The 54,997-nt window shown below is 42.0% G+C and carries 55 protein-coding genes (1 of these 55 running past the window's edge); 7 read left to right on the top strand and 48 right to left on the bottom strand.

Annotation, left to right across the window (positions count from 1 at the left end):
- Positions 1-288: 288 nt before the first annotated feature.
- The 27 genes from ACFP56_RS14925 to coxB all read right to left on the bottom strand — a co-directional run bounded on the left by ACFP56_RS14925 (position 289) and on the right by coxB (position 27,290).
- The gene (locus ACFP56_RS14925; protein WP_379235867.1) at positions 289-585 is read right to left on the bottom strand and encodes a WXG100 family type VII secretion target; all 297 of its coding nucleotides are present in this window, start codon (positions 583-585) and stop codon (positions 289-291) included.
- Positions 586-702: 117 nt separating this feature from the next.
- A complete protein-coding gene (locus ACFP56_RS14920; protein WP_379235865.1) occupies positions 703-1,593 on the bottom strand; it encodes a hypothetical protein in 891 nt (296 codons plus the stop codon).
- 64 nt (positions 1,594-1,657) lie between these two features.
- Positions 1,658-2,203, bottom strand: coding sequence for a hypothetical protein (locus ACFP56_RS14915; RefSeq protein ID WP_379235863.1), 546 nt, complete (start codon positions 2,201-2,203; stop codon positions 1,658-1,660).
- 15 nt (positions 2,204-2,218) lie between these two features.
- On the bottom strand, positions 2,219-2,584 hold the full coding sequence (locus ACFP56_RS14910) for a hypothetical protein (protein ID WP_379235861.1): 366 nt from the start codon (positions 2,582-2,584) through the stop codon (positions 2,219-2,221).
- Between the two features lie 29 nt (positions 2,585-2,613).
- Complete coding sequence (locus ACFP56_RS14905) at positions 2,614-3,114, bottom strand: hypothetical protein (protein ID WP_379235859.1); 501 nt, start codon at positions 3,112-3,114, stop codon at positions 2,614-2,616.
- Positions 3,115-3,149: 35 nt separating this feature from the next.
- Complete coding sequence (locus tag ACFP56_RS14900; protein WP_379235857.1) at positions 3,150-3,650, bottom strand: hypothetical protein; 501 nt, start codon at positions 3,648-3,650, stop codon at positions 3,150-3,152.
- Positions 3,651-3,662: 12 nt separating this feature from the next.
- The gene (locus tag ACFP56_RS14895) at positions 3,663-5,744 is read right to left on the bottom strand and encodes a hypothetical protein (RefSeq protein WP_379235855.1); all 2,082 of its coding nucleotides are present in this window, start codon (positions 5,742-5,744) and stop codon (positions 3,663-3,665) included.
- Positions 5,741-7,585, bottom strand: a complete 1,845-nt coding sequence (locus ACFP56_RS14890) for an ATPase, T2SS/T4P/T4SS family (RefSeq protein WP_379235853.1) — start codon at positions 7,583-7,585, stop codon at positions 5,741-5,743. The genes ACFP56_RS14895 and ACFP56_RS14890 overlap by 4 nt, the downstream gene beginning before the upstream one ends.
- Positions 7,578-8,408: a hypothetical protein gene (locus tag ACFP56_RS14885; protein WP_379235851.1), complete on the bottom strand. Its 831-nt coding sequence runs from the start codon at positions 8,406-8,408 to the stop codon at positions 7,578-7,580. The genes ACFP56_RS14890 and ACFP56_RS14885 overlap by 8 nt, the downstream gene beginning before the upstream one ends.
- A gap of 6 nt (positions 8,409-8,414) precedes the next feature.
- Positions 8,415-8,987, bottom strand: coding sequence for a hypothetical protein (locus tag ACFP56_RS14880; RefSeq protein ID WP_379235849.1), 573 nt, complete (start codon positions 8,985-8,987; stop codon positions 8,415-8,417).
- A gap of 2 nt (positions 8,988-8,989) precedes the next feature.
- On the bottom strand, positions 8,990-10,090 hold the full coding sequence (locus ACFP56_RS14875) for an SAF domain-containing protein (protein WP_379235847.1): 1,101 nt from the start codon (positions 10,088-10,090) through the stop codon (positions 8,990-8,992).
- A gap of 35 nt (positions 10,091-10,125) precedes the next feature.
- Positions 10,126-10,479, bottom strand: coding sequence for a hypothetical protein (locus tag ACFP56_RS14870; RefSeq protein WP_379235845.1), 354 nt, complete (start codon positions 10,477-10,479; stop codon positions 10,126-10,128).
- Between the two features lie 11 nt (positions 10,480-10,490).
- Positions 10,491-11,927 (bottom strand): hypothetical protein, encoded by a 1,437-nt coding sequence (locus tag ACFP56_RS14865; RefSeq protein ID WP_379235843.1) that lies wholly within the window; start codon positions 11,925-11,927, stop codon positions 10,491-10,493.
- A complete protein-coding gene (locus ACFP56_RS14860; protein ID WP_379235841.1) occupies positions 11,924-12,184 on the bottom strand; it encodes a hypothetical protein in 261 nt (86 codons plus the stop codon). Before ACFP56_RS14860 ends, ACFP56_RS14865 begins: the two co-directional genes overlap by 4 nt.
- A complete protein-coding gene (locus ACFP56_RS14855) occupies positions 12,177-12,848 on the bottom strand; it encodes a hypothetical protein (RefSeq protein ID WP_379235839.1) in 672 nt (223 codons plus the stop codon). Before ACFP56_RS14855 ends, ACFP56_RS14860 begins: the two co-directional genes overlap by 8 nt.
- Positions 12,849-12,866: 18 nt before the next feature.
- Positions 12,867-16,838, bottom strand: a complete 3,972-nt coding sequence (gene essC / locus ACFP56_RS14850; RefSeq protein ID WP_379235837.1) for a type VII secretion protein EssC — start codon at positions 16,836-16,838, stop codon at positions 12,867-12,869.
- Between the two features lie 471 nt (positions 16,839-17,309).
- Positions 17,310-18,614, bottom strand: coding sequence for an ABC transporter permease (locus ACFP56_RS14845; RefSeq protein ID WP_379235835.1), 1,305 nt, complete (start codon positions 18,612-18,614; stop codon positions 17,310-17,312).
- A complete protein-coding gene (locus ACFP56_RS14840) occupies positions 18,607-19,509 on the bottom strand; it encodes an ABC transporter ATP-binding protein (protein WP_379235833.1) in 903 nt (300 codons plus the stop codon). The genes ACFP56_RS14845 and ACFP56_RS14840 overlap by 8 nt, the downstream gene beginning before the upstream one ends.
- An 18-nt stretch (positions 19,510-19,527) precedes the next feature.
- Positions 19,528-20,433, bottom strand: a complete 906-nt coding sequence (locus tag ACFP56_RS14835) for an ABC transporter ATP-binding protein (protein WP_379235831.1) — start codon at positions 20,431-20,433, stop codon at positions 19,528-19,530.
- A 22-nt stretch (positions 20,434-20,455) separates the two neighbouring features.
- The gene (locus ACFP56_RS14830) at positions 20,456-20,836 is read right to left on the bottom strand and encodes a GntR family transcriptional regulator (RefSeq protein ID WP_379235829.1); all 381 of its coding nucleotides are present in this window, start codon (positions 20,834-20,836) and stop codon (positions 20,456-20,458) included.
- Positions 20,837-20,859: 23 nt separating this feature from the next.
- Positions 20,860-21,585 (bottom strand): hypothetical protein, encoded by a 726-nt coding sequence (locus ACFP56_RS14825; protein ID WP_379235827.1) that lies wholly within the window; start codon positions 21,583-21,585, stop codon positions 20,860-20,862.
- A 258-nt stretch (positions 21,586-21,843) separates the two neighbouring features.
- Positions 21,844-22,314, bottom strand: coding sequence for a DUF420 domain-containing protein (locus tag ACFP56_RS14820; RefSeq protein ID WP_379235825.1), 471 nt, complete (start codon positions 22,312-22,314; stop codon positions 21,844-21,846).
- Between the two features lie 25 nt (positions 22,315-22,339).
- A complete protein-coding gene (gene ctaG, locus ACFP56_RS14815; protein ID WP_379235823.1) occupies positions 22,340-23,260 on the bottom strand; it encodes a cytochrome c oxidase assembly factor CtaG in 921 nt (306 codons plus the stop codon).
- A gap of 122 nt (positions 23,261-23,382) precedes the next feature.
- Positions 23,383-23,706 (bottom strand): cytochrome C oxidase subunit IV family protein, encoded by a 324-nt coding sequence (locus tag ACFP56_RS14810; RefSeq protein ID WP_379235821.1) that lies wholly within the window; start codon positions 23,704-23,706, stop codon positions 23,383-23,385.
- A 4-nt stretch (positions 23,707-23,710) separates the two neighbouring features.
- Complete coding sequence (locus tag ACFP56_RS14805; protein ID WP_379235819.1) at positions 23,711-24,328, bottom strand: cytochrome c oxidase subunit 3; 618 nt, start codon at positions 24,326-24,328, stop codon at positions 23,711-23,713.
- Positions 24,325-26,160 carry a cytochrome c oxidase subunit I gene (gene ctaD / locus ACFP56_RS14800; protein ID WP_379235919.1) on the bottom strand — a complete coding sequence of 612 codons (1,836 nt, stop codon included), beginning with the start codon at positions 26,158-26,160 and terminating at the stop codon, positions 24,325-24,327. Before ctaD ends, ACFP56_RS14805 begins: the two co-directional genes overlap by 4 nt.
- Before the next feature lie 77 nt (positions 26,161-26,237).
- Positions 26,238-27,290: a cytochrome c oxidase subunit II gene (gene coxB / locus ACFP56_RS14795; RefSeq protein WP_379235817.1), complete on the bottom strand. Its 1,053-nt coding sequence runs from the start codon at positions 27,288-27,290 to the stop codon at positions 26,238-26,240.
- 365 nt (positions 27,291-27,655) lie between these two features.
- On the opposite strand from coxB, the gene ACFP56_RS14790 reads away from it, so the two are divergent.
- The gene (locus ACFP56_RS14790; protein WP_379235815.1) at positions 27,656-28,351 is read left to right on the top strand and encodes a hypothetical protein; all 696 of its coding nucleotides are present in this window, start codon (positions 27,656-27,658) and stop codon (positions 28,349-28,351) included.
- Between the two features lie 58 nt (positions 28,352-28,409).
- Here ACFP56_RS14790 and ACFP56_RS14785 read toward each other — a convergent pair whose 3' ends face one another.
- Positions 28,410-29,222: a DUF421 domain-containing protein gene (locus tag ACFP56_RS14785; protein ID WP_379235813.1), complete on the bottom strand. Its 813-nt coding sequence runs from the start codon at positions 29,220-29,222 to the stop codon at positions 28,410-28,412.
- 210 nt (positions 29,223-29,432) lie between these two features.
- On the opposite strand from ACFP56_RS14785, the gene ACFP56_RS14780 reads away from it, so the two are divergent.
- Both ACFP56_RS14780 and ACFP56_RS14775 read left to right on the top strand, forming a co-directional pair.
- Positions 29,433-30,161 (top strand): glycerophosphodiester phosphodiesterase, encoded by a 729-nt coding sequence (locus tag ACFP56_RS14780; protein ID WP_379235811.1) that lies wholly within the window; start codon positions 29,433-29,435, stop codon positions 30,159-30,161.
- A gap of 4 nt (positions 30,162-30,165) precedes the next feature.
- The gene (locus ACFP56_RS14775) at positions 30,166-31,428 is read left to right on the top strand and encodes an SLC45 family MFS transporter (protein ID WP_379235917.1); all 1,263 of its coding nucleotides are present in this window, start codon (positions 30,166-30,168) and stop codon (positions 31,426-31,428) included.
- A 110-nt stretch (positions 31,429-31,538) separates the two neighbouring features.
- Here the strand turns inward: ACFP56_RS14775 and ACFP56_RS14770 are convergent, their stop codons facing one another.
- A complete protein-coding gene (locus ACFP56_RS14770) occupies positions 31,539-32,384 on the bottom strand; it encodes a YitT family protein (RefSeq protein ID WP_379235809.1) in 846 nt (281 codons plus the stop codon).
- A 333-nt stretch (positions 32,385-32,717) separates the two neighbouring features.
- On the opposite strand from ACFP56_RS14770, the gene ACFP56_RS14765 reads away from it, so the two are divergent.
- The 3 genes from ACFP56_RS14765 to ACFP56_RS14755 are packed head-to-tail and all read left to right on the top strand — an operon-like array spanning position 32,718 to position 35,425.
- On the top strand, positions 32,718-33,401 hold the full coding sequence (locus ACFP56_RS14765; RefSeq protein ID WP_379235807.1) for a GntR family transcriptional regulator: 684 nt from the start codon (positions 32,718-32,720) through the stop codon (positions 33,399-33,401).
- Between the two features lie 50 nt (positions 33,402-33,451).
- Complete coding sequence (gene uxuA / locus ACFP56_RS14760) at positions 33,452-34,525, top strand: mannonate dehydratase (protein WP_379235805.1); 1,074 nt, start codon at positions 33,452-33,454, stop codon at positions 34,523-34,525.
- A 42-nt stretch (positions 34,526-34,567) separates the two neighbouring features.
- Positions 34,568-35,425, top strand: a complete 858-nt coding sequence (locus tag ACFP56_RS14755) for an SDR family oxidoreductase (RefSeq protein WP_379235803.1) — start codon at positions 34,568-34,570, stop codon at positions 35,423-35,425.
- Between the two features lie 159 nt (positions 35,426-35,584).
- Here ACFP56_RS14755 and ACFP56_RS14750 read toward each other — a convergent pair whose 3' ends face one another.
- From ACFP56_RS14750 to ACFP56_RS14670, 17 genes are all read right to left on the bottom strand, one after another.
- The gene (locus tag ACFP56_RS14750; RefSeq protein ID WP_379235801.1) at positions 35,585-35,872 is read right to left on the bottom strand and encodes a HesB/YadR/YfhF family protein; all 288 of its coding nucleotides are present in this window, start codon (positions 35,870-35,872) and stop codon (positions 35,585-35,587) included.
- Between the two features lie 35 nt (positions 35,873-35,907).
- Entirely contained in the window at positions 35,908-36,894 is a 987-nt protein-coding gene (locus ACFP56_RS14745; RefSeq protein WP_379235799.1) for a phosphotransferase family protein, read from the bottom strand.
- A gap of 23 nt (positions 36,895-36,917) precedes the next feature.
- Positions 36,918-38,606, bottom strand: a complete 1,689-nt coding sequence (locus ACFP56_RS14740; protein WP_379235797.1) for a PH domain-containing protein — start codon at positions 38,604-38,606, stop codon at positions 36,918-36,920.
- Complete coding sequence (locus ACFP56_RS14735; RefSeq protein WP_379235795.1) at positions 38,599-39,078, bottom strand: PH domain-containing protein; 480 nt, start codon at positions 39,076-39,078, stop codon at positions 38,599-38,601. Before ACFP56_RS14735 ends, ACFP56_RS14740 begins: the two co-directional genes overlap by 8 nt.
- Positions 39,079-39,102: 24 nt before the next feature.
- Positions 39,103-39,588, bottom strand: a complete 486-nt coding sequence (locus ACFP56_RS14730) for a hypothetical protein (protein ID WP_379235793.1) — start codon at positions 39,586-39,588, stop codon at positions 39,103-39,105.
- 47 nt (positions 39,589-39,635) lie between these two features.
- A complete protein-coding gene (locus tag ACFP56_RS14725) occupies positions 39,636-40,061 on the bottom strand; it encodes a hypothetical protein (protein WP_379235791.1) in 426 nt (141 codons plus the stop codon).
- Complete coding sequence (locus tag ACFP56_RS14720; protein ID WP_379235789.1) at positions 40,058-40,204, bottom strand: hypothetical protein; 147 nt, start codon at positions 40,202-40,204, stop codon at positions 40,058-40,060. Before ACFP56_RS14720 ends, ACFP56_RS14725 begins: the two co-directional genes overlap by 4 nt.
- Positions 40,205-40,355: 151 nt before the next feature.
- Positions 40,356-40,505 (bottom strand): hypothetical protein, encoded by a 150-nt coding sequence (locus tag ACFP56_RS14715; RefSeq protein ID WP_379235787.1) that lies wholly within the window; start codon positions 40,503-40,505, stop codon positions 40,356-40,358.
- Positions 40,506-40,580: 75 nt separating this feature from the next.
- Positions 40,581-41,462, bottom strand: a complete 882-nt coding sequence (locus ACFP56_RS14710; protein ID WP_379235785.1) for a hypothetical protein — start codon at positions 41,460-41,462, stop codon at positions 40,581-40,583.
- A gap of 15 nt (positions 41,463-41,477) precedes the next feature.
- On the bottom strand, positions 41,478-42,428 hold the full coding sequence (locus tag ACFP56_RS14705; protein ID WP_379235783.1) for a hypothetical protein: 951 nt from the start codon (positions 42,426-42,428) through the stop codon (positions 41,478-41,480).
- Positions 42,418-43,779: an ATPase, T2SS/T4P/T4SS family gene (locus ACFP56_RS14700; RefSeq protein WP_379235781.1), complete on the bottom strand. Its 1,362-nt coding sequence runs from the start codon at positions 43,777-43,779 to the stop codon at positions 42,418-42,420. The genes ACFP56_RS14705 and ACFP56_RS14700 overlap by 11 nt, the downstream gene beginning before the upstream one ends.
- Before the next feature lie 18 nt (positions 43,780-43,797).
- On the bottom strand, positions 43,798-44,655 hold the full coding sequence (locus tag ACFP56_RS14695) for a hypothetical protein (protein ID WP_379235779.1): 858 nt from the start codon (positions 44,653-44,655) through the stop codon (positions 43,798-43,800).
- Positions 44,642-45,346, bottom strand: coding sequence for an SAF domain-containing protein (locus tag ACFP56_RS14690; protein ID WP_379235777.1), 705 nt, complete (start codon positions 45,344-45,346; stop codon positions 44,642-44,644). Before ACFP56_RS14690 ends, ACFP56_RS14695 begins: the two co-directional genes overlap by 14 nt.
- Before the next feature lie 188 nt (positions 45,347-45,534).
- The gene (locus tag ACFP56_RS14685; RefSeq protein ID WP_251668965.1) at positions 45,535-45,885 is read right to left on the bottom strand and encodes a type II toxin-antitoxin system PemK/MazF family toxin; all 351 of its coding nucleotides are present in this window, start codon (positions 45,883-45,885) and stop codon (positions 45,535-45,537) included.
- Positions 45,886-45,888: 3 nt separating this feature from the next.
- A complete protein-coding gene (locus tag ACFP56_RS14680) occupies positions 45,889-46,170 on the bottom strand; it encodes a CopG family ribbon-helix-helix protein (protein ID WP_213514969.1) in 282 nt (93 codons plus the stop codon).
- A 353-nt stretch (positions 46,171-46,523) separates the two neighbouring features.
- Positions 46,524-47,696, bottom strand: coding sequence for an alanine racemase (alr, locus tag ACFP56_RS14675; protein WP_379235774.1), 1,173 nt, complete (start codon positions 47,694-47,696; stop codon positions 46,524-46,526).
- Positions 47,697-47,864: 168 nt separating this feature from the next.
- A complete protein-coding gene (locus ACFP56_RS14670; protein ID WP_379235772.1) occupies positions 47,865-48,605 on the bottom strand; it encodes an SDR family oxidoreductase in 741 nt (246 codons plus the stop codon).
- A gap of 160 nt (positions 48,606-48,765) precedes the next feature.
- Here ACFP56_RS14670 and ACFP56_RS14665 point away from each other — a divergent pair, with 160 nt between their 5' ends.
- Positions 48,766-49,737, top strand: coding sequence for an AraC family transcriptional regulator (locus tag ACFP56_RS14665; protein ID WP_379235769.1), 972 nt, complete (start codon positions 48,766-48,768; stop codon positions 49,735-49,737).
- Positions 49,738-49,821: 84 nt separating this feature from the next.
- On the opposite strand, the gene ACFP56_RS14660 is transcribed toward ACFP56_RS14665, so the two are convergent.
- Together ACFP56_RS14660 and ACFP56_RS14655 are read right to left on the bottom strand one after the other, a co-directional pair.
- Positions 49,822-51,045 carry a DUF4367 domain-containing protein gene (locus ACFP56_RS14660; RefSeq protein ID WP_379235767.1) on the bottom strand — a complete coding sequence of 408 codons (1,224 nt, stop codon included), beginning with the start codon at positions 51,043-51,045 and terminating at the stop codon, positions 49,822-49,824.
- A gap of 301 nt (positions 51,046-51,346) precedes the next feature.
- A protein-coding gene (locus tag ACFP56_RS14655; RefSeq protein WP_379235765.1) for an S-layer homology domain-containing protein crosses the window boundary here: on the bottom strand, positions 51,347-54,997 show its 3' portion. The gene runs 69 nt beyond the window's last position; only the last 3,651 of its 3,720 coding nucleotides appear in the window; its start codon lies off the right edge, out of view; its stop codon occupies positions 51,347-51,349.

Below are 54,997 nucleotides of genomic sequence, written 5' to 3'. Positions count from 1 at the left end.
AGCAAATTAGTTGCGCTTGCCACCTGCTCCAGATCCCGTTGCAGCTGCCGCACACGATCTGGACGAAATACGCTTATTTTGGCCATCTCAATATGCCCCTTTATTTATAACATAACCACCCACGGTGAAATTATTGATAGCTACGGCTATTTCCTTGTTGCTGTTGGATACTGACTAATCCTTCTCAGCACCAGAAAAGGATAATTTGTTTTAAAAAAATAGCTGTGTATGAATCATACACAGCTAGCAATATACAATTCTTGTAGACGAGACGTGAATATGTATCTATTAGAATTTTTGAGAAGAAATGATTGCACTTTGTAATTCAATATACTTATCGGATACATTTTTCATATGAATAGATAAGCCGTCTAACGCTTCAGAGAATTTATCAAATGTCGGCTTCATTCCTCTTACCTTGTCGATAAAATCATGAGCAGCTCTATCGTCCCAAACTTCAGTCAAATTATCAGTTGTCGTCATAATTCTTCCTAGCAAGGTATTAAACTCTTCCTTATATCCGTTAATAACTTTAGCCTGATCCGCGAGTCCTTGATAACTTAATTTAATAGCTTCTTTAGACATAATCTATCACTCCTTGTTTATGATAATAACCCTACAAAATTAGTATAAAGTATATTGGATTGTTTTTCCATAGATATTTGTTTTTTGCTCATTTTACACAAAATAAATTAAATTCCTCTATATACCAGTGCAGTCTTCATAAAAATATCCCTTTCTTACAGCTTCAACTGGATCGTAGAAGCGTTCAATTTCGGTAACACCGCTAGAAGGTACACATTTTTCTCCATAGGCTACATACTTTCCAGAGGTTGCTATTGTACCGACGATCACTTTACGACTAATAACCGATCCCGCCCCATAAGCATAGGTTTCAAGGAGTTCTCCCCCTGGTAAAGGATAACCTTGAATAAAAGCCATCATGCCGACATCTTTAATTGATTGTTGAGCCATCCCTTTAGGAAGAGTAAACGTAACTGATAAGCCCATTCGCTTCGCTAACTCCATATGTTGGTTAACTGCTGCTGCTAGATCCTCCTCAACTAATGTTGTAATCACTGTTTGCCTTACTTCACGAAAGCCCTCAATTGTTGTCAATGGAGCAAGATTGGTTTGATTCGATAACTGCTCGTAATTCCCTTGGTAGAAAGCATTAGAATTGCGATCATACACCGTAGCTTGATCATCTAATGTAAAATACAATATATTACCGTTTCTCAACTTATACCAATAAGGTCGAATTGGCTCAGCAGACAACTCAAGCTCACTGCCACTATCGTCAAGAGTGACTAGAAAATAACCATTATAATGATAGATAACTATTGCAGGTATATGAAGCTTTAGATTTTGAATCGCAACTTCATTGTTTTCAATACCATATTTTAAAGCTAAATTGTTGTAAAAAACATTAAGCGCGTCAAGATCGAATAAAATCTGTTTCTCAAGCTGGTAATGAATAGTGCTAGTTGTTTGATGTGCTTCAAATCTTGACAAATATACCGCGGTGTCATCAAGCGCTGATTGAAAATTATCTTCATATTGAAGATAAACGTTCTGGTGCATTTCCTTCAAATCTTTCTGTGCGTCGTTCATTAATACAAGAGGTATAGCAACTATTAAGAAAATAAGTAGTACGCTAAGGGGCCTCACTTCTTATCATCCCCCCATAGGTAATGTTGATCGGTACAGAAGCCCCTTGAAAAAAGACTGAGCGGAGTTTGTATGCAAGCGTCTCCCCCTGAGAGACTATTCTGACATGGAATAAATCACCTACATGCATATTAAATCTTCTCGAATAATGATCTACTGCTGCTGGAGTAGCAGGATATAGTACATCTAAAAATTGCTTCGTAAAATATCCATCATATCGAACTTGAAAGCTATCCTGAAAGGTAGTGTAATCATTAGGATTCGTATAGATAGGTTCAATATTTTTTTTATAGTATTCAATCTGGACATCAAATACACCTTGCGTTGCATCTAGCGACCGTAAGAAGATATCGTAATCAATAGGGTCAGCATACCCTTTGGAACGAACCTTATCTACAAATTCTTTCACGACGGCGGTAGCTGAATCGCGAATGTTATCCTCAACTTGTACGGATTGGCGATAAGCGGGATAAAAAACAAAGGCAAATACGAGCAACAAAATAACAACTATGCCCTTTAATGTATCTGCCATATCCAGCCTCCTTTCTTAATGTACAGCTTTAATAGATGTAATGATACCGTTGTTATCCCGATAAATCGTTAATGTGTAAGTCAGTCCTATGACATTACGTAAATTGACTGAGGCAATGTCAATCGTATGGTCAATGACAATATTGTCAATAATCAGTTTATAGTCACCGTTTAACGCGAATGGTACCATACCGATGAGCTGCTCTCCACTAATTTCAGTAAGACTTCGCTCACTTATGCTTGTTATTTCTACAATATCTTTGCTCGAGTAATTAGATATATTCTCTAATGGTGACCACTCATTGCTTAAAAATGTAAATGCACCAACCATGAACAGTATCCATGCAAAAAGTGTAAGCATAAATTGACGCGCTGAGTTCATTAGTTCCTAGTACTCCTCATCATCATTTGTCATTTCTGATAGAAATAAATTAATCGCACTTCACCGTTATTATCTTTATATATCGTAGAAGCAAAAACCGCTGATGTATTTACATAATATCTGCTGACCTTCTGGTCTTGCATAGCAGAAACCGGTTGTTGAGTGCCGAAGCCACATCTTTCTGTACTTAAATCAACTTTGTTTCCGGTTACTGGACGTTCATAGCATATCGAATGATTATTTTCTGCATAAAACTCACCACGATTCTCTCCAGTTGAAATAAGAATTGAAAACTGTGGGCGACCACTATAACGAGTAGCTGCATTAATAACATCTTGACCGGAAACGTCTTTATTATCATAATTACTGAATTCCGCTTGAGTGATTAACTGAGATTGAGACAGTGTCTGCTCCTGTGCACGTGAAAAATACCCATTTATCACTAGATAAATACTGACTGCCGCCGCAATAATCAGAATTGTAATAATAACACCGATAACCCATTTCAAACCAACTGATATATTTTCCACTTATATCCTTCCTTTACTTTATTATTTTTTCATTTTTATTGCTCTTTAAAGTAGATACCAATAACACTATTGTTTAAATCTCTAACGAGTACTGCCTGAAACTTACTTTGAGGTGGAACATAATATGTACCAGAATAACTCTGGAGATCATCCTCGTTAACATAACAATTAGCTAATGTTCCTGTTTTCAATTTGCCTGTTGAAAAATCAAAGTCTCTACATGGCCCGCTTCCGCTTGGTCTAATACCAAAATTAGTACGGGTCCCATTGTTATTCTTCTTCTGAACATATAACACAAAGACATCATGATTAGAATATCTGCGATACGCTGTATTTAGCTGGGAACCACTAACAAGTTGATTGTCATATGCGGAATACTGCTGATCTGCAAGTTCCATAGCTTGAATACTAGCTTGATTATTAGCTAATTCTAAAACGGGAATAGTTTTGTTCCATAGAAAAATACCAGCAGAAATGATAGCTAATGTAATCAAGATTGAAATTGTCGTTTTCAGAAAGCTTGCTATATTCTCCATTCGGATCCTTCCTTACATATTACTTGTCACAATTGTTAGTTCATTAAGTTGCTGGAACGCCATGTAACAAAATGGTAGTAGTAAATACAGCATAAACGTTGCCTGTATTGGCAAAAAGCCAAACATTTTACCAAGGGTACTTTTCTTGCTTACAGTCTGTTCATAGTGCTCTTTACGTTGATCCAACGCAAATGCCCTTTCTGCCTCCATATCATCAAAGGCGTTTTTAATGGGAATTAAATCTGCAGCTACTTGTAGGCGATCCGCAAGCCTCTCCAGCGGTACAAATCTTGCATCCTCCTTTAAATTTTCCAGTGCTTCCCACGCTCCCACCTCGTAATCCAGCATGCACCTTAACAGTTGCCTTTCAAACAAGGAACTATATCGGTGTAACCATTCAATAATCTCGTATACGCTAATACTGGGAAAGTTGGATAGCATCATAGCTAGTGTATTAAAACCATCGACTTCGCTCTGCATCTCCCATCTTTTCACTTGGCTTCGTAATGTAAGATATAATAGTGGAAGTTGAAAGCTAGCTACTCCTATCAAAATTGCTATGATGAATTCATACCATTTGTAATACTCCTCTTTATATGCCTCTGCACGTTTTTGCAGTTGAGAAATATATTGTTCCCTATCCATGTTAACTGGTAAAAAAGTTTTGTTCTCAAGTTGATTTTCTAAATATATGACAGCTTGATTTGATTCCAGGTTCTTCTTAACCATTTCTTCAACGAGAGCATTCTCAAAATGATATCTTTCCTCACTTAGCTCCCTTTGAGAAATTGACTGATTCCCTCCCGTACTAATGTTTATATTAGGATAGAGTATATTTTGTTTAATAGTGTGATGAATGAAAAGTTGCAGGATGATCACAGTGATAAATACAATTAAAGCGATTAAAAGCTTCTGCAAATATAAATGATGAAGTGATAAGCCGGAGTTGGCATTCTTCAATTTCTGAGTTATTTTAAAATATCTTGAATCATGTTCTGGTGGAACGATTCTATCTGTGAGATCATAGATCCATTTGAACTTTAGAAGTCGCTTAGTCCATCTCCCTTCGTCCTTTGCTTCGTGAGTGTCAGTTTCATCACCTTTAATAATCCGAAGAGCAAAGAAACAAACTAAGAAAATGGCATAAAGTGTGATTAAGGAACACATCCCCCAAAAGGAATTATAAAATTCAGATACCATAGGAAATTGACTTTCAGCCCAGAAGCGAATCGGATCTAGCATAAAAATAGGGGCTACCGCAACAAATATGATACCTGATAGCAGGCGATCCAGCTTTTCTCGTTTACTAATTTCCAAATGAATTTCTTCTCTAATATTGCCCAGCATAGATAAAAAGATGGAACGCTCACCTTTATGAATGTCTGTATCTCCATATTCCCCTACTTTGTAGCAAACCCCCGCCAATTGCTTCATATAGCGATTCGGAGCTACTTCATAATACTTCAAAAGTTCCTCTTCTGGATCAGTGGCGTTAAAAATACCTGCTATTTGTCTTGCATGAGCAGCAACTAAAGGTTTAGAACGTTCAGCAGCATTTTCCAAGCTAACCGTTACCATATGAGTTTGATGATACTCATGCCTAATATCTAGAATCATATGTGATTGGTCGTACAGCATTTGCTTTTTCAAACGACCGATAAATATATCACTTAAAATTCCACTTAGATAGAATGACACGACGATCATAGTTAAACGACTGAACCAAGAAGATGTCCAAAAAAATGATAATATCGATAGAGTCACTACACATGCGAGCACCATGATTGTCAATGTAGCTGAACGACTTCGTACGACAATTTCATTTCCAGCATGTATAAGTACCAGTCTTGATCTCATCCGCTTCTGCAACGTTCTCGCGATTGGGATTTCTTCCAGTTTAGGATAAATCTTTAATGCGAAAAAATCCCATTTTTTTTCTTTTGGCCTAGTAACTAATAATGCTTTTAGGCGGCGTTGCTCTTGATATTTTGAACCAGCAAGTTGTTTCTGCACGATCATGTATATTATTAGTACGACAACCAATAACACCAAGCATGTACCTATGACCGTTAGAAGTAATGTTTGAAGATTCATCCAGCCTCACCCCAATACTGATGAAGAAAATTACGAAATGCTTCACCTTCCTCATCGTCCATATGCTTCAACATTTCCTCTATCTTTTGCTTCGTTATCACTTCACCCGGTTCATAACCACCATCCTTCCAAACTACGACATCCCGATATGAATACGATTGTCTATCTGTTACTCTAGTGAAGTATTCGGTCATCGTATCCATAAAGGCATCGAGCTTGTCTGTCACTTCATTAAAGTTCTTATATTCCTTTGGGTAGTGATAGTCTTGTTCAAGCGGTATTATTTCCGTAATTCGTTCTATATATCGTTTCCCCGACCGAAGTACAAGATGTACATTAAATCCCAGTGCCTCAACTACTTGATTTTCAGCTATCTTTTCGTTCGTAAACGCGCCGGAGGCAATCAAGCTGTTTCGAAGTGCGTTAATCAGCTTGTCCAATGTCTTACCGTGGTGTGTAAATAATGTATATTCAGATGCAACTTGAGCAGCTTGAATAACATAACTTACAACGGAATGTGTAGCTGCCTCACCTACTATATTTACTGCTCCATCGGTTTTTTTCTGAACATCCAGCCCATCTTGTCCACTAACGGTTGGTGTTTCGCGGAAGGATAGAATATTTTTAGTTGGATATAGTTTTCTAGCCCATAACTCAAATGAAGCTTCTTGAATTCTGATGTTCTTGGCTTGAATATGTTTAATTAGTGCCTTAAGTAGCGTCGTCTTTCCCGATCCTTGCTTTCCTGTTATTGCTGTTACCTGGTGTCCTAATACTAAAAACTTCAATAATTGAATAGGCAGGTCAGCACCTGGAGCTTTGACTTGATCCTCCAATTCAACTAATGTGTCATTAAACTTACGAACGAAGAATGCCCAGCTTTCTGCCATTTTAGGGCGCACTACCACAACTCGGCTTCCATCTGCCATATCGTTAATAATGTAACCTTTTGACTCATTGAGCTGTCCTGGATTTCCAAAGCCGTAAATATTTTGACAAACACGTTTTAGTTCTTGTTCTGAATTAAATGATAAAAATTCGAGATGAATTGACTTACCGCGATAAAATACCCATACTGCGTCACAAGATCTAGGGATATGTTTACGCTGATTAGCGTATTCTTTCATATCTATAGTATGGACAACGTCTGGCGGCATTCCGCTCGTCCCCCCGTTAACACCATCTATATTCTGATCTCTCAGTTCATCAATAACACCTAATCCTTTGTAAACTTGATACACACGTTGTACGACAATTTCCAGTTTATCCTGAAAGGTGAGACGTGTTCTTTCGATTTTGTAGATGTTTCGGATCATTTCATCCGTAATTTTGAATCCCTTAGTACCATCGGAGTATTCTTGTAGTCTGTCTAAATCGTATTTAGCTATTATCTGATTGAACGCTTCCTGATTAAATTCCTTCTTATATGTATGGAGGAGGATTTCAAAGCAATCCTGCGAAGTCAGTCTTTCCGCGTATTCAAACATCATAATATTATTAATATTGTTCTCATTAACCCCATACGTATCAACCAGTAAATCTTTTATATAGAGCTTAACAAACTTCTTAGCAGACAGATCTCCATGCATACAGCTTCTTAATGCTTTTTGTAATTCTCTTCTTCTCGCTTTTCTTCTGTTATATTCCTCAAGGCTACTACTGCTATCGTATAGGGACGTAGCAATAATTTCTTCAAATGCCTTTCTAATAAAGAGTACGATTGCTGGCAAATCATATTTAACTTCAGCTTGCAACACTGGCTTTCTCTTAGATCCTAGCCAAAAATATAGTAACAATATGACGGAACTGATGACTAGCAGTAATAGTAAAATATTAATCATTTAGTAACTCCTCCGCCACAACATAGAGATCTAAAGAATCAATGATTTTTGCAGCAAGAGTTCGAACTGATTCAGTAAAATGAACCTCTTCACTATACTCTAAAAACTTCTTTTTAACAGACCTTGCTTTTAGCATAAACTGTACAACTTGCTGATCGTTTTGCGCATCCATAAATGAAAGATTATGAGGAACATAAGCACATTTTTTCTTTGATATAGGGAACGTCCGAGCCATTCGATCCAACGACATTCTTGAAGTCTGATGATAAGACCCAAAACAATAGAGGAGTTTTTTTGTTTCACCTACTGCAGACCAGTCATTATTTGCAAAAAAGTTATCTAGTACCACTTTGTTTTGATTTAGGTTAACAACAATTAAATCAGCATGCTGCATGACCAATTGGGAAATCTCCTGACTCGTTCCTGATGAAATGTCGATAAAAACCAGGTCATAGAACCTCTTGTAGTTTTCAAATAACTGATGCAGAACTTGCTTAAAGTTAGTATCATCTTGATTTTTAGGACCGCTGATCAAATCCAGTCTATCCTTCAAAATTGATTCAGCGTGATCCCTTATTCCTTCCGCAGTAAGCATTCCACATTGGACTAATCGATCAATGCCGTCCATTCCAACAATAAGAGGTGAAACAATAGCATTCTCCTTTAATAAAGTATAAGCACTCTCTAACATAGATCGTTCGTATTTTGTATGCGTCATAAGTACTCTTAACGGATAGTCAAGAGCGATCGAAGTTGCAGAAGCAACCATATTTGACGTTGTTCTAGTCTGACCTTGTACAGGTCCCCAAAATGCTACTAGCACCTCATGCTACCTCCGCTTCTTCACATATCGCCATAGTTTCTTAATGTCTGTTCTTTGTATGCCGTAAACAGTTTCCAGCAACTCATTCACTGCATCCTCAAAGTCTTTATCTACTTTTAATTGCACCTTACAATCATGGATAGTATTAATTTTACGTTCTGAACTTGCAAAATAACTAACTAGTATGTCCTTCATTGGATATAGCTTCCTGACGTATTGTAAATTGATTTTACAATCCTCTTCAATAACGACCATCAGTTTTGGATGAACAGGTTGCCCATAGAGTGTCTTCAAATTTTCTAAGCTATCTCGCTCATATGATGTTACAAAAACTAATTCGAAATTCTCCAAATTTGGTGGAAAGCCATGATGCCAATCATAGATTACATAATCTGCTTCTGGATGCTCACCATCAAAGAACTTAATACCTATACCATCAAATTCACCATCAAAGTACTTATAATGCTTATCACTATCCGTCACGATTACAATAGAATTCACCCCAGTACCTCGCAACAAGACAGCTATCGTTAATATATAGTCGTGTTTCTCACAATTACCGGCAATGACAAGCTTCAATTTCATCTTCCTCCCAGCAAATCTCCTTCATCTAGCGGCGCGTTTGAAAAATCTGAAGTATCATCAATGTCATAAGTCAGATCTTCAGAGAAATTATCCCAATTTGGCTGTAATACGGTTTCATTACCTGTTGATACGGACTCACTGTCAGTAATTATAGTATTAGTATCTGGGGACATCGAAGTGGATGGTCCTTGGCTAGGTTCCATAGTAGCTCCTGTTGAACCAGTTTTTCGATTGGAAACACCACTACCCGCAGGTGCTTGTGCACCGATTCTAAACATCTCTCCATCTTCATAAGCTGCTAATCGTTTTTCCATTGCTGCGCGAAGGTCATTGGCCAACTTCCATTTAGCCTGATCTACAATAAGAGGATTAGACTTAATAACTGTAAGAACATCCGAATTAGGTATATACGTCGGATCTGGTCTTTCTTGTAGCTCAGGTTCTACATAAACCTTCATATACAGTTCCGCGTAATTGATATACGCATCCACTAGAGCAGCTTGAAGTAATAGTGCTTCTTCCTCGTTGTTATGAAAGAATGAATATTGATTAACTACATCAACATCGATCAGCTTCTTCTTAGAAATTACGATATAATCCTCGCCGTTTGGAAATACAATGCGAATATCAACAACATCATCTTTCTTAACTTTTATAGGTAATTTAACATATTCGGTCTCTTCTATCCTTTCAGAAGGATCCAAAATTTCCTCATCCCGCACCATCTCTAGTGTCACAGCAGTTCCAGGGGAGGCATTAATTTTCAAGTATTTTCCTACAATATCCTCTTTAGACTGTATTAAGTTGTCTGGTGCAGCAAACACGGGAAGGATTTCTTCCTTAATATCTGATTCTTCCAGCATTTGACCTGCATTCTTAACAGTAGAAAGAACATACCCTCTTTTCGATTGGTCTTGATATTTTTCTAGTTCTTGATTTTTCTCCATCAACTGTATGCTGAATTGACTTCTTTCTTCCACGAGCTTTGCGTTATAATGACGGTAGCTTAAAAACCATACGCTTGAGGTGAAAACTGCCACTACTGTCCCAGAAATTAACGTATACCTTAGTAACTTTTTATTTCTGCGTACTGCCACTTCAAGACCTCCAATTAGACATAAGTCCTTCTTTATTAATACCTGTAATTTCTACTAGCAGCTGTCGCTTTCTCAGCAGCTGTTCGTTCAGCAGCTGCTCGTTCAGCGGCTGCTCGCTCAGCAGCTGCGATTGCTGCTTGTTCTTGTTGATAAAGACGGTCAGCATAAGAAGATAAACTCGATTGAATACTAGTTAGATTACTTTGTAGTTGTTGCATAGACTGAATCCATGTGTAAATTCTCCCCTCTAGTTCCTCACTTCCAAGCCCTGTCCAGTACGTATCTCTGCCTCGAATCGCTTGCTGCATCTGCGTACTACAATTTTGTGCACTTTGAATTAGAGTGTTACAGCTATTACTAAGTCCATATACATAACTTGATGTTGACATTTATTTCCCCCTCACGGTAAAGTTATCGAACTATCTGGAACAGTCGCAATTCCAATCGCAAATAATATTAAAGCTATAAATACAATCACTCCGGCAATTCCCCATAAAATTACAGGTTTACGCAACAGTTTTTTTTCAACTGTTAATAGGTTCATTACCCAATCAACGGCAGATTTATCTGGATATAAAGGATCATGATGATTAGGAATAAGTGAAGTGTAGATTTCCGGGAAATCATTCTTCAACTTCTTCTTCACTTCTTGATGTCCGTTTTCAAGCAATAGTTTGCAACGCTTCCGCTCATAATCTGTTAGTGTTTCTAGTTTTTCCTTTAGAAGCTCATACTTCCACATAGCTCCATTTGCTACCAAAATAGGAATTTGGGTATTCCACCATAATTCTATCCCATTAGTTTCTTTGCGAATTTGTTGAATATCTAACCACAAAATAATATGAGAAAAACCGCTCGTCATTAGTTCTGAAATATCCCAAGTGTAACCCCTTCGAATAAACGTGACCCCTTCGTATTCAAACATCTTAGATGAAGCATCTTCCTTTTCGCCAGAGAACACCATATCTTCGAGAGAACTAATTTCTGCACGGTCATCTCCGCATACCAAAGGTTTCCATCCTAGCTCTGCGAGTCCAGCAGCAATTAGAAAGGCTGCCGCCCCAACATCTTCATCTCCACCTACACCACTAATTCCGATGATTAATGGGATATGTCCTCCTACAGAACTTTGATTAGTTGAAATCATCGGACTTTCTTCAATTACCTCATCCAGTTCAACTATTTCTTCACTCACTAAAGAGCGAGCTTGAATGCTTCGCTGCTGAGGCTTTACTGTTGATTTCGTTGAAACTTGTGTTTGTTTTTTTACCGTTTGTGTCGTTTGATTTTTGGATATGCTAGCCTTACTTAAAGATTTAACTTCTACAGCTTGCGGAGGTGGAGAAGTGTCTGACACCTCGTTATTTTTTATTTCTCCTTTTTTGCTGAACAAGCCTTGTAACGATGGCTTTTGCTTCCCTAGTACATCATAAAAATCTCTTGTAGATTTTTTTTTCTTCAACCAGTTAATAATCTCGTCACTATAGAAGTTTTGTGTAAATTGAAGATCATGGATCCCCATATTTACCATACTTCTAATAAACTCAGTATCTTCCTGTAGCAGTTCATCTAACTGAACAATCAATCGAGTTCGTTTCAAATGCTTCCGGATTAACACCATTAATCCAAGTAGTTCCTCTGAATTGATCGGTACCGTCAGGCCCGCTCCACCTTGCATAACAATGATTGCGGAAGGATCCACTTCTTTCGAACGGAAGCCATTAATAAATTTATGTATTGTTTGATGATGCCCCGATACAACAAAGCCTTCACTCTCAAGTGTTTTTGTTATTAGTAAAATTAGTTCAGGAGAGCACACGAGATGGACTTTCTTCATTCTGCTTGCCCCTTTTCTCTTATTCTAATAATAGAACCATCACCAACAATTACTTCCTTCAACAACTGGCTTCCATCCACTTCTTCCCAATGTTCTCCTGCATCACTAACATCAAAAAGATAACTATCGGATGCAGGAAGAAGATTGGCAGCACATAAAACATCAATACAATTATTAATGCTGATATTAATTGGAATCTCTATATCAAGGCTTTGATTACTATTTACAATGTAGAATGTAACAATCGCGTTATCCATCCCCGTTCCCCCCGATCGTTGAATATAAATCAAACATCCATTCATCCAAACTATTTAATATCTGTGATAAAGTTGTGGAAACTATAGACTCTGCTGCTTCAGAACCAGTATCTGATAGCCAGAGTTCTCCTTCATGTACCCCAGCGAAAAATTGCTTCTTAGCATTCCATTCATCGTTTAATTGTGTGAAATGTGCAATCCAGACAGCCCGAATTGCATCATCCTCACACAAAAGGCAGTCTGCAAACCTTTCAAATAAACGTGAAACTAGTACGTGTATACCACTTAGCATTCTCAATTCATAATGATTTCCATCGCTAGAAATGCTCATTTCACAATAATCCTCACCATTAATAAAATAGCAACATGAGCCTTCCGTTCCGTCATTGTGATCCCACTTTATTAGATAATAACTTTCTCTACAAATAAATGTATTTACACATTGCTGAATATTTGCTCTAACATGTGCTATCCCATCAAATCCAATACTTAGAATACCCTGCCTCTCAAGATTTTTGCCTGAAGTAATCATTTCATTGCTATACTGTGATATTTGTTCAAAATTAAAAATATCTCTAGGAAGTTCTTTGCCTCCTAAAAGTGTAAATATAAAGATAAACTCTGCTTTTTTTAATGTGTGACTTTTATTTTGAACCTCAATCACAATTCTCCCTCCGTACAATTACGCATGTAAAGAAACTAGCTTCGCACGAATTTGTTGTTGATTCATCAATAACACTGTTTCTCCTGGCTTAAATCTTTCATTTTCATTTTGTTTGCTTGTAAGCTTTGTAGAAAGAAGTGGGTGCATACTAAGTTTCCCACCTGCAATTATCAATAACTTACCATCGTCTAATAGCGCACTAGTTAGAGGGCTAATCAAGGTTAATTTTGATAATGTATCAGCCTCACTTGCACACATTAGAATAACTCCCAAACCATGACCGAATCTTGCTATTCTCTCTAGCTGGAATAATGCGTCTTCTTCAAGCTGATCTACACAGCTTTTTAAATCCGGTAAAAGAAGTAACTTTAATGGGTAATGATTTAACACATATTCTGATTCTCCATCATTTTCGAGTACAAGTTCTCTTACTTTAGATTTTCTATATTGCATGTTTTCGATCGTTTCGCCAATAAATTGAGTTAATTGTTCTGCTGTTTCTAGTAAATTAATATTGGTAAGCTCATTAAGTTGTGAATGTCTTACCTGATCCCGCGAGCCAAAAACAGCTATTTCGACCAGTTGAACTTGATGTGTTTTCGCTATTGGGAATGCAACAGATGCTATGAGATCTTCACCTTTTAATTCATCTGTATGTGAAATCAAAGCCGCGCTGATCTCACCGATCGGACAGCCTATAGCCTTAACCGTTTCACAATCTAAAGCAATTGGATAAGTAAATGTAGCATTATTACTTTCAAACTTTTTAGATAGCTCCTCATAGGATAGTTCAGTCGGCACTACTTCAATTGCTGTCAACTTCTGCGCAGGTCTCGCAGCCTTCATAGATAAGCAAAGCTCACGAATATTATCCGCGATTTGATCATCAGATTGACCCTTGCAAGGTAAAGCTGTTTGAAATTCTAACGGAATGTGATCTTTCACAAGTCCACGTCCTACTACTTTTGCTGGTTCTAAACCTTCCGTTCTTCCAACAATACTGTTATAGTCACTCTTTTCGGCCATTTGATAAACAAGAGCTTGTCTAACATTTTGACTGAGGCGGTAAGGGAAAGAATTTACGGCATTAGCAGTCGAGATAAAGTAAATCCCATAGTTACCACCCTCCCTTACAATTTTAGCTAAATCAACTACAAGTTCTTGATACGTCTCTGAAAAGCCAAGGTAATTATCTAATAATATGAAAAGCGCAGGTACTTTTTCACCAGTCGCATTGCGATAAGAAAGTAGATTGCTAATTCCGAGCTTGGAAAACTTCTTTTTACGCTCATCAAGTACTTCTAGAACCATTGCAAACAATTTATTAGTTTTGTCCTCATCTTCAGGGTATAAGATATCCGCTAAATGTGGCAGCTCATTAAATACTCCAAACGTTCGTGTACCAAAATCAAGCACATAGAAATTTACATCCTCGGGGCTGTATAAATACGCCATTGATACAATAATCGTCTTAAGAAGCATTGTCTTACCACTACTTGGTGCGCCATATACAAGCAAATGACCCTCCTTACCAAAATTGATTTCAAGCTTATACTGTGATTGCTGAGAAGGATCGTCCACAAGACCAATTGGTATAGACAGAAAGTTGCCAGTTGTCTCGTTCCATTTCTGACCATCCCATCCTTCGTCACTTCTCCTCAACTCATCAAGCGTAATCACTTCTGGTAGCGGAGGAAGCCAAAGCTGGAATGCTTCAGTGATGCCTTTTGATTTTGCTTGCTCAGTTATGTAATGAATTACAGCTTGTAATTGTGTTAGTTTCTTCGTTGAGTTTATGTCTACTTCAGAGCGAGATGAATTTGACAGCTTCGTACGTTTTCCAGTTAGTGAAACGATATTTACTTTTACTTCAGGTTCTGAAATATTTCCAGTACTATATGGTGCACCGCTCCAGGAAGATTGGAACAAGGAAAATACTTCGTTATTACCGACTTGTAGATAGCCCCTTCCTTTTTCTTTTATTTCAGCGGCTTCTGGTCGCTTTAACATTTCTTGACTGTCTGAAGCAGTTTGCACTTTTAAGCATAGTTTAAATCTCGAATTACTCCATATCTGATCATCTACAACGCCTGATGGTTTCTGAGTAGCAAGAATTAGGTGTATCCCTAAACTTCTTCCAACGCGAGCAGCGCTGACTAACTCTTTCATGAAATTAGGTTGATCAGACTTTAATTCAGCAAACTCATCAACTACGAGAATAAGATGTGGTAGCGGCTGAGAAACGCTTTTCTCACGGTATAATGGAATATAATCATCAATATTCGTTACATCCGCTTCACTAAAAAGACGCTGTCTTCGTAACAACTCACTTTTAATCGATGCAAGCGCACGATTAATTTCATTTCCACCTAGATTTGTTATTGTCCCTACCAAATGAGGGATCCCTTGAAAAGCGTTCGCCATTCCTCCGCCTTTATAATCAATAAGTACAAATGCAACCTCATGAGGATGATAATTAACCGATAATCCAAGCAGTAATGATTGTAGTAATTCACTTTTTCCTGATCCCGTAGTACCAGCTACAAGTCCGTGTGGCCCGTAGCTTTTTTCATGCATATCGAACATCTGAGTTTTTCCAGCAGCTGCAGTACCTAGTGGGATTTGCAGCGAGCGATTGGCTCTGTTCATTGTCCATCTCTCGAGGACATTAAGTTCCTCAACAGTTTCAATTTTGAAACTCTCAAGAAATGTAACCATGGAAGGTATCGCTTGATTATCTGCGGCTGACTTAATATGTAGTGGGGCCATATACCTTGAGAATATTTCCGCAGTTTCGAAGGACTGTTTATCTACTATAAATTGCAATAAGGAATCACTTTGTGTTCCTAAAGCATCTTTTCTAAGCATTCCCATCTTGTCTTTAATTTCGAAAATGACTTGACAATTGAGTGGTAAAGCTAAATCAATTCGCTCCGAAATGAAAATACTTGTGGTACTTAAGGCTTGGTTATTATCCAATAGAATTGGCATAATATCAGAGTTTTCCCAAAGCTCTGGAGCGAGTATCAAAAATAGATAGTGTGGCGTTTTAATATGTATGTTACTCATACTGCTTTTACTTTGCTCTCTACTTCTTAAAAGTGGTAGTAGCTCTTCTGCCATGTCTGCAGCATCGTATACATTAGTGGCAATAAAACGCTTGTCCTTATCCTTATTCCATGTGTGCGGTAACCATTTTATCCATTCCCATTGAGCCATTTCATCATCAGGAAGCAATGCAACCAATCGAACATCGTCGTATCCATGATGAGTTGTTACTTGAGTTATAATAGCGTTCAAAACCTCACGAACTTCCGAACGCGGACCAAAAAAACCTAATGTACTGATCGATTGCAATGAAAGAACTACCGGAATGTCTTTCACATAGTTCATCTCACTGCATATTGAAACTGCAATCTCCTCCAAAGGGTTATTTTCATCGATAGCTCTCGTTTTCGGAGTGAAAACAGGCTGTAAAGCTAATGTTTGTACCCCAACACCTAAACGTGTTGTAAGAAAATCAACTTCTACTGAAGTTCGCTCCCATAGCTGCTTTTTTGTATGTTTAACAATTTCAGTACATTCCTCAATAGAAGGATATGTATGACAAACGGCTTCCCTTTGTTGGTTTCCTGCTTCATTAAGTTCGTTACGAACCTGGAATAAATAATCTAGATACTTCTTCTCTACATTTTTGTTATGTGTATGATGCTTTTTAACACTAGAAGAATAGTTCAATATGGAAATTATGACAGTTACTAAAGTCATTCCGATAATCGAATACATAAACCTAGTAGAATTGATTAATATTGCACTGAATATAGACACTGTCAGCATCGCGAGTGGAGGCACAATAAGAGTTAACCAGGAAAAGGTAGGTTTCTCTGAAGGTCGTGCAGGATCTTCCAACTGCAATACTCCTTCTGGATAGGTAGGTATTATTCTTGGTGTTCTTTGTATTTGCGTTTGTCTTCTTGATTGATTATTCATTGTTCATCCCTGCCATGTAGGTATTTGGTTTCATATATCATCATGATTCGACGCATACCATACATTTTCCTCCAATTATGTATAAAATAATTTAAATATACTATTAAAGAAAAAATTATGCAGTAAGCGTTAGTAATGTTATTTTTTTATGTTTGATACTTATTTCATCCAAGTATATAGTCCATATACCTGATTAAACTAGAATATGCTGTTGATAATTGCTCATTTTCAGGAATAATATCTAATACTTAGAATTATATTTTTTAGAGACAAAGTTAAAAACGAGTCGATTATCGTTGGATTTTGCCCGTAATCGCTCCATGCTTTTCAGCTTAAATGTGCATACAAAAAATCAAAAAGCCCTTGATTCATTCAGCATATCTGAATGAATCAAGGGCTTTATTTCATGCTTTGTTATTCACTTTTGAATTGCCTCATCTATTACCTATTACCCACAAGTATCACGAACAATTAAATTTTATAAGCCTTCATTGCTTTGCGAAGCTCCTTGAAGCTAGGACGTTTGCCGTACATCAGTACGCCAGTACGATAGATTTTCGCGGAAACAACAACTGCCAGATAGATCGTAACAAGAAGGATTCCAAGCGATACCAATACTTCCCATAGCGCAATATCGGTAAGGCCAAGACGCAGTACCATAACGAATGGCGAGAACAATGGAATATGGCTGCAAATTTTCACAAGCAAGCTGTCTGGTGTTGAGATGCTGAAAATTGCAATATAGAAGCCTGCAAGCGAAATAAATGTCATCGGCATAACCGCACTGCCAAGGTCCTCTGTTCTACTAACAATAGAGCCTAGTGCAGCATACAACGTCGCGAACAGGAAGAATCCAGTCAAGAAGTACAAGCCTGAGAATACAAGCAGCATTGGATCAATAACCGATAGATCGATATTAAGCTCCGACAGCATATTTGCATTGTGAGGCAGGCTCAAGTTAAGTGCACCTACTGCTAAATATGAAGCGAGCTGTAGAATTACGATTACGAACATACCCATAATTTTACCAAACATGCTCGTTAGCGGAGACACACTCGTAATCAGCACTTCCATAACACGCGAGCTTTTCTCTGCTGTAACTTCAGATGCGATCATTTGACCAGAGATCATAACCGCCATGAACAAGAAGAAGATCATGAAATAGATCACACCCATATTGATGCCTTGCTCTGCTGCTGTTTTGCCTGTGCTCTCTCCAGTTGAAAGATCGCCTTTAATTTGTACAGCTTCTACTACGATTGGAGCTTGAAGCTCTTTCATTTGCTCATCTGTTAAGCCTGATTCTTGCAAAATATGATTTTGACGTATGATATGAAGTGCCGCTTCAATCTGAGAGGCCACAGAGTAATCTAGCAGCTTTTCACTTTTTACCGTAATCTGCGGGAAACCACTATCTGTTACTTCGCCAAACTGTAGATAGCTATACAGCTCTCCAGCGTCAAGAGCTGACTTTAGTGTTGCTTCGTCACTCGCAGCATCTCCTGCTGATGGAAAGCCTTTGAATTGAAGAGATCCACCCATTTGTGTAAAGTACTGCTCCAATTGCTGGCCAGTTGAGGCTGCTACTGGATCGCCATCTTGAATATAACCAATCGTTTGCACCTTATCCGAATCGCCTTGGAATTGCATAATAATATATGGAAGATTCACAACAACTGATATAATAAGTAAAAATACGAGCGTTGAAATAATAAATGCTTTTGCTTTCAGCTTATTCATTACTGTAAAGCGAACTACTGTCCAAAAATTATTCATGACGATCACCAACCGTTCTAATAAAGATTTCGTTCAATGTAGGCTCTTTCACTTGGAAATGCAAAATTTCTGTTTGCGACAAGGCATGATTAAGAATGTGAGGCGCTACTTTTTCATCAGCAATCTCGATCTCCAAGCCATTCTCATGACGATGAATCGCTTTGACACCATTGATACTTTCAAGCCCACTTACCTCTTGCTTCGTTTGCAGCATTACCTTCTCTTTAGGGAATTTGCCTTTAATTTCTTTCACGCCGCCTTTAATCACTTCTTTCGAGCGGTGCAAAATGGTAATGTTGCGACAAAGCTCCTCGACATGCTCCATACGATGCGTAGAGAATACGATGCTTGCTCCATTGTCGCGCAGCTCCTTAACCGTTGCTTTCAACAGCTCTACGTTAACAGGATCCAAACCGCTGAACGCTTCATCCATAATGATAAATTGCGGTTTGTGGATGATAGCAGAGATGAATTGAATTTTTTGCTGATTCCCTTTAGACAATTCCTCAACACGCTTACTGTAGTTTTCAGGAACATCGAAGCGTTCCAGCCAGTATTTCAGGTTTTTGTCAGCATCCTTGGCTGACATGCCTTTTAGCTGAGCAAGATAAATTAGCTGATCACTCACTTTAATTTTCGGATAAAGTCCGCGCTCCTCTGGCAAATAACCAACGTTTTTTAATAGTTCATTATCGTATGGCTTCCCGTTATAGCGGATCTCTCCTTGATCTGGATAGATAAGTCCTAAAATCATACGCATCGTTGTCGTTTTGCCTGCACCATTCGCACCAAGCAAGCCGTAAATTTCACCCTTTGACACCTCGAACTGCACACCGCTTACAGCCGTCTTATCTGCATAATGCTTTACTACATTGTTCACTACTAATGGATTCACAGCTTTCCCACCTTTTCATTATTTTGCATACAATCGTGCTTTTTTCATATGCTGCAGTAATATTTCATCAAGCTCCAAAATTTGTTTGCTGCGCATGGTTACCACTTGCGTCTCCAGCCAGCGTTCAGCCTCTAAACTTTTGGAGCAAATGACTTCATAAAATCCAGTGCTAACTTCTTTATGTTCACAATAGCCAGGCATTTGTCTAACATCGAAGCCAGAACCCGCAGAGGCTTCAACGAAATACATTGACCAGCTTTGCAGAAGCTCATCCTTTTCATACATGCCCAGCACTTGACCATCGACAAGGAACACAATATAATCAGCTAGTCGCTTAACCTCATCCACGATATGGGTTGCCATCAGTACGGTATGATCTTCATTCTCCATGTACTGATGTAGAACCTCGATCATCATTTTCCAAGCAAGAGGATCCAGTCCTGAGGACGGTTCGTCAAGCAGCAGCAGCTTGGGATGATGCGCCATCGCTAACGACAGGTCGAATTTACGCCGCATCCCTTTTGACATTTTTTTCAACTGCAAATCATCTCGCGTCGTCAAATTAGATATCAAACGCTGATACGTGTCGTTATTCCAGCCGCGAAACCATTTCGCATGAAATGCTGCCTTATCACTGCCCTTCAAAAAGTAATCAAAGGTTGTCGCTTCTTCCTGCAAATATCCGATGTTTTGCTTCAGCTCATCATCGTTGTCATAATCAAGTTGTTCGCCAAGCACATGAACATTTCCTTGCTGTGGCTTGATTGTATTCATAATCATTCGAAACAACGTACTTTTGCCTGAACCATTTGGCCCTACTATCGCAGTAACGTAGCCTTTTGGAATTTCCAAATCTAGTGGACCAAATGTAAAATGGTCCCGCACCAGCTTAACGCTGTTCAACGCAATTGCATGCTCTCCCATCTCAACTCCACACCCCTTGCTTTCAATATTGCTTTAGCTTTTCCTCAAGCAGCTGCTCGAGCTCCTGCTTCGAGCATTGAACGCGTTTCGCTGCTTCAAGCAAATGATCAATCGCTTCAATAACAACTCCGAGTCGATGCTCCTCCCGCGATTGCTCTTCAACGTGAGAGACATAGGTTCCTGTTCCTTGCTTCGTGCGCAGCAAGCCCTCCGCTTCCAGATCGCTATATACGCGCTTTATGGTGATGACGCTACATTTCAGCTGTGACGCAAGCTCTCTGATCGAAGGCAGCAATGTCCCTGCTTGTAACGTCCCGCTAATGATGAGCGCCCGAAGCTGAACTTCTATCTGGTAATACAGTGGCTCCGCACTCTGTTCATTAATTCCGATCGGTAGCCGCATTCACTTATCACCTTCTTTAGTGGTTAATTCAGAATATTTCTTGTTCTCACTTTATCATTAATGATTCTAAAAGCGAGCAGGCAGCTCGCTGCAAGTAGAATTATGCTCGCTGCAGCCATTATGATCGGAGTTCGTTGTATGGCATAAAACAGACTTTCCAGTAAAAAGAACTTCCAAATTAGTGTGTAGCATAATACGATTAGAAGCTTCACAAATGGGATTATCCAGCAATAAATCGTGTACTGCTTGTAAGTACAGCTCATTTCGACTACCAAATAAATGAGATTGAATACATAAATGATTGCATATACCGTCAAACCGTGCAGCATATAAGGAACAAGCTCATAGTTTAAGCGACCAAGCTTCATGAGGATTCCTACAAACAGGTAGTAGACAACTATCGATAATAAACTGAATATTGTAACGCCCGCTATTCTTGACCAAACAATTTGCTCAATCTTAATTGGTAATGAGCGCCAATAGGCTAAACGCTCGCTCAGCAAATCCTTTTTCGAGCCAAAGCCGTAAAGATGAGTAGTCGTTAGCCCCGTGACCGAAAACAGAATTAAGATTAAGTAATCGATTAAAAACATATACGGATCTTCGGTTGAATCTGAAACGATCGCCGCCAGCTCTTTGTAAGTAAATAACGTTAAGTATGCTACAAGCACGATGACAAATACGTTTTTCCATCTGGCATTGCGGATATCATTCCATATCAGATAACGAATTCCTTGCCAATAGCTCATGCGCCTTCCTCCTGCCTTTTTCAAAACACTGTGTATACTGTTTATAGTGTATATACTGTTTATATCTATATACACAGTATATACACAGCAATATGCACTGTCAACCCACCTTTTGAAAAATAAATTAGATTTTTTCCGATTCTGTTACTAGCTACTTTTCTGCTGCATATGCAAAGAACGCCTGGAATGCATTCATACCGAATGTCTCCAGGCGTTCTTTTAATTGAGTAACGCTATAATATAAGACTAACTATTTTATTATTGGCGGAACAGGGCATCAATAAACGGCTGTGTATGGCCGCCTGGATATAAGATGTATAGCAAAACATATACCGTTACTCCCGTGATTGCGGTAACAAACCACGTAACTGCCGTTACGCGACCAAGCTTGCGATGCTTGGCGTATTTCTTTTGGTAGCCCCATGTCAATGTTGTGATGCCAAAAACAGCAGCTACAGTAGCAAGAATAATATGGAAGAATAGAAATACAAGATAGATGGTCTTTAAGCTGTCAGGTCCACCCCAGGTTGTGTTCCCAACAAAAATGGTACGAGAAGCATAAATGATAAAGAAAATAATTGCAGCGATTGCGGCCCAGAACATTGTTTTCTGATGGGCTTCTCTCTGCTTATTTATAATTTGTCTCCAACCGATTGCAACCAATACAGCACTAAGTGCAATAAAAAATGTACTGATTGCAGGCAAAATTTCAAACTCATGTCCTTCCATGCCAGGCAAACCCTCCTATCAACCTTTATTTGTGTTTAATAGCTAGTGCATCACGAAGCAGCTGCTCGTCAACCTTCTCCTGCTTATGCTCTTTTGAAAACCATTCGCGGAACACAAGGGCTAGAAGTACGCCATAAGTCACCTCTTGAATAAGCTTCATTATGATGCCGCCAGCCTGCTGATCTTCGAGTGTCGTAAACATATTAAAAAACTGAGGACCCTGGAATTCTGTAAGTGACAGCAAATAACTTGTATCACCAGGGATACAGAAGCCCATTGCGTTAACCCATACCTCTGGGTCATTATAAATCGCATATAGCGGCGCATCTGAAAAGATGATGAGTGCGCATGCCGGCGTAAGAAGTACACCGTTAGCGAATATGTAGGCCAAACGTTTCACATGCGGCATCTGAGGCATGTCCTTTATTGGCGTATATACATGCCACCACATCATAAAGGCAGCGATTAGCATCACGAGATAATATAAGCGATGAACTGTAAAATTGGTCATGACGTAATCGTGAATGACCGGAATATGATAGATTGAAAACAGCATATTGAACATAATAAGCGTAACGATGGGATGCATAAGAAACTTAAGCTTGCGCCAAAAACGTGCTGAGAACGCTTTACTCCATAAAAAACCTGGTACTGAGAATAGCACCATTGGCGGCACGATCAGATAGGAGATCGCCATATTGGTCATATGAAACGAAAACATAATATGACCTAGAAAGCCTAACGGTCCTTCATAGGACAAATAATATAGTAAAGCAGCGCTAATAAAGAGCAGCTTCCTTCCCTTTGAAACTGGAGGTTCCATTGGAAAATGACGTTCCCGCCATGGACCAACGAGATACAGATACCCAATAATGACACCGATTGTCGCAAACAAAAACATCGGACTCCATACCTCTTGAAACGAAAAATATTGCAAGCCTAACATGCTGCAGCTCCTTTCTTATGCATCCATATTACTTCTTATCTCTTCTAACTATAGTAACAAACCTGTTGAATAGAAGAAAGGGGGTCACCAAGGACCCCCTGCCAATCTCGATCATGTATATATTACCAAGTCGTCCAGAATAGAGCCATGATCACACAAGTGAAAACAACGAATACACCACTAAATATTGCTATTATCGCAAAAGTATGCCCGCGATCCTTCATATGCATCCAGAATGCCATTTGAACAAATACTTGCACAATCGCTAATACAATTAGCATGATATAAACAAAATCAGTGTTGATTTCGCCAGCCATGACTAGTGCGAATGCGATGAATGTTAATAAGATGGAGAATATAAAAGCAATAATATGCTTTTTCGAACCTTCCTGCTTCGTCGTTTTTACATCACTACGATTCGGCGTTGTTTGTTCATGTCCTGCCATATGATTAACCCACCTTTCCCATCAAGTACACGACTGTAAAGATGAATACCCATACAACGTCGATAAAGTGCCAATACAAGCTGAACACATACACTTTAGGTGCCGTTGTCGTATTCAATCCGCGTTTCTTCAGTTGAAGAAGCAACAGAATTACCCATAATAGACCAAACGCTACGTGCGCACCGTGGAATCCAACAAGCGTATAGAACGATGTTGAGAAGGCACTTGTAGTAAAGCCATGCCCCATGTGCACATAGTGATTAAACTCGTAAATCTCAAGTGCAAGGAAGGCTGCTCCCAGCACTAATGTTACAATCAACCAACCGATTAGTCCCTTTAGGTTATGCTTATGCATCGCTTGCAAGGAAAATACACTTGTTAAACTGGATGTCAGCAAAAGTGCAGTTGCAAGAGCGACCAACGCAAAGTCAAATAGTTCATTAGGAGTCGGGCCATCCATAACTTGACTGCGAAGTGTCAAGTAAGCAGCAAACAACGTACCGAACAATACGGTTTCACCGCCAAGGAATAACCAAAAACCAGTAATTTTATTGCGACCCTCAAGGGTAGCACGTTCTGGTTCATGTGGCAGCTGACCTTCTACATGTGAATGTGAACTCATGCTTTACCCCCCTGATCCTTAAGAATTTCTTCTTCCTCGATATGGAATCCATGGTCATCGAACCAAGAACGAAGTCCCATACAAGTGAAAGTAATCAACAAGCCGGCAATACCTACGATCAAACCTGTAGTACCCCAATCTTGAGGTTTAGAGTACATAAAGCCGAAGCCTGCAATAAACAAGCCAACACTCATGAAGAATGGCAAAATGCTTGGAGACGGCATATGAATTGGACCAATTGGTTCAACTGGAGTCATTTTCGTATTGCCTTCCATTTTTTCATGCCACCATGCATCGTAAGCACGTACTAGTGGTGTTTGTGCAAAGTTGTATTCAGGTGCAGGAGATGGAATTGTCCACTCAAGTGTACGGCCATCTTCCCATGGGTCATTACTAGCTGTTTTCGGTTTGCGCATTGTAATAAATACATTGGCAAGGAATAGGATTGTACCTACGCCCATCAGCAAGGCTCCAATTGTACTGATCAAGTTCAGATTGTTAAAGCCCATTCCGTCAAGATACTGCCAGATACGACGAGGCATACCAAGTAGACCTAGGAAATGCTGAACAAAGAACGTTAGGTGGAAGCCGATATAGAACGTCCAGAATGTCCACATACCAAGCTTTTCACTAAGCATGCGACCGAACATTTTCGGCCACCAGTAATGCAAGCCGGCAAATATACCAAGTACAAGACCACCTACGATAACGTAGTGGAAATGCGCGACAACGAAGTACGTATCATGATATTGATAGTCCGCAGGAGCAACCGAAAGCATAACCCCTGTAACTCCACCCATTACGAACGTTGGAATAAAGCCTATCGCGTACATATTCGCCACGGTAAATTTAATCGAACCGCCCCACATTGTAAACAGCCAGTTGAAGATTTTAATACCTGTTGGTACGGCAATCAACATGGTGGCAATCGAGAACAACGCATTGGCAATTGGTCCCATACCTGTTGTAAACATATGGTGAGCCCAAACCATGAAGCCTAAGAATCCGATTAGAATTGTCGCAAATACCATAGAGCTGTAACCAAACAGACGCTTGCGAGAGAATGTGGTTACAATCTCAGAAATAATACCAAACGCTGGAAGAATCAAAATGTAAACTTCCGGGTGTCCGAAGATCCAGAAGATGTGTTCCCATAGAACAACATTACCGCCAGCCGTTGGATCAAAGAAATTACCATTAAAGATTCGGTCAAACATAAGTGCTGCAAGACCAACTGTCAAAGCCGGGAATGCAAACAGGATAAGCGCTGATGTAATAAATGTTGCCCAAGTAAACATCGGCATACGCATGAAGGTCATGCCTGGAGCACGCATATTAATAATCGTTACCAGGAAGTTGATACCGCCCACGAGCGTACCAATACCTGAGATTTGCAGACCAATGACATAGTAATCTGTTCCGTGGTGTTCCGTGTATGTAGTACCGGATAACGGTGCATACATCGTCCAGCCAGCATCTGGTACAGTGCCAGCGATGAAGCTGATGTTAAGTAAAAGTCCACCGAAGAAAAATGTCCAGAAGCCTAGTGCGTTGACAAAAGGAAATGCAACGTCCCGCGCTCCGATCTGCAATGGAATAATCGCGTTCATAAAACCGAACAATAGTGGCATTGCTGCCAAGAAAATCATGGTCGTACCGTGCATCGTAATCAATTCATTATATACCTGTGCTGATACGACTTCCGATTGAGGATACATTAACTGAAGTCGAATTAGAATCGCTTCTAAGCCACCAATAAGGAAGAAAAATCCTCCTGCAAGCATATACAAAATCCCGATTTTCTTATGGTCAACGGTTGTTAACCAATCCATAAGACCTGTATGACGTTTAATCGCATGCGCATGAGCATGTGCCAAGGTAGCTACCTCCTTTACACTGTTGATAGTGATTATTCATAGTCAAGCGTTAGATTCGTTAAGTATTCAGCAATACCAGCGACTTCTTCTTCCGTAAGTTGGTAAGCTCCTGTCATGTGGTTGCCTGGCTTGATAGATTCAGGGTCTTTAATCCATTTGTATAGATTGTTGTACACTGTATCTTCATGCTTATACTGCTGTTCGCCGTCTTCGACATTAATAAGAATACCCGCAACGCTTTCACGAGATCCAATTCCTGTCAAGTTAGGGAACGAACCGCCGCCATATTCTCCTACTGCATGGCAAGTCAAGCATTGGCTTTCAAATGCGCTTGCGATTTCCGAGTCGCTTGGCAGCTCTACCGTATCAAGCATCGCAATTTGCCAACGATCAAAGGAGGATGGCTCAACCGCTTTAACTTTGAAATCCATCAGACCATGTGAAGGTCCACAAAGCTCAGCACACTTACCTTGGTAAACGCCTGCTTTAGGTGCAGAGAAATACATTGTATTCACATTTCCGCTTGGATTTGTATCGATTTTACCCGCCAATGACGGGATCCAGAAGGAATGAAGTACATCTGCAGTTGACGCCTTGATAGAAATAGTGCGACCAGTCGGAATAACCAGCTCTTGAGCTGTCTTAATACCCAGCTCAGGGTATTCGAATTCCCACCAGTACTGATGAGCTGTAACAACGACCTGTAACGCTTCTGGGTCTTCCGTGTAATCCTTAGCAAGAGAGAATACCGATTTCAATGTAGGAACTGCTAGAACTACAAGCAAAATAATTGGAATTACCGTCCAAATTACTTCTAGCTTATGACTGCCTTCCACTTGCTTGGGGATAGAGTTGTCCCCTTTGCGTCTGCGGAATTTGATCAATACGAAAATTGAAATCGCAAACACACTAATAACAACAATCGACATGATCAAAATCGAAATTTTCATCAAGTCAAGTTGTTCTTGCGCGACAGGACCTTGTGGATTTAGCGCTGACAAATCTTCTCTTCCGCAAGCTGACAGCACAAGCACCAGAAGGGCCATTAAAGGCGCAAGGCGTTTCACAAATTGCCACCGTTTCATTAATAATCAACCCCACTTTTGACGTTTTCACAGCAGCCATCTATGTGGCCAACAGCCTGCTGCGTGTAGCATAGATGATTTTACAAATCCTGCATCAAATCACTTTATTAAATATAAAGTTGTGTCAACCTTTTGTCAATGTTCCACAGGAAGTTCACAAATTGTTCTAAAAGCTGTCAAAATCAATTAAAACAGCTCGTTCATCGCTTACCCATTATTTCGTTTTCTTCCATTTTTACTTTATTTATTCCAGCTATTAGTCTTCCCTTCCGTACCTTCTCTTATGTATCGTTTTTCCATGCATATTTCCTTCACATTTTTCAGAGGATGAATAGTAACAATTCAAGAAAGGAGTGATCAATATCATGAAGCGCATCAAGCTGATTAGTTTGCTTATGATCGTGTTACTTGCTGTCGCAACAGGCTGTGGAACTGCTGCCAAGCGTGAAATGGAGCGCTACTCGTTTCCTGCTCCAACGTCCGACTATGGACATATTAAAAACAAACAGGCAGAACCTTCACCTGTACGAGCACTGAATGCCGATCAATCTCCCAAGGAACATCAAGAGGGAAGCGTATTCTACAGCTACACTCTTTCTGATGCTGTAAATGAAATTGATGGTGTGGCTGACGCAAGGGTGTTCGTTGCCGATGAAATTGCATATGTAGCGGTAGTGCTGGATAATACTGGTCGAGGCATGCTCAAATCCATGCCAAGCGGTCAACGCGATTCCTCTGTTTTTAACGAAAAAGTCACAGCCCCAATGTCGATTCACAACAACCCATTTATTTCTTATTTAACCGTAAATGATACCTCACAGCTTTCAGATCTATTCGTTGGCAGAGTACACGAAACCGTCATGGCGCATGATGGATCTATCCACTCCGTTCATCTCTCAGCCAACAAGGAGTTCATGTATTATATGGATGAGTTTGCTCAAGTTGTTTGGGGAGGCGCATCCCTCGACCCATATATGAAGCAATTCAACATCTTGATTAATCACCAATTTTTCAATGGACAAGTCATGCCAACATCGTTGAAATACTACCGCAATCGCTAAACGATTACGATAGCATTTCTTCTACACAATTGAATTTCTTCTATTAAATGTAGTTTTTTCACCTAGATGATTTTGCCTGCTGTTCTATAATGGCTAATGCCTGCAGCAGGCTCTTCTTCATAATCACAAGCTCGCTTTGACTCAGCTGCGTTTCACTGTTTTCTTTTTCTAGCTTCACTTCAAGTGTTTGAGAATCCATCGTATGAATGGATATGCTCTTGTCTTTTATGTATTGGGCAACAAACACCTGATCGAGTGTGACGTTTGCCTTCGCAAGCTGTTTTTCCAGCCAGTTCATATCAAGACCGTTGCGTTTCATCGTGTCTAGCTCTGCTGAACCATCTACGATTAATGTAATGGGCTCCTTCTCTTTTTCTACTGGATAGCCAATCATCGATGGCGTTAGCGGCATATGCTCTGCTTTCAAAAATACACTGATGTCTCCATTAGCTTCAATAGATGCACTCTCCAGATCAGCAATGCGATAAACATCCTTCTCTCTGAGCGCTTCTAATAATTCTTCTACCGTTAGCTCTTCCTTTTTCAACTCATCCCGAAGTACAACTCCATTGGCAACCAGTACTCTCCTGTCACTGTCAATAATTTTGCGGAGCTTTTTGCTTTTTAAAGTGGATTTTTCCAGAAAAAGCGTGATCAGCACCCATACAATTAAGGAAACGATACCGAAAATCCATAGCTTATCTGCTTCAAGTGCAATATATGCAGCAATATTCCCTACACTGATCCCCGATATGTAACCAAACAATGACATTTCTGATAATTGCCGTTTTCCAGATATTTTTGTTAAAATAAACATTAACGTGATGGCGATTATTGTCTTTCCTATAACCATCATAATTTCTATAAACATGTCTAATCCCTCCATACACTAGCCTTGCCATTTATCACAAACTAATACGTGAAAGTTAATAGAACAAACTTTTACGCTCCCGAGCTAGTCTTGAAAACAATGATTTTGAAAACCCTTTCAATTAACAAAAAAATTACTAGGAAAGCAGTCTCGCAGTATGTTACGATCGGGTTGAACTGCATCTAAAAACAAGTTAAGGGGATATTTACTATGACCATTAATTATGCCCACCGCGGGGCAAGCGGCTATTGCCCTGAAAATACAATGGCTGCCTTTCGTTATGCAATTGAGCTTGGAGCTACAGGAATTGAAACGGATGTTCAGATGACAGCTGATGGGGAGCTTGTGCTGATTCATGACGAGAATCTCAAGCGTACTACAGGAATCGATAAATTGGTTAAGGATGTCACTTTGGCAGAGCTGAAAGCATTAGATGCGGGCTCATGGTACAGCACGGATTTTGCTGGTGAGCAGGTCCCTACATTGGATGAGCTGATGGAGCTTGTGAAGGCGCACCATATCATGCTTAATATTGAAATTAAAAGCGGAATTGTGCTGTACCCGAACATCGAGCGCAGCGTAGTGGACAAAATCAAGGCGTACGGGCTGGAGAAGCAATGCATTATCTCTAATTTCAATCATTATTCATTGGCCGGCTGCCACGCAATAGATCCGCAGATTAGAACAGGTATTTTATATATGGAGGGCTTGTATCGTCCTTGGGACTATGCACAAACTTTAGGAGCAACAGCACTTCATGCTGCTAAATACGCAGTTACACCAGAGTGGGTTAAAGAAGCTGAAAGCAAAGGCGTTATCTACAATGTCTGGACGGTTAATGAAACGCATGAGATGAAAGCTCTTATTCAAGCAGGAGTAGCTGGTATTATTACAGACTATCCTGACAGGCTCCACCAACTGTTAACTGGGAAGGGCTGATGTGATGAAAAAGACGTGGCTGCTTGGCTTTGGATTTTTTAGTATTAGTCTAGTATGGGCGCTGTATAATGCTTTCGTTCCCTTATTTCTTAAAAAATTCGTGGATAGCGCAGCAATTATCGGATTTATGATGACGCTTGACAACTACTTTGGACTATTTCTGCAGCCGTATATTGGTCGTAAAAGCGACAAGACCGATACAAAAATAGGCAAGCGTATGCCGTACCTATTAATCGGCATGCCGCTTGCCGCTGTTTTCGGTGCACTCATTCCGTTACATACAAGCTACTCACTGCTGATCACGTTTATGATACTCATGAATTTATCCATGAGTCTGTATCGTTCCCCAACTGTCGCACTAATGCCAGATATCACACCTGCACACCAACGAACACAAGCAAATGGCATAATCAATCTTATGGGTGGACTTGGCTCCATTCTTGCGTTCACAGTCGGCTCCAAGCTATATGATCAGCACATTGCACTGCCTTTCTTTACGTCCTCGGCGCTTACACTCATCAGCCTGTGCATTCTCATGATCTTCATTCGGGAAAGACGAGATGCGCTAGCATATACACCTGTCTTAAAAGAAGAACCGCCTGTCCAAGCCGCAAGCAAGCCACGCGTATGGGGTCGCGCTCACAACCTGCTGGCAGCGGCTAAACAAGAGCTCAAGCCTTATTCGCTTGAGTGGACCTTGCCTACCATACTACTACTAGCTGCGATTTACTTTTGGTTTTTCTCTTATCAGGGAATCGAAGCCCTCTTTACCCTATATGCAACGGATGAGCTTAATCTGAGCGACTCACAGGCATCTATGTCCCTAGCTTATTTCTCGGTTGCCTTTGTTGCAGCAGCAATTCCCGCAGGCTATCTTGGCGCAAAATTCGGCAAAAAGCAGATCATTACGTTAGGCATTGTAGGCTTGATGATTTTGTTTGCGATGATTTCCTTTGTCAAGGATATGACTGCTCTTCGTACATTGCTGCTTATCGGCGGCGTATTTTGGGCACTCATCAATATTAATTCTTACCCTTATGTGATCTCGCTTGGCAAGGAAAGCAGCATCGGAACACGTACCGGCATCTACTATATCGCTTCCTCGCTAGCTGCATTATCGTCTCCGCCGCTAATGGGACTGTTTATGGATATGCTCGGCTACTCTTCACTGTTCTACGTAGCATCGTTCGGTATGGTGCTCGCACTAATCTGTATTACCTTTGTACGGGACAAACAAGCCTCTACACCAGTTACGCTGTCGCACTAACCGCCATCACACGATTAACTCAGGGTTTGATCGCATTTTAGCAAATGTTGAAAGGATGCCTTGTCTGCCGCCATTAGCACGCGAGTCATCCTTTTCTTCATCATACGCGATTAGTGCGCGCTTTGTCTTGAGAAGCTGCCTCCGACCACGTCAGCAACCGACTCTACCGCAATAAAGGCTGATGAATCCTTCAGCTGCACAATTGATTTCAGCTTTGACAGCTCGATACGCGATACGACACAATAGATAACCTTAACCTCTTGGCCCGAATAACCGCCTGTTGCATGCATAAGTGTTGTCGTCCGCCCTAGCTTGCTTACAATATCCTCGGAGATTTCCTCGTATTTTTGCGAGATGATCGTGACAGATTTGGATTCGTTTAAACCTTCGACGACGATATCAATCACTTTACTTGCCAGATAATAGGTGACAATCGAATACATTGCAGAGCTCCATTCGAATACAAAGCCCGCAATTATAAATATAATGACGTTGAACACCATAATTATCGTACCAACTGAAGCTTTCATTTTTTTCGAAATGAGGATCGAGATCACCTCAACCCCATCCAAACATCCGCCATAGCGAATGACCAGGCCTACTCCCATTCCTAACAGCATACCGCCAAACAGTACTGCAAGCAGCTTGTCATCTGGAAACGGTCCTGAATGATGGAGCATCGCTGTCGTTAATGACATGACCGCGATTGCATACAACGTGGAGAAGGCAAAGGCTTTGCCTAACTGCTTATAGCCTACTATTAGAAACGGAACATTTATGAGAAACAACAGCACGCTTAACGGAACAGGAGTAAGATGCGAAAGCATAATTGATATCCCTGCAATACCGCCATCAATTATTTCATAGGGTACTAAAAACTTCTCAAGCGCAATCCCCATCAGTATGGCTCCGATTGTTATGAAAAAAAATCGCTTAAAAAACTCTCCTACAGACATGTTGGCACTCTCCTTATGCGAATTAATCTTGGTCGCTCTGGTTTTCTATGTCAGAAAGTCCCATGAAAACATAACTAACTAAAGTATTGACAAAAAAATCCACCGAAAAACCTAGCTTCCTGTGCAGGTACTGAACACTGAATATTTATGTGTATGGAACATTTTACTCCTAGCATTTTGAAAATGCAAAATTTTGAACGTGAGATTCCACTGTCATGGCGTATCGCTTCTGCCCCCAACGACAAGTCGTACAGGATTTTGCATTATTATATTCTCAAATCCCAACTTGTATGGTAGTATGTAAATGAAGATGTAAGCATTTTCTTTTGTGAGGTGAAGCTTATTTTTATAACAAATTTGAACTCTCGCTCTATTCGCGATCAAGTTTATGACTCCTTAAAGGAACAGATTATCACACTGAATATATTGCCCGGCACAACCCTCTCTGAAAATGAGATGGCAGAACAATATAAAGTTAGTCGAACACCAATAAGGGAGAGCTTTGTTCGCTTGGCTCAGGAAGGCCTTGTTCAAGTGCTTCCACAGCGCGGGACGCTCGTATCGCGTATTGATATCTCTCTTGTGGAAGAAGCCAGATTTATGCGAAGTCAGCTTGAATGCGCGATCATTGAATTGGCTTGTGATTCGTTCTCTGAGTCTTCCTTCGAGGAGCTTCAGCTGAATTTGCAACAGCAGAAGAAGTGCCTGATCAATGGCGATGTCGATCAAGCCTTTACGCTTGATCAACGCTTCCACGCCACTTTGTTCGCAGGCACGAACAAAGTGCACACCTGGAATACGATGAGTCTGTTGACCGCACATCTTGATCGCAGCCGCAAGCTTCGCTTACTGGATAATCATGACTGGAAATCAATTGTCGAGCAGCATGAGCAGATTGTCGACGCGATAAAACAGCAGGACAACAAGCTTGCCGTGTCCATAATGAAACAGCATATTAACCGAGGAATAGATGATTTAGCGCTGCTTAGTGAAAAGTATCCACACTATTTCGCTTAAGCGCGATCCATCTTAGGCATAAAAATTATTTATTATAGGGGGAACATGGTATGCGCATGACATTTCGCTGGTTTGGAGAGGGTAATGATCCTATTTCTCTCTCGCATATTAAACAAATTCCTGGAACAGAAGGCCTGGTATGGGCGCTTCATGATATGCCAGCAGGAGAAGAGTGGCCGCTAGAACGTATTCAAGAGGTTAAACGTCAGGCGGATGCTGCAGGCTTCCACATTGACGTCGTTGAAAGTGTGAACGTACACGAGGATATTAAGCTTGGACTTCCATCTCGCGATCGTTATATTGAAAACTACAAGAAAACGATCGTATCACTAGCATCTGTCGGCGTTAAAGTCATATGCTACAACTTTATGCCTGTATTCGATTGGCTGCGTACCAACCTCGCTGCACCACTTGAGGATGGTTCAACTGCATTATTTTTCGAAAAGGCAAAGGTTGCAAGCATGACGCCGCACGAGCTCGTGGCAGAGTTCCAAAGCAATACAGACTTCCAGCTTCCTGGCTGGGAGCCGGAACGACTGGCTTTGCTCTCTGAAACATTGAAAGCTTATGAACATGTTGATGCCGAGCAGCTATGGGACAATCTTAAGTACTTCCTTGAGCAAATCGTTCCAGTAGCAGCAGAACACGGGATTCAGATGGCCATTCATCCTGATGATCCTCCATACCCGTTGTTTGGCTTGCCGCGCATCATTAACACGCAAGAAAGCTTGCGTCGCTTAATCAAGCTGGTTGATCATCCTTCAAACGGCATCACGCTATGCAGCGGCTCACTTGGTGCTAATCCGCAAAACGATATTGTCTCAATGATCCATGAATTTGCTGATCGCATTCCATTTGCGCATATCCGCAATGTTCGCGTGTATGAAAATGGTGATTTTATTGAAACCTCGCACCGCAGCGAAGATGGAACCGTCAATATTGCAGGTATCGTTAAGGCTTACTATGACATTGGCTTTACTGGCTATGCTCGTCCAGATCACGGTCGTCATATATGGGGCGAGCAATGTCGTCCCGGCTATGGATTATACGATCGAGCACTAGGCATTATGCACCTGCTAGGCTTGTGGGATGCTTACCGCTATGCGGAAAATGGAAAGCTCTAATCGTTCTGAAATACATCGAACAAACAATTAGGAGGAATTCATATGTCTGAAACACAAGCGATACATCCAGCGTTGGCGAACAAGGTTGCCGTTATCACTGGTGGTTCTGGCGTGCTGTGCAGCGCTATGGCAAGCGAGCTTGCCCGCCAAGGGGTTAAGGTAGCCATTCTGGGCAGAACAGCAGCGAAGGTTGAGGCTGTAGTCGAGAGCATTACGGCAAATGGCGGAACTGCGATTGGCATCGCGTGCGATGTAACTGATCCAGCAAGTGTTGAAGCAGCAGCTGAAGCTGTTGAGCAGCAGCTTGGCCGCTGCAACATATTAATTAACGGTGCTGGGGGCAATCAGGCCAGCGCGAATACAACGAACGAAACATTCAGTAAGGATGACTGGAAAAACCCTGATGTTCAGTCCTTCTTTGACCTGCAGCCTAAAGGTATTCAACAAGTCATGGAGCTGAACTTCATAGGCAGCCTGATTCCATCACAAGTATTTGCCAAGCAAATGCTCGATGCCGAGCAGCCCGTAATTATTAATCTCTCTTCCATGAGCGCGCCATCGCCAATGACGAAAGTTCCTGGCTATAGCGCGGCAAAGGCTGCGATTGATAACTTTACCCAATGGCTGGCTGTTCATATGGCGAACACAGGCATTCGCGTCAATGCGATAGCTCCTGGTTTCTTCCTTACTGAGCAGAACCATCGCTTGCTCATGAATGAGGATGGTTCACTGACTGAGCGCTCCAACAAAATTATTACTCACACGCCTATGCGCCGCTTCGGCAAGCCAGAGGATCTGCTTGGCACATTGCTATGGCTGTGCGATTATGAAGCATCGGGCTTCGTGACAGGCATTACCGTTCCTGTTGACGGTGGCTTTATGGCTTACTCGGGCGTGTAGTTGTAATATTGGCCGCTTCCCCATTTATCCGTCTTGGGTGAAGCACGACGACCTAACAGTTAACAGTCCTTCACATTCTTCAACTAAAAACAATCAAGCCTGTTTTCTGCAGCTGCCATACTGGCAATGACTGTAGAAAACAGGCTTTTTAACAGTTGCTTATTTCACTTCCATCATGATTTCTTCTGCTGCAGAATCAAATGATATGTGGAGATCCTTCTCTTCAAGATACCACATATTATCCTGTTCCATATAAAAATGAATGCCTTCGACCTCTGTCTGAGCACCAATATCACGAGGCTCATCCTTCATAACACCTAATGAAAGCCCAGGATGTACACTGCCGCAACCGCCAAGCCGTACGTAAATACGAACATGGTCCCCTTGCTCCAGCTCCATCTCAGATTTATACCAATGCGCCGCTGGCTGCTCTACGATTAGTCCCATAGTATTGCACACCCCTTTTTAATCACTACCTGTCATTACTTGTTGTAACGATTGGCGTGCAACAATTGTACCAAATCCTCGACATATTGTTCAATCCTTTGCTGAATGTCTTGCGGATATAATCCCTGGAATCCGAGCAGCGTCCAGCCTTCATACACCTCGATTGGCCCAAAACCCGTCATATCCAGCAAGCAGCATATATCCCAGTACGGATCATATTCAAATTCAGGATTAGCTTCCAGATACGCCTCTAAAAATGTATTGGCGGCATCCACGCCGTACAATTGCACTAAATTGATGCGACAATGACCGACATCAATCCCAGCTGGCCCATTACAGCCGCTAACCCAATCCACAATACCGATAACTTGGTCCTGCTCCTCATTCCATAGCACATTCGTCGGATGATAATCACGATGAATAAGGCAAGGATCAAAGCTGGGAGCTGGCTGTTGGATACGATCAAGCAAGCTTCTCCAGCGTTGCGGATGCTGTGACCAGCTTAGTGCAGGGTGCTCTGTAGCAGCTGCGGCATCAACGTAGCTGTAATAATTCCACGGTACAAGCATATTGTTCGCAGTAGCTCTATGGATTGGAGCGATTGCCTGCGCAAGGACACGAAGCCATTGCTGCTTCGGCTTTTGCGGCAAGCTGATTTGCCCTTGCAAATATGTCATTAGCAACGATGGTATTCCTGCACAATCTCCGTACGCATCATAAGCGATGCAGCGCGGGAATCGCACCTGAAGATGCTTCAACTGCCCTGCATCCTGCAGTACCGCAAGCTGCCTGAGCACAGCTGCTTCTTGAGCTAATATCCCCTGCTCTTCATTCAAGCTATCAGTAGGCTGGACAGCACGCAATACGAAGCTTTTTACAGCATTAGATTCTCCGAGCCGAATATCGAGCCGATACATCGAGGATGAAATACCCCCTAGCAACTTCTGTACCTGTGCAAGCTCTACCGTTCCTCTCCATTGTGAGCGAATCCACTCCTCTTGCTGTAAATCAATATTGTCCATTACTGCTCCATCCTTCCTCCAGTTTATGCTGTTGTATCGCTACCATTGGAGCTCTTGCTGTTCCCGCTCCGTGAGAACCATTGCCAGATCGGAACAAGATGCTCATCTGCAATGCTTTTCACGCGGTAAGCGAATGCACTGCCCAATACCTGGACTCGAATGGTACGCAGCTTGCGCTTGCGCTGCATAGGAGATGTTTTCATGCTCAACGTAACGATATGCTTTCTGCGTACAAAGTAGGTGACGCGATTAATTGTTCGCTTGCGCAAAATCAAATCGCCATCCTCCAGCCATACACCTGCTGTACGCATACATAGCCATGACCAGCCAAGAACAATCGGAATCAGGAGCAGGAACCATAAGCTGTTCCATTTCCACAGCCACGCTGCAGCTCCAATTAACACCAGCACCACAATGAGCGACGGCATCGCATACATGCGATACGCACTATTAGGTGGTGCTTGAAGCTGCTTGCGCAAATCAAGCTGTCGATCAGGCAAAAGTTGCGACATCATTGCTGGAATGTCTTTCTTTCGAATAAACGGGTGAATAACAAGCTGCTCCATCGCATTGGAGGTAATAACCTGTACGCGAAGTTCTGCAAAGCCAAGCAGCTGTCGGATTGGATTTTCGTCCATAATGACAGCCTGCACTTTATTTTGATCGAAAATAAAGCTTTTCTTCTCCAGCAAGCCATAGGAAACAGATAGCTGCTCCTCACTTCTTCTAATTTGATAATCTCCGAATTTGATCAGATAGATAACGATCGAAAGCAGCCAGACAAATCCAAATACAATAACCGTCATCATCACAATAACGAATAACGTCATAACAGAAAACTGCTCCGTCACTCCCCCTACCACAGAGTCATAAAAATCAGGAGACATAACCTCGAGCATTTTTTCGTACAGATTCGGGAAGATCAATTCCAATACATCATCTGCAAATGAATAGATCCCCAGCAAAAATATAAGCGCAAAGTTAAGATTAAGCGAGGTCAACGATGCTTTCAGCAGTTGTCCGGCGCTTAGTTTGTATTCGTAATCATAGCCAGTCGTATCGTGCTCCTGCTGAAGCAGCTCGCGATCTTCCGTACTGCCCATTGGCGATACTGAGCCTTCCAGCACAGCTTGATCACCTAACTCTACAGCCGAGTGTAACGACGAGCCCTCTTGTACAATAGCTGCGGCATCTCCCTCATGGGCTTCAGCAGACGTCTGTTGCTGTGCAGCTGGCGAGCCGCTCGCCATTGCAATACTTCTAGAACGAAGCTGCTTAAGCTGCTGTTGAAGCTCTAGCGCAAAACCATGCTTCAGCACACTAAGCTCACCCTCAGCCATTCCGGGCTTGCCGCCAGGTGTTTCGATCTGTAAAGAGGCCACACCGAAAATACGCAGCAGCAACGGCTGTTGCACATTAACCGAATGGATGCGATTGTAATAAATCGTTTTCTCCTCACGCTTGAATACGCCCTTATGGATAATTAGTCGATCTTGCTCAAGCGAATACTGAAATTTCTTCCATGGTAAGTAAGAAAACAGAAAATTGAAAGCGATCAAGGCAATAACCACAGCAATTCCCCAAATCGTCTTCATAAATTCAAAGTCATCAATATTGATATAAGCAATGACTAGCAGCGGAATAAGCGTGCGAATATTTTTAATGAAATTAATGACAATATACAGCTTCGATAGTTGTCTTGTGTTAGTCATGCTGCTCATCCACCTTGGCAAGTTCTCCGATATGCTGTTTTAACGCTTCAGCCTCATCCTTGTCCAGGCCCTTGATTTCATGCTTTGTCGCTGCCGTCACAATCGTAACGCTTGCCAGCTTGTATTTACGCATAACGGGTCCGCTGCCGACTTCAATGTGCTGAACACGAACCATTGGCACAAGAATATTTGAATGAAAAATAATGCCTGACTTGATTTCAATCTCTTCCTCAAAAACTTCAAAGGAAAAGCTCCGATACTCATAGACTGGAACAATCCACGTGTACACTACAAAAGACAGCAGCACAACACCTCCTGCTATCCATACCGGAACAAGCGTCCAGTCCTTCCATAATGCAAATGCCAACCATCCTAATACGAGCAGCAGTATAACAGCATGTGAAATCACACTGGATACTTTTGAAGCTTTAACATAGTCAGGATGCAATTTGCGAGCAAGCTCTCGTTGCATTGATCCATTCCTCCTGCAGTTATATTAAAGCGGCACAAGCTGTGCGCTTCCAACTATATTCCATTCTACAGGATTATTGCTGGAAAATATACGAGGATATGTTAAGTTCATCACAATTACGACTGCAGGCCGATAAAAGGTCGTCCGAAAGCCGTAGCTGCTTAGCTCGTAATGATGCGGATAGGAAAGAGAGGCATCCAATACCTCAAAATGTACAATCTCAACTGGTGTCCGAATGAATGATTCATTCGTCGGTCTCCCTTTCTCATCCAGCTTGAGATTGAGGTAAATGATCCGCTCGGCACTTTCTCTTGCTTTTGCAGGGTCAAGCTGAAAGACACCTTCAGCCAGCATCGCAGCATCAAGCTGGAGGGCAGCTGCATGTGCGCCTCGATTAACGGCCTGCTTGCCTTTATAATAGCTTTTCATTGCCAATTCCTGATCGACACCGCCTGCATATAGAGAAAGCCATACAACGAGCATCAACGGTACGATTAGCAGCTTATACATGACATCGCCGTACCCTCCTCTTTTCTCTTTTTGTCCTTTATGGCTAGCTAGTGGGCGACGTATTCACTCATCTGAACGCCGTATGCCTTGATATGCTGCTGACTCGGAGGACGTACACCTACAAGCTGATCGATCATGAACAACCCATCAACAGGATAGCTGATCGTTAATGATATTCCTTCGCCGCGCGGCACTGGCTGCGATGCTGAATTTGCAGATTGTCCGGTTGTACTGCGAGCCTCATATACGAGCTGCGCAGCATCAAGACCAAAGCTTTCCAGCCTTGCTCGAGATTGATCAATATGTGAAGAGCTAATATAACCATATTGACCACTCGCACCAACCTCGAGCAAATAATCAACCTCCTGCTGTAGGAGCGCTTGCCGTAAAATATACACATGTTTATAAACCGGTGCGAACATAACCCAGCACAGCGTCGTTGCAAGCAGCACAAACATTAAAAGCTGCTTCATGCGTCAATATCCCGCACATAATCAATCGTATGGCGATGCGCCCGCTGCTGCTCATTCTTCAACCCTAGCTCTCCGCCTATTGCAGCAAGATAAACGAACAACATACATAGGATGAGCAAGCATGTAATTAACAGCTGCTGCATAATATCACCAACCTTATATGCAAAATATAACTATTCAGATGTGAATAGTGTGGATAATGTGGATGAATATGTGGGTAAACTGTAAAAAACCAGCAAAAAATCGGTTACATTTACTCGTTTCTCTGTGGATTGTGGATAGAGGTGTAACCACTTATGGGTTAATGTTGCCAATGCGTACATTCGCTGCATCACCTTGAGATTGAATTTGTGCCTTTGTGCCTGTTCCTTCTCTAGCGATGATATTATTAAACAACAGCACGACAACGACAAGCAGCATAACCGTCATCAGTATGTTTTTCATCTTCTCACCTCCTCTCAAGCTCATTTGTCGCTAGCCTAGCCCGATGCTGTTTCAACATAGCCACTTGCTCTTGAGCTATTCCAGCATCGACATCAGCTTATTGACCTCCTGCACCCATGGATATAAAAAGACTTGGAACGTGTACAAAATAGGAATGCCTGCAAGCACAAATAAAACGTATGAGCTCGTTTCCTTTCGACTTTCCTTCGCTAATTCAAGCCGCTCTTTATAATCGCGCAAATGCGCTCTAAGCAGCTCATAAAAACCTTCATGCTGCTGATGCCTTAGTGCGTCAATCGTTTCAACAAAGCTAATGCCTTCTGCTGTTCCAATTCTCTGTTTAAAGCCTTGAAGTGCCGATACAGGGTCTTGATACCATTCAGCCAGCAGCGTTTCCATGTCTCGTCTTAACAGTCTGCTGTATGGCAGGCATCGTCTCAGCTTGCTGTGAATATGCAAGGAGGAATCTTCGAAATAAAGCAGCTGATGGCTTATCGCATAAATCTCACGTGTAATCGCTACTGCTCGCAGCTCGCGATACAGCTTGAGCCAGTACTGGTCCCATAACAAAGCTGCAAACGATAACAGGCTAATGATTATCAAATTAATAACCAGCAACGAAGCGTGCCAAAAACCAAGTGATATTCCGAAGGACAATATAAGCAGCACAACGATAAATAAAGCCAGCAGTAGACGACGACTGACGGCATAGGTCAGCACAGACCATTCCAGCCCGCAATTTGCGAGAAGAACTGCACGTTCGCTGTACATTAATGCATCACGATCCAGTCTTAGCACACGCAGCAACCTGTCAGATGGCTCTAGCTTTTGCCAGCCCCATATGCGCTTGTACAGCTTGCTTTCCCGAGAAGGCAACAGAGAAAAAATCATAAGCAGCGCTACCAGACTGAATATATACTGCCCTGCCACGATCATGTAATCGAGCCACACTGCCATATCGCATCCTCCTCGCTATGCATTCAATTTCTTTCGAGACAAATAAAGTCCCATAATAAAAGACAAAAAAATCATGACGAACATGTGCAGCAGCATTTCCCTTCCTCCTGCATCATAGATGTAGTATTGAATCGCATGCTCGCGATTGTAATACAGATTGATGCCGACAAATAGTCCGAAAAACAGCAGCGGCGTAAAGTTCGCGATCCGTATTTCAAGCAGGCGGTGACGCTCCTGTTCATTGGATCTTCGAGCTGCACGCATATCACTAATCAGCTCCTTGAGACTGCCGCTAATCGTCACCCCCTCATGCATTGCAACCTTAAGCATCTGCACAAAGTAATCCGACCAAATATGTCCAAGCGCATGTGCAAAAAGCTCCAAACTTTCATCATCATCCTCAAGCACAGATAAATTGCGATACAGCTGCTCAAAAATTCTTCTCATTGAGCCAGTCATCATCTTCTCTTCCATAAGTCGCGCAAGTGCCACTTTAATTTGACGCTCGCCTGTAATGAGATAACACTGATAAAATGATTCAAGCGCTGGCAAAAAATCGATTTGCGCCTCGAGTCTTTTGTGAACGAGCAGCAGTCGCATTACCAAGTACGGTGTTCCCGCAATCATCGCTCCAAGCAGCAGTGCACCTTTCCATGTCCCGAAAATCCAGCTCCCTAGAAGCAGACCCCCGATCAATAAGCCAGCAAGCATGCTGAACAATGCATCACCCTTTAATGGCACACGCAAGGAATGCAGCAGCTGATCCAAATGCTTCTTTACCCTCTGCACAGCTCTGCTGCTGCGGACGGCATTCTCATTTGAAGGCAGCGGTTGTCTTCCACCGCTTCGCAAACGAGCGCGCAAGGTTTGTCTTTGCAGAAGCAGCTGCATTGACCAATCCACAACCAGGAACAAAAGCAGAAATATTACTACAAGAAGTGCAATTGCAATTCCATCAATGAGCATTGCATTCCGCCTCCCTCAAATGCGGAAAATGAAGCTGGAGCTCTTGCCAATTGACAATCCAGTCATCAAGCTGCTCATCATATCTCACCCAATCCTTCACCGTTACTTCTTCGTTCTTCCAGCTAATATGCGCGATTCGTGCAATCACCCTGCGACCATTCATATACTTGAGCTGAATGCCAATTTCCGTTACATATTGAGCGACGCGCTTCACTAGCCGGTGAGGGTCCATTGCCCGTCCATCGAGCATGCACATATCAACAATCGCTTCCGGCACATCCTCCAGCTCATTAGCATGAACGGTAGTCATACTTCCTCGGTGTCCGCGTGTGCATGCGCGCACGTATACATTCGCATCATCATCTCGAATTTCCGCATGAATAATGCGCTGTGGCGATTGTCTAAGCGCAAGCTTGAATGCTTGCTTCGAGCTGTGAAGATAATCATCCTCATTGATTTCATATTCAATAATGTTGCGATCAGGATAGTCGCGGCTGATCATCATCTCATATCGTCCTTCAATTGTGACGAGTCTTTCGGAAGCTGGCAGCTCCGCGATTAGCGCTTTAAGCAAATTTGTTTTGCCGGTGTTCGTTTGACCAATAAGTACGAGATTGTAGCGCTCGGTTAGAATCGCATTCAAAAGTTGAAGCATAAGTGGAGACATCATTCGGAAAGGAGGCTGTGCCAACTGATGCAGCGGAATATTGCGAAGCGTATAGAATCGAATTGTAAGGGTAGGCAGGGATGTGTAGCCGTTGCCCGTAATCGTTACGCGCGAGCCGTCTCGGAGCATTACCTCGGCCCAGCGTTTTTTCATGTTGATTTGATCGTTATTGAACAGCACCAAATTTTGCTGAATGCGTTCAACGTCTTTTATATGATCAAAGCGATAGGAGGATAACGATACTTCGCCACGAACGACCGTAAAAATTTGCGTGCCAACGACCTGTATCTCCTCTAAGCCATCCGTCTCCGCAATGATCGCCTCCAGAACATGCAGCCCGACGATTTCAGCGAATATTGCTTCTGCCAAGGAAGCGTAAGGATGTCGATAATTCGGAATCTCCTGAACGTGCAGCTGAAGCAACCGATCCGATATCAAATGCAGAATGTAAGTACGGGCATCCGTATACCCAAGCACCGCTCGATTAAGCTGCTCGCTATATTGTCTGCGTTCCTCCTCACTATAGCCGCGCGGCGTTGCGAGAAAGCTGCGCAATTCGAAGCAAAGCTTCTGAAACTGCTCAGCACCTGCCTCCTGCTCGTCATATTCAGGCTGCTCCTGCAGCTTTCGTCGCTTGGACATATAATCGAGCGCAGAAAAACGTTTAACATTTTGTTCAACCATTGCCATTCATCACCTTCTTTATTTCGTCTTGGACAACAAGGCCAGTCCAGCGTTCAAGGAACGCCGCCAACGGGGCTTACAATTCTTCCCTTTCGTAGGCGACAGCGAAAACAGCTCTGGCAGAAGTGCTTTGCAATAATTAGAAAGCCATCGGCTCCCTTCAGTCGTCTGCTGCAGCCACTGTTTAAATTCACCTCGGTCCAGTGCTTCATACAACGAGAGCGGAATCACGACATCAGGCAGCGCTATTCCAGCGAGCTGCTGGTGGCAATCACGACTTGAATACAGACCGCCCCGATGCTTAATGACCGAGTGGTAGAGCAATTTGCTTTCCAGTTGAATATGCTCCCCCATCATGCCAACCCATGCCTGATAATCCTCTTGAAAATGTGACAGCGCCGCAGTTGTTGTCAAAACGACGCCCTCTCCTTCGAGCAGCGCACTGATCGTACCCGCGTTGTCCCAGTAAGCATTGGCATCAAGCACAATGTAATCATAGGCTTGGCGAGCTGTACGAATGAGATGCAACAGCTCCTCCACTCCGTAATATTCAGCCGTTTCGCGATAGCGATTGCCAAACAATACATAGAGCTCCAGGTTAGGGCTATAGCGGTGCATCGCTGAATGAAGCTGTTCCTTCGTCAAGCTTTCTGCACGGAGATCAGGCAGCAACTCGTCGAGACTTGCACGTTGTCCATCAACGCCTATATAACGATGCAGCTTGGATGATTTGAGATTCAAGCATAAAAATGCGACGCGCTTGCCGCTCCATTCCGCCATACGAACACTAACCGCTAGCGAAAGCAGCGTTGTACCAATATTAGGAGTCGTCCCTAGAAAGGTAACGGCTTGATTCCTTTGTTCAGCTTGCGTCATCTTGCATCTGTCCCTTCATTGGAGCTGGCAGTGCGTGATAGGCAATAACAAGCTTACCGCTGCCATCGCTGCAGCGCCGTTCAATCTCCAGCCACTGCGCTTCCGTTAAATTCACATTGATATACTCGATCATTCCGTTCGCGTCTCTTCGCGAGGCGTACATCTGCTCAGCGTTGCTTCGCACGATCGCATGCTTGTCCATTTCACTAGGAACATCCACTTCATTGTTCGAGCCCGTTTTCACTGAGGCAACGATGATTCCTTCCTCGAACAGCCTTTCTGCTTCGCCTTCCTGCTGTGATACGTAAATCCACACCTCATCACCAGCACGAATGCCATTCGAGATCGACTTGATGTAATCCTTAGGAAGCTGAAAGGTTGCCTGCTGCTGGTTAGGATGCAGGGCGAATTTATTCAGCTTCCATTGCAGGATCGGCTCGCCTGTGCCGAGCGGGATAACCGCTTCCTGCCCAATAACCTCCTCCAGCGTATATAGCATGTCCTCAGTCGCCATGGACTGCGGAATCGTATGCCAGGCAAGCTGCTCAGCCGTGATATATTGCCCCGCATCAATCCATCTGCTTGGAACAAGGATGCGAACGCGCTCTTCCTGCTGCACCCGCTCCAGCTGAACATAATACAAGCCATACACTGCTAGAGCAGCTAACAGCGCTGCCAGGATGGACAACATAATTCTTCTCCTACTGATCACCTTTACTCACCTCGATCCTGTTAAGCTAAACCAACTATATTGGAGATGCATATTAACGCAAAAAAAAGAACGCAGGGTCTCGTCACTAGGACGAAAACGCTGCGTTCTTCACACGTTCATATGCCATTTGTCTATATCATAGCAAAATTGGCATCTATTGTCTATTCCTAAAAATCAATTAATCCGACACTAATTAATAAAGCATCGTCAACCTTTCGCATCGTTTCATCATCCAGATGCGTAATTTTATCGGTCAAACGCTGCTTATCAATCGTGCGTATTTGTTCCAAGAGTACTACTGAATCCCGATCAAAACCATGCCTTTCAGCATCCATCTCAACATGAGTAGGTAGCTTTGCCTTTTGAATCTGTGCTGTAATTGCTGCGACGATTACTGTTGGACTGAATCGATTACCAATATCATTTTGAATGACGAGTACAGGCCTAACTCCTCCTTGCTCGGAGCCGACTACCGGTGATAAATCCGCAAAAAAGACATCTCCGCGTTTTACGATCAATCCCTACACCCCGCTAACAAGACGACCTAGAGTATGGTCTGCTTCTTCCTCCGCTTGAAAAGCTTCCGAGGCAATGTTTAAATTAATTCTTGCCATTTCCATATAGCCTCGCTGCATTTTTTCTCGAATTTGACGTTTCTTTCTTTCGAGAAGATACAGTTTCATTGCTTGGCGAATGAATTCACTGCGATTTGAATTTTCAGTTGCGACAATTCCATCTACTTCTTCTAACAATTGATCCGGCAAGCTGATCATGATTCGCTTCGTATTATGAATATTGGCCACAGAATTCGCACCTCCAAAACTTTTCCAACACTGTACTACACATTATGACATTTTTATATCTATTCTATACTTCAATATATATGAAGTATATATATCAAGTATGCTATATCCTCACATTATGGTTTCGAGCTATAGCGTAATAATCCTTTTTTGCCTTAACAAAAAACGATATGTAATCCCTGCCAATTGCAAAGATTGACCTAGCTTTCCACATTACTTCTATATTACACTACATCCAGTCCATTAGCCATATTTAATTACTGAGAAAATGTTCCAGTTTATGTGCTGTTGATGCACAGCAGGCGGTTGCTGGACACATTTACCAACAACCACCTCATTAGTTGCAAGCCAACCTATACGCCATTGCTCACTGCAATAATCGTACTGTTCTCGATATATCTTCGCGGTACACGGCTTGCAAGCATACAGGTAAGCTCATAATTAATCGTACCGATCTGATCCGCCACCTGTTCCGTTGTAATTTCCTCTTCGCCCTGCTTGCCAATCAATACAACCTCATCATCAAGCAGCTCGGACAATTCATATTGCTGCAAGGAATTCAATGACACCATGCATTGATCCATACATATTGCACCGACTACCGGGATGCGCTGCCCACGAAGCAGCACTTCCGCCTTGCCAGTCAGCATGCGACTGTAGCCATCTGCATAGCCGATTGGCAGCGTTCCGATTCGCTCATCAGCATCAGCATAGTATCTGGCGCCATAGCTGATCCCCCAATTTTCAGGTACCTGCTTCACATGTACGAGCTTCGTCTTCAAGCTCAGAACTGGCTTAAGCTTGATTGCTTTGCTTACTTCCTCTGATGGATACAAGCCATACATCGCAATGCCGAGACGAACCATATCTCCAGCCCATTGCGGCGTATCCATGCCCCCTGCGCTGTTCGCCGCATGAATAATCGGAATGTTCCAGCCCTGCTGCTTTATATGCTGCTCGACCGCATGGAAACGCTCATATTGAAGCTGCGTGTACGCCTTATCTGCCTCGTCAGCTTTCGAATAATGGGTAAATACCCCCTCGACTTCAAGCGTATCCACCTCTAGTGCACGTTGAATGTAATCAATCGCTTGCTCTGTCCCAAGCACGCCCAGGCGTCCCATACCCGTGTCCAGCTTAACATGAACCTTGAGCGGAGCATCATTAGCAACGCTTAGCTTCTTCGCCGCTTCCAGCTGATCCTCACGATATAGCGCAATCGTGACATGATGCTGCTGAGCAAGCTCCAAATGCTCCGGCGCAACATAACCAAGCACAAGAATAGGCAGCTTAATTCCTTCACTGCGCAATCTTAACGCTTCATCGAGAAAAGCAACGCCTAAATAATCGAGTCCATAACGTTCCACTGCACGCGCAATTTCCACAACGCCATGTCCGTATGCGTTAGCTTTGACGGATGCGAGGATGCGCGTGCCAGGCTTTAGCCCTTTGCGAACTTCTTCTATATTATGATAAAGGGCGTCCAAAGAAATATCTGCCCATGTTGGTCGATAAAACGTACTCAATTGCTCCACCTACTTTTTCATTGCTACTACGTCAATAGTTGTTATGTTACGCCTTGTTGCTGGCAGTGTCAATGTTGAGAAGCGCTTTAATTTTGATAGTGCTTTGAGCAGCTTATGGCATCCGTTTTTATTCGGTTTTCCAGCTTGCTAAGTAGCCGTAAGGCAGGCTTAAATGAAGCCTCCGTTTACTCTTATTGTCTGTCCTGTAACCCAGCTTGCTTGCTCACTTGCTAAAAAGGCTATGACATTCGCTACATCCTGCGGCTCTCCAAGTCTTTGAAATGCATTCATGCTGCTTAATGTCTCGATCTGCTGATCGCTTTTACCTTGCAAAAACAACTCCGTGCGAACGGGGCCTGGCGCAATCGCGTTAATGGTAATCCCTTTGGCGCCAAATTCCTTGGCCAACTGACGTGTAAACTGCTCAACTGCTCCTTTAGAGCCCGCATATACGCTGTAAGCCGGGAACATATTTCCGACAACAGAGGTGGATATATTAATGATGCTGCCATTGTCCTCCATATGCCGCATCGCTTGCTGACATGCGAAATACGTGCCTTTTACATTTATCGCAAAATGCTTGTCAAAGTCCTCCTCAGTTACATGCTCAATCATATGATTACTCATATAGCCAGCATTATTGACGAGGATATCAACCTTGCCGTATGCGGCGATAGTTTGAGCGAAAAGCTCTTGGATATCGACCAGCTTGCTTATATCGGCAGCGACTGCGATTGCTTGCCCTCCATTGCTTCTCAGCTCTTCAACCAGCTTATCCGCTGCTTGTCTGCTATGCCCATAGTTCACAACAACTGAAGCACCTAACGCTGACAGCTGCTTCGCAATGCCGCTTCCAATCCCTCTTGATGCTCCTGTAACAATAGCAACTTTCCCTTGCAAATTCGTCATCGTCCTCGCCCTCTCTATTCGATCATGGATGCATGCTATAGTTCAAGTTTATAAGCCTCGGCGTGGCAAGCGGTAGCATAATTCTCGTTCATCATTGCCTGATTCTACAAACTGCGATACGATTTGCTTAAGATGATTAACGGTCACAAGGAGAGAAGCGATGGGCGATAACCGACTACATTCAGCTATACAAGAGCGCCAGCAGGAGCTGGCATTAAAAATTCAAGCGCTGGTGCATACTGACGGTTTTCATCAGACAGCAATTCCAGCCTTGACATTAATTCGTGCCTCCAGTACAACTGAGCCGCTTCTATCGCTTTATGAGCCCTCATTAATTATGATTGCACAGGGCTCCAAAATCGTAATGCTTGCCAACGAAAGCTACTATTATGATGAAGCGACCTATCTTGTTGCTTCAGTTCACCTGCCTATCACAGGTCAAATCGTGCAGGCAAGCCCTGAAAAGCCGTATCTGTGTGCGCAATTATCCTTTACAACAGAGCAAATGATTGAAAGTTTCAAGCAGACAAGCGAGATGAACCTACACAAAAGTGAAACAGAGCGTGGTATGGCGGTTAGCCAAACGAATGCTCCTTTGCTCGATGCTGTTATTCGGCTCGTCTCACTGCTGGAAACGCCTGAGCATATTGCAGCTCTGTCGCCTTTAATTATTAGAGAAATCATTTATCGGTTGATGCAGGATGAGCAGGGCCGACATATGAGGCAATTTGCAATTATGGGCAGCCACGCGCATTCAATTGCAAGCGTAATCGGGCATATACAGTCCCACTATGCTAATCGCTTCACCATTCAAGAGCTGGCCAACCTCGCAAATATGAGCGTTTCAACACTCCATCATCATTTCAAAAAAGTAACTGCGATGAGTCCCTTGCAATATCAAAAGCTAATTAGGCTACGGGAAGCGCGCCGCCTACTGATCTCGCAGCGCATTGATGCAGCAGAAGCCGCATTTCAGGTAGGCTACGAAAGCGCAACGCAGTTTAGCCGAGAATATACGCGCATGTTTGGCTTACCTCCAATCCGCGACATGAAACAGCTAAAACAGTCGCTAACTACGCATCCACTACTTAATCACACCAGTAATGACGCTGACAGCGATACGAATAAATAAAAAAAGCTCCCCTTGAGTCAAGGATGGATTGAGTCCATACCTGCCTCGTAAAGAGGAGCTTTCATTATCATCTAAGCAAGTGGCTTACTTGGACAATTCAGCTTGAACGGATTGCGCGATTTTGATCAGCTCAGGCTGCGGCAAGTCCGCACTGCTCAGGCGGAAAATATTGCCGTTGTACGTCCAGCTTAATGTTTGAACATCTTCGCCTGCTGTCAGTTGAGCGATTGTAAAGCCAAGATTGATCATATCACCAGGCACTAGTGATGTTGCGATATCTTTCGCTTCTGTCTGGATCAGCGTGTAATTATAAATGCCCTCGTAGCGAGTCATTAAGCCTTGGCTACCAGCATATTCAATATCCATCATATCCTTTTCGTTTACACCTAGCGGCGTATACGTTGGCTCCATTGCTACAAAACCTGTCTGCTGTTGCGGCAAAGCTGTTGTAGGCTCTTCGCTATTAGCATTGTTGTTTCCTTCAGTGCCTTCCGTTTCGTCTGTAGCTGCATCGTCTTCTGCAGGAGCATTCGCGTTATGCTCGCTATCTGGATTCGGTTCTGTACCTTCCTGATCTGGCAGGTCACCACCTACGCCATCGTCGCCCGGTGCAACACTCTCTTGTTCTGCTGCGTCAGTTTCTGCTTGCTGCTCCTCCGCTGTTCCAGAAGTTGCACCAGCGTTCATGTTAGTTTCTGTTGCAAAATAATTTTCTGCAAAGCTTGGGTTGAACTGGAACGTATCGAATTTCACATCAACCAGTACCGTTGCATTCGTATCGCTGACCTCTACTTGAAGTGGATGATAATCATCCTGACTTAGCCAAATTTTTTGGCGAGCAAGTGAAGTATTGTTGTACTGAGCCATCACATCAAAGACGTAAGCATCCTCTGTCGTTGTAAATTGACGAGAACCGTCAAGCAGAATGCTCTGAACCAATGTTTGATATAAGTACACTTGTCCTTGTTTTTGCGGCCATTCACTTTGGAAGCGGAACACCTTGTTTTGCTTCGGAGTCAGAACGAATACTCCTTCATCGTTGCGTAGCACGATTTGTGTGATATCCTTGTCGACATTCGTTAGCTTGATGCGATACGACTCCGGCTTCTGGTAGGCTACCTCCACCTGATACACTTGAGGCTGCTGACCATTGTGCAATGTCATCGTGCCTGCTCCAGTATAGCCCTCCATACTGTTCAAAAATTTGTCCAAATCCTTCACCACGGATTCGGCGTCCTTCGTACCGCAAGCAGATAACACTAGTGCAAAGCTTAGTATAATTGCCGCGATCCATGTCATGCGACGCATGAAATCATCCCCTCTACAACTTGGTTTTTACTGGCTGATACATACTTATGAGGGGACTTGACCATTTATGCAGACAAGATTGACGAGCTGGTCGAGATTTTTTTGATTGATATGGATGTACGCTCGTGGAAGAATTTTGAAAGTGATGTTCCAGTGATACTTATATGCTTGATAAAACTAGTAATGTGTTTCTGCTCTTTTTACTATCGATTGGGCTTGATAATACAAAAAAACAGGAGTTCTGTAATCAACAGAACCCCTGCTTCCAAGCTTGATCATCCAATTTTACTAAAGTCTGACTCTATTTTTCAAACTCAGGAATTTTATTTTCGTTAACATTAATATTGCTGTCAATGTTTCCTGTTCCTGAAATCTTACTTTCATAAATGATTCCAGTTACCGTTTTTTCTGGATCATTCACAAATTGGTAACGACTATAATTGCTTATCGTCTGATCACCTTCAACATACACATACTCTATACCATTTACATAGTTAGCTGCTGCATTTACACTCTCATTCAGTGCAATAGATCCTGATCCTGCAATCTCTCCGTTATTTACAAATGTAGTGCCCGGTAATATCACGATTGCATTTTTAGCGATCTCAATAACCCCATCATTATTAACAGCAAATCCAACATTAGATAATGTTAAACTTCCTTCAGTAACGGTAATCTTTCCGTTATTGTAAGTTTTACCGTTTAAGCTTGTGCTTCCTTTACTTACTCGAAACTCGCCATCTTCATTAATGGTATTCATACCGGATACGGATAGTGATCCGTTTTTGCTAACCTCCAGTAAACCATTGATTGTAACATCACCATAAACACTTACTCTACCCTTTAGGTGGTCATTGTAATTTCCATTAATACCAACGATGTTCATTGTTCCGTTAATTTCCACATCATTGTTAATATCAAGGGCACCATTAACATTAATGACGCTACCTTGTTGTAAAACGATGCCTTCTTTACCTCTTAGACTTAATAGTCCCAATTCTGGTATATTAACTTCTCCACCTGAAGCAATTGTTAAATAGTCTGATTGTACAGTTGAATAATAATAGTTTCCTTGCATCTGTTGCTGTGAGTTTGTCTTAATTTTACCACCATCAGTAACAAGTATGTCTCCATTAACATAAAGACCACTTCCACCGTACTGAGTACCTGTTAATTTCAACTCTCCACCTGAAACAATAGTAAAGCTAGAATTACTAATAGATAGCGATTGATGTTCCTTCAGCTCTAACAAAGTATTTAAGTTTACAGCTTCTCCATAGTAATGAACATGAACATTAGCATTTTCCGCAAGTACAGAAACTACATCTGCCCATTGGTCTGTACTAATATATTGAGACTCAGTTTCTTCGGTGCGATCACCTATATCGTGCATATTAATATTAATCTGTTGTGAACGACCACCAGCTTCAACTGTTACATATAGATAGAAGGAGTTTGAAGTTCCAGCCATTTCTTTGAAGTTATATTCTGATAGAGTTGTGACTTCTAGAAGCCCCCCATCAATTAATTTTGTTTCTAATTCAATATCATGACGTGTACCATTGTTCCAAAAATATCCGCTTGCCTTAGTTGCAGCCCCTTGGTAGGTTTCACCCTCGAAAGGAGTAAAGATTAATTTAAGGCCATTAAAATTTGAAAAATCAATTTTTGCATTTTCATTTGCAAAGTATCTTCTACCGTCAAACGAAGCATTTAAGTTCAATCTATAGTTATTTGCAATAGCGTCACCTGATAAGTATCCATTAAGGTATGAGTAGTAATCCTCATCTTCTTCACTATTAGCTGTTAACAATACCTCGACCTTACCAATGCCTCGATTTACATTAAACGTTTGCTCTCTCGTTGACGAACGTTCATTTGTTTCAACCGAAACCGTTACTGACTCTAATACGATTGCAGCACCTTCATTATCAAACCATTTAATATAGGAATAATAGTTACCTGTAATCACTTTAGCATCTTTATCAGAAACCACTACAGTAGGTAACTTGATCGTGCCGCCTACTACTGCTTCAGCATTTTCTGAGCTTGCAGCTGCTGCTGCTTCAGCCGAATCACTAAGCACATACTGAGTTGCATTCTCTGGTGCTGAGATATTTACATAATATTCAAGATTAGCATCAAGTTCATTAGATTCATCAAACGTTATCTTAACTACACCCTTGTCATTCACCGTGTAGTTCACAACATTCATATCATACCAATCTACAATAGATATACGATTGTTAGCAATATATGCTCCTTCAAGCCAAAGAGCTTTAATCGTCATATTCATATAAATTGGGGAATTATTCAAATCAACATTCCAGCCTAAGAAGAAATACCCCTCTTTTGTTGGAGCCTCAACTGCTGGCGTAATTTCGCCTAGCTTCACTTTTACAGCAGGAACTTCGCTTCCACCGTCCGTGTCAAAGCTAATCGTTAGTGGAGGGATATTTCCAATATAAATCGTACTCAAACCATTCAGTACAACGCGAACATATTGTTCCCCGTTTATTAAAACAACTTCTCCTGGTACACTTTCTTGCTCGCCAATTTTGTTCGTATGGCCAATAAGGAATACATGCTGACTAATATCTTCCTCTGCGCCGAATCCTAGACTTGTTTTAGAAAGTGTTAATGTTGTATCACCTACTGGATGAATAACTGTTGCGTTACCATCTTCTGACTCAACTAATAGTGCTGCTTCAATTGCAACATATTTAACAAGCTCTTCAATATCAATGTCTTGATATTGAGCTTTAAGGTTTTTCGTAACATTTTCTTTTTCTTCTTCTGAAATCTCCACCTCAGAAGCTGTTACAGAAAAAGAAAGTGAATCGGTTTCTGCTAGAGTAACATCGTTTCCTTGCTCATCCTTGAATGTCACAACATCTGCAATAACAACTGGTGTGTTGTCTACATCTTTATTAGTAAGATCTACCTTCGCTAGAACCTTACCAGTTGCATCACTTGTAACTGTACCGGAATACCTTCCAGTACCAGTTACTTCAGCAGTTATCACTGCGCCTGCATCAAGTGCTCTAACCTCGTACGTTGCAGCTTCTGAAACTAATACACCATTAGCAAACCACTTCACAGTTGTTTGTGCATTAGCTGGTTTTACTGCAACAGAAAGCTGATCACCAGAACGAATCGCTTCGTTAGCTACGTTAGTAGTGCCGCGTTGAATTGTCGCTTCTTTCACTTGAATAGTAGTGTTACCTCCACCGCTATTGCTTCCACCACTACTCCCCCCACCGCTATTGCCAATGTTGTCACTTGGCTCAGGCGTCGCAGTTGGTTCTGGTGTTTCTGATGGTTCGGGAGTCTCACTCGGTTGCTCAGCTACAAGCTCTGCTGATTTATCTAGGAAACGCTCAGTAATTACTGCTACAACTGCGCGACTTGCTGTCCCTTTTGGATTAAAGACATTTCCTTTTTCACCTTCTACTAATCCAAGCGCTACAGCCTGATAGACTGCTTCTTTTGCCCATGAACTAATCTGTGCATCATCAGCAAACAAAGAGCTGGATTCATAGCTGCTTAGATCGTATTCCATATATACACTTAAAAATCTAATCATAAGTACAGTAATTTGTTCACGGTCCAATAGATTATTAGGACCAAAAGTACCATTACCATATCCTTCAGCTAACCCGGCGCTTACAGCCCAATTGATCGCCTCAGTGTACCAAGCATTTTCGGGAACGTCGGAAAAACTATGTATTTGTTCTTCTACTGCTGGAGCCTCTAACTTTTCTGCTAATCTATGCAGTACAGTAACAAACATTGCGCGTGTCATCGTGCCTTGCGGATCGAATGTACTTCCTGTATTACCTTTAAACAGTCCATTTTCAACTACTTTATTAATAGATTCCTCTGCCCAATGGCCTTCGATGTCTGAGAATCCTGTTGCTTCATTAGCAAACACTTGCACTGGTATTAGTCC

Source organism: Paenibacillus septentrionalis (assembly GCF_042659865.1).
In the GTDB taxonomy this organism is placed as follows: Bacteria; Bacillota; Bacilli; order Paenibacillales; family Paenibacillaceae; genus Pristimantibacillus; species Pristimantibacillus septentrionalis.
Note: the sequence above shows the minus strand (reverse complement) of the source record. Positions and strands in the feature narration are given on the sequence as shown.

Excerpts from the sequence above, each read along its gene's own strand:
- ACFP56_RS14925 (WP_379235867.1), bottom strand. The coding sequence starts at position 585 with ATGTCTAAAGAAGCTATTAAATTAAGTTATCAAGGACTCGCGGATCAG.
- ACFP56_RS14915 (WP_379235863.1), bottom strand. The coding sequence starts at position 2,203 with ATGGCAGATACATTAAAGGGCATAGTTGTTATTTTGTTGCTCGTATTT.
- ACFP56_RS14910 (WP_379235861.1), bottom strand. The coding sequence starts at position 2,584 with ATGAACTCAGCGCGTCAATTTATGCTTACACTTTTTGCATGGATACTG.
- ACFP56_RS14900 (WP_379235857.1), bottom strand. The coding sequence starts at position 3,650 with ATGGAGAATATAGCAAGCTTTCTGAAAACGACAATTTCAATCTTGATT.
- ACFP56_RS14895 (WP_379235855.1), bottom strand. The coding sequence starts at position 5,744 with ATGAATCTTCAAACATTACTTCTAACGGTCATAGGTACATGCTTGGTG.
- ACFP56_RS14890 (WP_379235853.1), bottom strand. The coding sequence starts at position 7,585 with ATGATTAATATTTTACTATTACTGCTAGTCATCAGTTCCGTCATATTG.
- ACFP56_RS14870 (WP_379235845.1), bottom strand. The coding sequence starts at position 10,479 with ATGTCAACATCAAGTTATGTATATGGACTTAGTAATAGCTGTAACACT.
- ACFP56_RS14865 (WP_379235843.1), bottom strand. The coding sequence starts at position 11,927 with ATGAAGAAAGTCCATCTCGTGTGCTCTCCTGAACTAATTTTACTAATA.
- ACFP56_RS14860 (WP_379235841.1), bottom strand. The coding sequence starts at position 12,184 with ATGGATAACGCGATTGTTACATTCTACATTGTAAATAGTAATCAAAGC.
- essC (WP_379235837.1), bottom strand. The coding sequence starts at position 16,838 with ATGAATAATCAATCAAGAAGACAAACGCAAATACAAAGAACACCAAGA.
- ACFP56_RS14845 (WP_379235835.1), bottom strand. The coding sequence starts at position 18,614 with ATGAATAATTTTTGGACAGTAGTTCGCTTTACAGTAATGAATAAGCTG.
- ACFP56_RS14835 (WP_379235831.1), bottom strand. The coding sequence starts at position 20,433 with ATGGGAGAGCATGCAATTGCGTTGAACAGCGTTAAGCTGGTGCGGGAC.
- ACFP56_RS14830 (WP_379235829.1), bottom strand. The coding sequence starts at position 20,836 with ATGCGGCTACCGATCGGAATTAATGAACAGAGTGCGGAGCCACTGTAT.
- ACFP56_RS14825 (WP_379235827.1), bottom strand. The coding sequence starts at position 21,585 with ATGAGCTATTGGCAAGGAATTCGTTATCTGATATGGAATGATATCCGC.
- ACFP56_RS14820 (WP_379235825.1), bottom strand. The coding sequence starts at position 22,314 with ATGGAAGGACATGAGTTTGAAATTTTGCCTGCAATCAGTACATTTTTT.
- ctaG (WP_379235823.1), bottom strand. The coding sequence starts at position 23,260 with ATGTTAGGCTTGCAATATTTTTCGTTTCAAGAGGTATGGAGTCCGATG.
- ACFP56_RS14810 (WP_379235821.1), bottom strand. The coding sequence starts at position 23,706 with ATGGCAGGACATGAACAAACAACGCCGAATCGTAGTGATGTAAAAACG.
- ACFP56_RS14805 (WP_379235819.1), bottom strand. The coding sequence starts at position 24,328 with ATGAGTTCACATTCACATGTAGAAGGTCAGCTGCCACATGAACCAGAA.
- ctaD (WP_379235919.1), bottom strand. The coding sequence starts at position 26,160 with ATGGATTGGTTAACAACCGTTGACCATAAGAAAATCGGGATTTTGTAT.
- coxB (WP_379235817.1), bottom strand. The coding sequence starts at position 27,290 with ATGAAACGGTGGCAATTTGTGAAACGCCTTGCGCCTTTAATGGCCCTT.
- ACFP56_RS14790 (WP_379235815.1), top strand. The coding sequence starts at position 27,656 with ATGAAGCGCATCAAGCTGATTAGTTTGCTTATGATCGTGTTACTTGCT.
- ACFP56_RS14785 (WP_379235813.1), bottom strand. The coding sequence starts at position 29,222 with ATGTTTATAGAAATTATGATGGTTATAGGAAAGACAATAATCGCCATC.
- ACFP56_RS14780 (WP_379235811.1), top strand. The coding sequence starts at position 29,433 with ATGACCATTAATTATGCCCACCGCGGGGCAAGCGGCTATTGCCCTGAA.
- ACFP56_RS14775 (WP_379235917.1), top strand. The coding sequence starts at position 30,166 with ATGAAAAAGACGTGGCTGCTTGGCTTTGGATTTTTTAGTATTAGTCTA.
- ACFP56_RS14770 (WP_379235809.1), bottom strand. The coding sequence starts at position 32,384 with ATGTCTGTAGGAGAGTTTTTTAAGCGATTTTTTTTCATAACAATCGGA.
- uxuA (WP_379235805.1), top strand. The coding sequence starts at position 33,452 with ATGCGCATGACATTTCGCTGGTTTGGAGAGGGTAATGATCCTATTTCT.
- ACFP56_RS14755 (WP_379235803.1), top strand. The coding sequence starts at position 34,568 with ATGTCTGAAACACAAGCGATACATCCAGCGTTGGCGAACAAGGTTGCC.
- ACFP56_RS14750 (WP_379235801.1), bottom strand. The coding sequence starts at position 35,872 with ATGGGACTAATCGTAGAGCAGCCAGCGGCGCATTGGTATAAATCTGAG.
- ACFP56_RS14745 (WP_379235799.1), bottom strand. The coding sequence starts at position 36,894 with ATGGACAATATTGATTTACAGCAAGAGGAGTGGATTCGCTCACAATGG.
- ACFP56_RS14740 (WP_379235797.1), bottom strand. The coding sequence starts at position 38,606 with ATGACTAACACAAGACAACTATCGAAGCTGTATATTGTCATTAATTTC.
- ACFP56_RS14735 (WP_379235795.1), bottom strand. The coding sequence starts at position 39,078 with ATGCAACGAGAGCTTGCTCGCAAATTGCATCCTGACTATGTTAAAGCT.
- ACFP56_RS14730 (WP_379235793.1), bottom strand. The coding sequence starts at position 39,588 with ATGTATAAGCTGCTAATCGTACCGTTGATGCTCGTTGTATGGCTTTCT.
- ACFP56_RS14725 (WP_379235791.1), bottom strand. The coding sequence starts at position 40,061 with ATGAAGCAGCTTTTAATGTTTGTGCTGCTTGCAACGACGCTGTGCTGG.
- ACFP56_RS14720 (WP_379235789.1), bottom strand. The coding sequence starts at position 40,204 with ATGCAGCAGCTGTTAATTACATGCTTGCTCATCCTATGTATGTTGTTC.
- ACFP56_RS14715 (WP_379235787.1), bottom strand. The coding sequence starts at position 40,505 with ATGAAAAACATACTGATGACGGTTATGCTGCTTGTCGTTGTCGTGCTG.
- ACFP56_RS14710 (WP_379235785.1), bottom strand. The coding sequence starts at position 41,462 with ATGGCAGTGTGGCTCGATTACATGATCGTGGCAGGGCAGTATATATTC.
- ACFP56_RS14705 (WP_379235783.1), bottom strand. The coding sequence starts at position 42,428 with ATGCTCATTGATGGAATTGCAATTGCACTTCTTGTAGTAATATTTCTG.
- ACFP56_RS14700 (WP_379235781.1), bottom strand. The coding sequence starts at position 43,779 with ATGGTTGAACAAAATGTTAAACGTTTTTCTGCGCTCGATTATATGTCC.
- ACFP56_RS14695 (WP_379235779.1), bottom strand. The coding sequence starts at position 44,655 with ATGACGCAAGCTGAACAAAGGAATCAAGCCGTTACCTTTCTAGGGACG.
- ACFP56_RS14690 (WP_379235777.1), bottom strand. The coding sequence starts at position 45,346 with ATGTTGTCCATCCTGGCAGCGCTGTTAGCTGCTCTAGCAGTGTATGGC.
- ACFP56_RS14670 (WP_379235772.1), bottom strand. The coding sequence starts at position 48,605 with ATGACGAATTTGCAAGGGAAAGTTGCTATTGTTACAGGAGCATCAAGA.
- ACFP56_RS14665 (WP_379235769.1), top strand. The coding sequence starts at position 48,766 with ATGGGCGATAACCGACTACATTCAGCTATACAAGAGCGCCAGCAGGAG.
- ACFP56_RS14660 (WP_379235767.1), bottom strand. The coding sequence starts at position 51,045 with ATGCGTCGCATGACATGGATCGCGGCAATTATACTAAGCTTTGCACTA.